This is a genomic window from Pseudomonas sp. 51_B (assembly GCF_017491595.1).
Taxonomy (GTDB): Bacteria; Pseudomonadota; Gammaproteobacteria; order Pseudomonadales; family Pseudomonadaceae; genus Aquipseudomonas; species Aquipseudomonas promysalinigenes.
The window spans coordinates 224,148-279,794 of record NZ_JAFGYW010000003.1 but is presented as its reverse complement, the minus strand read 5'-3'; the positions used below and the strand labels follow the sequence as shown (position 1 = coordinate 279,794).

Here is a 55,647-nt window from a genome sequence, read left to right as displayed (position 1 = left end):
GTTCCCGTCTGCAGGCATTCGAAGGCGTTGTCATCGCCAAGCGTAACCGTGGTCTGAACAGCGCCTTCACCGTGCGCAAGATCTCGAGCGGCGTAGGCGTTGAGCGTACCTTCCAGACCTACAGCCCGCAGATCGACAGCCTGGCCGTGAAACGTCGTGGTGACGTGCGTAAAGCCAAGCTGTACTACCTGCGCGACCTGTCCGGCAAAGCCGCTCGCATCAAGGAAAAACTGTCCTGAGTACAGTTTGCCTGGTGGCCTGAGGCCGCCTTGCGAGAAAAAAGCAGCCTTCGGGCTGCTTTTTTGCATTCTGAAACCTGTGAAGAGTGACGCCCATGACCAGTCGAGATCAGGAAATCCAGCGCCGCACCGAGCTTTCGGTGACCCGAGTAACCAAAGCGGTGTTCCCCAACACCACCAACCACCACAACACCCTGTTCGGCGGCACCGCGCTGGCGTGGATGGACGAAGTGTCCTTCATCGCCGCTACGCGCTTTTGCCGGCTGCCGCTGGTGACCGTGTCGACCGACCGCATCGACTTCAAGCACCCGATCCCGGCGGGGTCGATCGTCGAGCTGGTGGGCACAGTGATCAAAGTCGGCAATACCAGCCTGCAGGTGCAAGTCGATGTGTTCGTCGAAAACATGTACCTGGACGGCCGCGAGCGGGCGATTCACGGGGTGTTCAGCTTTGTCGCAATCGACGAAGACAAGCGCCCTGTGCCGGTGTTACCCGGCAGTTGAGCCTCACTGCTCGGGCTGGCCGTCTTGCCGCTGTGGGTCGATCAGCGAAACCAGCGTCCAGCCCGCTTGCGGGGTGAGCGGGGTGTCCGGACACGCGACATGTACCCAGCCGTTGGCGTCGCGGGCGAACAGCAAGGTCGCCCTCTCGCCATGCAGTGCTTGGTACTGTTCCCAGCTGAAAGCTTCAGTGAGCGTAGTACTGAACAGTTCGACCCCCAAATGTAGGCGGTTGGCCAGTTGCAGGTAGGTCATCGGGCTTGAACCGAGCAGTTGGCCCCTGTGTTGTTCGCTGGCGCGGTGTTTGTCGCTGCGTTGGTTTTCCAGGCCGCTGGCCAGCACGAACAGCCGTTTGTGGCCGAAATCGTGACGAAACCGTGCGCACGCCAGGGCATTGAGTTCACCTGCTGGGGAGAGCCCCAGCAAATGGCCCAGGCCCACCAGGTCCAGGTGTGCGTCGGCGTGCTGGGATGCCGGGTTGCCGAAGTAGGTCGGCAGGCCATCCATACGTGCCGCCCGGATGTTTTCCCAGCTTGAATCGGTCAGCAGCACGCGGCAACCCAGCTGTTGCAATGCCTTGGCCAGAGTGCGTGCCGGCGGGTTGGCACCCACCAGCAGAAAGCCACTGGGGGCAGGCTCGGCAACCCTGAGCAGGCGCGCCAGCGGCCGGGCGGTAGCGCTTTGCAGCACCACCGTGCCAATGATCACGGCAAAGGTCAGTGGCACCAGCAGCAAGGCCGAGTGGTGACCGGCTTCATCCAGGCGGATGGCGAACACCGCCGACACCGCCGCGGCAACTATCCCCCGCGGCGCGATCCAGGCCAGCAGCGCGCGTTCACGCCACTTCAACGAGGAACCGGCTGTGGAAACCAGCACATTCAACGGCCTGGCCAGCAACTGAATGGCCAGCAGCAGGACGATGACCGCAGGGCCCAGTGAGAACAAGGCCTGCAGGTCAAGGCGGGCAGCCAGTAGGATGAACAACCCGGAAATCAGCAGGACGCTGAGGTTTTCTTTGAAGTGCAGGATCTGCTGCACATCCACTCCACGCATATTGGCCAGCCACATGCCCATCACCGTGACCGCCAGCAGCCCGGACTCGTGGGCGATCTGATTGGCAGCAATGAAGATGCCCAGCACGGCGGCCAGGGAGGCCAGATTGTGCAGGTACTCCGGAAGCCACTGCTCGCGCATCACCTGGCCCAGCAGCCAGCCACCGGCTGCCCCCAGCGCACTGCCGCACAGGATGACCCCGGCGAAGGTAATCAGGCTCTGGCTCAAGCCCTCACCGCTGCCACTGGCGATAATGAAGCTGTACACCACCACCGCCAGCAAGGCACCGATCGGGTCGATGACGATGCCCTCCCAGCGCAGGATATTGGCGATCGTGGCGTTGGGCCGGACCACGCGCAGCATGGGCACGATCACGGTAGGGCCGGTGACCAGGGTCAGGGCGCCGAACAGGATCGCCAGCGGCCACTCGAATGCAAGCAGCCAGTGGGTGGCGACGGCGATCACCAGCCACGTGGCCAAGGCGCCAAGGGTGACCAGCCGATGCACCACACTGCCGATATCCCGCCACTGCGACAAATGCAAAGTCAGGCTGCCTTCGAACAGGATCAATGCCACGGCCAGTGAAACCAGTGGCATCAACAACGGGCCGAACAGTGCTTCGGGTGACAGCCAGCCCAGTACCGGGCCGGCAACGATACCGCACAACAGCAGGAACAAAATGGCAGGCAGTTTCAGCCGCCAGGCTAGCCACTGGCAGGCCAGCGCCGCCGCGCCGATGCCGCCCACACTCAGAAGTATCTGCTGTTCGTTCATGCGGGCTCCCTATGCCGACGATGTTATGAAAGACTAAGCGCCATTATGTTGTTTGCCACTGTGAATTCATGCCAGCTCTTGACCATCCCCTGATCGACCAGTTCCTCGACGCCCTGTGGCTTGAAAAGGGCCTGTCAGACAACACCCGGGCCTCCTACCGCAGTGATCTGGCCTTGTTCAACGGTTGGCTACAGGAGCGCACGGTGGCGTTGCCGGATGCGGGCCGTGATCTGATTCTCGATCATTTGGCCTGGCGTCTTGACCAAGGCTACAAGCCTCGCTCCACAGCGCGTTTTCTGTCCGGCCTGCGTGGTTTTTTTCGCTATTTGCTGCGGGAAAGGCTGGTTGCTGTCGACCCCACTCTACAGGTGGACATGCCGCAGCTTGGCCGCCCTTTGCCTAAATCCTTGTCAGAAGCCGACGTCGAAGCATTGCTGCATGCACCGGAGCTGGGTGAGGCGATTGGCCAGCGCGACCGGGCCATGCTCGAAGTGCTGTATGCCTGCGGCTTGCGGGTGACCGAACTGGTGGGTTTGACCCTTGACCAGGTCAATCTCCGCCAGGGGGTGCTGCGGGTAATGGGCAAGGGCAGCAAGGAACGCTTGGTGCCGATGGGCGAGGAGGCAGTGCTGTGGATCGAGCGCTACGTGCGCGATGGCCGCGCCGAGCTGCTCAACGGCCGCCCCAGCGATGTGCTGTTTCCCAGCCAGCGCGGTGAGCAGATGACCCGGCAGACCTTCTGGCATCGCATCAAGCATCACGCTCGGGTAGCCGGTATCGATAAGCCGCTGTCGCCGCATACCCTGCGCCATGCTTTCGCCACTCACCTGCTCAACCATGGCGCCGACCTGCGCGTGGTGCAGATGCTACTGGGCCACAGCGACTTGTCGACCACGCAGATCTACACCCATGTGGCAAAGGCTCGGCTGCAACAACTGCATGCCCAACACCATCCACGTGGATGAATGTTGTTCATGTTCCGCCGACTGGTCCTAGCAGGCCGCTTTATCAGTAGCGTGATGTGATAGTCTTGGGCGGTTTGCATCAAGGGCTGCACGGTCACCGGGTTTTTGCCGCAGCTGACGTTTCCGGCCCTTGTCCGCCTCCAGGAGTTTTCCATGCGCGTGACCCAGTTTTTCGCCGTCGCCATGTTGGCGCTGGCCAGCACCGTTGCCGTTGCCGCGGCCGATAGCAACACCAGCCCCGAGCAGGCCATTCGCAAGTCGTTGCAGAACCTTGAACTCGAAGTGCCCGTGGAGAGCGTCGGCAGCAGCCCGCTCAACGGTCTCTATGAAGTCAAGCTGCAAGGTGGTCGTGTGCTGTATGCCAGCGCTGATGGCCAGTATGTGATGCAGGGCTATCTGTACCAATTGCAGGACGGCAAGCCGGTGAACCTCACAGAGAAGGCCGAGCGCCAGGGTGTTGCCAAGCTCATCAATGGCATTCCTGCCGCCGAAACCGTGGTTTATCCTGCCAAAGGCGAAACCAAGTCGCACATCACCGTGTTCACCGACACTACCTGCCCGTACTGCCACAAGCTGCACGCCGAAGTACCCGAGCTCAACCGCCGCGGTATCGAAGTGCGCTACGTTGCGTTCCCGCGTCAGGGCCTGGGCTCGCCGGGCGATCAGCAGTTGCAGGCAGTCTGGTGTTCCAGCGACCGCCGCGCGGCGATGGACAAGATGGTCGAAGGCAAAGAAATCAAGGCCGCCAAGTGCGCCAACCCGGTCACCAAGCAGTTCCAGCTTGGCCAGCAGATCGGTGTCAACGGTACGCCCGCCATCGTGCTCGAGAACGGGCACGTCATTCCGGGTTACCAACCGGCACCGCAAGTGGCCAAGCTGGCCTTGGCAGGCGAGCAGGCCGCCAAGTAATTCATTCAGTACGCCGTCGTCATGGGGTGACGGCATGTTTCACGGTCGGTGAAGGCACCGGCCGTTCAATGGGGAGTTCACAGTGAAACCGGTCAAAGTAGGCATCTGTGGGTTGGGGACCGTCGGTGGCGGAACCTTCAATGTACTTCAGCGCAACGCCGAGGAGATCGCCCGCCGTGCCGGGCGCGGTATTGAAGTGGCACAGATTGCCATGCGCTCGCAGAACCCGAACTGCCAGATTACCGGTACCCCCATTACCGCTGACGTGTTCGAAGTGGCGAACAACCCGGAAATCGACATTGTCATCGAGCTGATCGGCGGCTACACCATTGCCCGCGATTTAGTGCTCAAAGCCATCGAAAACGGCAAGCACGTGGTCACCGCCAACAAGGCGTTGATCGCCGTGCACGGTAACGAAATCTTCGCCAAAGCCCGCGAGAAGGGCGTCATCGTCGCCTTCGAAGCGGCCGTTGCTGGCGGCATCCCGGTGATCAAGGCAATCCGCGAAGGGCTGTCGGCCAACCGCATCAACTGGCTGGCCGGCATCATCAACGGCACCGGTAACTTCATCCTCACCGAAATGCGCGAAAAAGGCCGTGCCTTCCCCGATGTGCTGGCCGAAGCCCAGGCCCTGGGGTATGCCGAAGCCGACCCGACCTTCGACGTGGAAGGCATCGACGCCGCGCACAAGCTGACCATCCTGGCGTCCATCGCCTTTGGCATCCCGCTGCAGTTCGACAAGGCCTATACCGAGGGCATCACCCAGCTGACCACTGCCGATGTGAACTACGCCGAAGCGCTGGGCTATCGTATCAAGCACCTGGGTGTGGCCCGCCGCACCGCCGAGGGCATCGAATTGCGCGTGCACCCGACGCTGATCCCAGCCGATCGCTTGATCGCCAACGTCAACGGCGTGATGAACGCGGTGATGGTCAACGGGGACGCGGCAGGTTCCACCTTGTACTACGGCGCTGGCGCCGGCATGGAGCCAACCGCTTCGTCGGTGGTCGGCGACTTGGTCGATGTGGTTCGTGCCATGACCTGCGATCCGGAAAATCGCGTACCGCACCTGGCCTTCCAGCCAGACTCGCTGTCGGCCCACCCGATCCTGCCGATCGAAGCCTGCGAAAGTGCCTACTACCTGCGCATTCAGGCCAAGGACCACCCAGGCGTGCTGGCCCAGGTCGCTAGCATCTTGTCCGAGCGTGGCATCAACATCGAGTCGATCATGCAGAAGGAAGCCGAGGAACAGGACGGCCTGGTACCGATGATCCTGCTGACCCACCGTGTGGTCGAGCAGGGCATCAACGACGCCATCGTCGCTCTGGAAGGCCTGCAGGACGTAGTCGGCAAGGTCGTGCGTATCCGCGTCGAACAGCTGAATTAATTTGCCACTCGGGCCGCTTGGCGGCCCTAGCATCGAAGGTTTGCACCCATGCGCTATATCAGTACCCGCGGCCAGGCACCGGCCCTGAATTTCGAAGACGTGCTGCTGGCTGGCCTGGCCAGCGACGGTGGCCTGTATGTTCCTGAAAACCTGCCACGCTTTACTCAGGAAGAAATCGCTTCTTGGGCTGGCCTGCCCTATCACGAGCTGGCCTTCCGGGTGATGCGCCCGTTCGTCGAAGGCAGCATCGCCGATGCCGACTTCAAGAAGATCCTCGAAGAAACCTACGGCAAGTTCGCCCACGCTGCGGTCGCCCCGCTGCGCCAGCTCAACAGCAACGAGTGGGTGTTGGAGCTGTTCCACGGCCCAACCCTGGCATTCAAGGACTTTGCCCTGCAACTGCTCGGCCGCCTGCTCGACCATGTACTGGCCAAGCGCAACGAGCGCGTGGTGATCATCGGCGCCACCAGCGGTGACACCGGCTCCGCCGCCATCGAAGGCTGCCGCAGCTGCGAGAATGTCGACATTTTCATCCTGCATCCGCATCAGCGTGTGTCGCAAGTGCAACGTCGCCAGATGACCACGCTGTTCGGCGACAACGTGCACAACATCGCCATCGAAGGCAACTTCGATGACTGCCAGGAAATGGTCAAGGCCAGCTTCGCCGACCAGTCGTTCCTCAAAGGCACACGCCTGGTCGCGGTCAACTCGATCAACTGGGCGCGAATCATGGCCCAGATCGTCTATTACTTCCACGCGGCGTTGCAGTTGGGCGGCCCAGCCCGTTCGGTGGCGTTCTCGGTGCCAACCGGCAACTTCGGTGACATTTTTGCCGGTTACCTGGCGCGCAATATGGGCCTGCCGGTCAGCCAATTGATCGTGGCCACCAACCGCAACGACATCCTGCACCGCTTCATGAGCGGCAACCAGTACGTCAAGGAAACCCTGCATGCGACCCTGTCGCCGTCGATGGACATCATGGTGTCGTCCAACTTCGAGCGCCTGCTGTTCGACCTGCACGGGCGCAATGGTGCAGCGCTGGCCGAGTTGATGGCGAGCTTCAAGCAAGGTGGCGGCTTCAGCGTCGAGCAAGACCGTTGGACCGAGGCGCGCAAGCTATTCGATTCGCTGGCCGTCAGTGACGAGCAGACCTGCGAAACCATTGCAGAGGTATTCGCTGCCACTGGTGAAGTGCTCGACCCGCATACCGCCATTGGCGTCAAGGCCGCCCGCGAGTGCCGCCGCAGCCTGGACACACCAATGGTGGTGCTGGGTACTGCGCACCCGGTCAAGTTCCCCGAAGCGGTGGAGAAAGCCGGTGTCGGCAAGGCCCTGGAGCTGCCGGCGCACCTGAGCGACCTGTTCAGCCGGGAAGAACGTTGCACGGTGCTGGCCAATGATCTGAAGGCCGTTCAGGCGTTCGTCAGCCAGCATGGCAACCGCGGCAAGCCATTGTAAGGGCTTGAGTCTGGCGGCCGCGATGCGGCCGCCAAGACGAGTCTTTGGTTTTTTTGAGAATCGTCCTACATAAGCGCCTGGAAGATTTGCCTAGAGTGACCGCTCCTTGCCCCAAGGAGCGGTTCATGCGCCAGCCCTACGTGCTGATTCACCCTGCACACCCTTCCCATCAAATTCTTCTTCACCAGGCCTGCAACGCCCATGGTTTGTTCAACGTGCGCGTCACACAAGACCTGGCCGATCTGGATACCTGCCTGGCCCGCAAGCCAAACGCCGATTTGCTGATCGTCGAGCATGCCGCGGGCGATGGCCTGGCCTTGCTCGAGCGGGCCAGCAGCAGCCGCGCCGTGTTGTTCGTCGGGCACCCCGACGCGGGCTGCCCCAATCTTGCCGATGAAGCCAGGCGCCTAGGCCTGTGGGTGGTTGCCGATCTCCCTTGGCCACTGCCGGCCGGGCGCTGGCAACAAGCGTTGCAACGTATTCAAACTGTCACTCGCGCAGGGCACGCTCACTGACACCGCCACGGGTAGCGAACTTTCCGCTGCGCTTGCTGGTCAGTTCATTCATGTCCACTAATAAGCGAGTGATCCGGATGGAACGAATCTGCAGACTGCTCAACGACGCCCTTACTCCATATCAGGCCATGCTGGGCGCCCCGGATGCCAATGGCAACCGCCAATTGACCCTGTTTGACGCCCTGGGTGGCACCGCTTTGAAGCGCACCGTCAGTGCCCGCCAATTACAAGAGCAAACCTTGCTGATCGACCTGGTGGATGGGTTGCATCGAGACCTGCAGATTGTCGAAGGGCGCTTGCAGCCCTGCGTGATCGCTGCCGTTCAGCAGCGTCAGCAGCCTCAGGGAACCTTTGCTTGAGTTACCTTTCCTAAATACCAAGCGCAGTCGGCCGGTGCTCAGCTCCGGTACTGGCCGGTGGGCGCGGTGAGTCCGTCAGGACTTTCGATTGGCCCCGGGCGTCCTCCCCAGCGTCCGGGGTTTCTTTTGTCTGCCGTTCAGCGTTTTTCGAAGAATTTTTTGCTGTCGATCAAGTAAGTTGCCCGCGATTGCGGGTCAAGCCAGCGCGCGTATTGGGCCGGCAGCGTATGCAGCCGTAACGCCGGTAAGAGTTGGTCGATGTGGCTGATTGCAGCATGCCCAAGCGGCGTATCCGAACAGCCCACGTACATGAACTGGTAGCGATCGGTACCTTGGATGGAGTGAAACTGGTAATCGGCCGGCGAGCCTCCCTGTTGCTCAATCAGGTAGCGTAGCTCCGGCCAATAGCCCAGCACCATTTGCAGGCGCCCTAACTGCTGCATCTGCAACAGATTTGCCGTGGCATCGTTGCCGTAGTGGCGGCTTAAGGCCGAATCGGGCAGTTGGCGCAAGATCTCATCGACCTGGCTGCTGTAACTGCGTTCGGCGACGATGCCCAGCTTCAACGTCGTGTTGCCTAGCAGGCCTTTGAGATCGAGCTGCTGGTGTTGCAGCCAGTTTTCCAGCAACGCCTGCGAGGTATTGAGCGTCACCACGCCACTGCTGAGCACGCCCAGTGTCGGTTGCGAGAACTGCACGAATTTCGCTCGTTCGGCGGTCCACAGCAGCATGGGATCGCAGGTGAATGTGCGCGGGTCCTGAAGCATCTGCAAGCCGCGCGCGCGGTTTACCCGGACAATGCTATGGTCGTACTCGGGCATCTGTTCGATCAGCAGCGGCAGCATTTGATCAATGACCCCCTGGCCTTTCTCCGTGCCCTCGAACACGGTGAACGGCGGCAGGTCGCGCACCAGCCACAGCAGGCGATCCTTGGCCTGGGCAGGCGCAACTACCTGTGCGAGCAGCAATGCGCAGTACAGGGCCAACGAGCGCATGGGCGGCAAACTCAGACAGTGCCCGCCTGGCGCAGCCTGGCAATCGCCGCCGGGTCGTAGCCCAGCGCCGCCAACACGCTATCGGTGTGTTCCCCAAGCGTCGGCCCAACCCAATCGGCAGACCCTGGTGTATCGGAAAGCTTTGGAACGATGCCCGGCATCTTGAACGGCTTGCCGTCAGGCAGCCGTGCCTGCAGGAACATTTCGCGGGCCAGGTACTGGGGGTCGTTGAACATGTCTTCGGCCGAATAGATGCGGCTGGCCGGGACTTCGGCGTCGTTGAGTACCGTCAGCATTCGCTCAAGCGGCACGCTGTTGGCCCAGCGGTCGATCACCCCGTACAGCTCGTCGCGCCGTGCGTCGCGGCCATCATTGCTGGCCAGGCTCGGGTCATCGGCCAGGTCCGCACGGCCGATGGCCTGCATGAAGCGCTTGAAGATGGCATCTCCGTTGGCACCGATCTGCACATGTTTGCCGTCGGCGCTGGTGTGGATGGAGGAGGGCGTGATGCCCGGCATGATATTGCCGGTGCGTTCGCGGATGAAACCGAACACGTCGAACTCCGGCACCATGCTTTCCATCATGGCGAAGATAGCTTCGTAGAGCGCTACGTCCACCACCTGGCCCAGGCCGCCGTTGACTTCGCGATGACGCAGCGCCATAAGGGCGCCGATCACGCCCCACAATGCCGCGATCGAGTCGCCAATGGAGATGCCCGTGCGCACCGGCGGGCGGTCGTCGAAGCCGGTGATGTAGCGCAGCCCGCCCATCGACTCACCGACTGCACCGAAGCCTGGCTGATCCTTCATTGGCCCCGTCTGGCCAAAACCCGACAAGCGCACCATGACCAGGCGCGGATTGAGTGCATGCAGCACATCCCAGCCCAGGCCAAGTTTTTCCAGCACGCCAGGGCGAAAGTTCTCGATCAGGATGTCGGCCTCACTCAGTAGCCGCTTGAGCACTTGCTGGCCTTCGGGATGCTTGAGGTTAAGGGTCAACGACTGCTTGTTACGGGCCTGCACGAACCACCACAGGGAGGTGCCCTCGTACAGCTTGCGCCATTTGCGCAGCGGGTCGCCGCCGTCGGGCGACTCGACCTTGATCACATCGGCGCCGAATTCGGCGCAGATCCGCGAGGCGAACGGCCCGGCGATCAAGGTGCCGAGTTCGATGACTTTAAGGCCGGCGAGGGGTTTGCTGGGCGTCGACATTGGGCATCCGTGGCAAGTGTTCAGAGCGGTGGTTTTAGCACAGCTCTGTGGCGCCCGATACTGCTGCGGCGCAAGCGCAGGCAGGATCGGGTAGACTAGGTGACTTTTCTCCAAGCACGAAGCCCCGTCGACCATGGCCCAGCCGTCCACCACTTACAAATTCGAACTGAACCTGACCGATCTTGATCGCGGCGTTTACGAAAACGTCCGCCAGACCATCGCTCGTCACCCTTCGGAAACCGAAGAGCGCATGGCCGTGCGCCTGCTTGCCTACGCCTTGTGGTACAACGAGAACCTGTCGTTCGGCCGTGGTCTTTCCGATGTCGATGAAGCGGCGCTGTGGGAAAAAAGCCTGGACGACCGCATTCTGCACTGGATCGAAGTGGGCCAGCCAGATGCCGATCGCCTGACCTGGTGCTCGCGCCGTACCGAGCGCACCAGCCTGCTGGCCTATGGCAGCCTGCGGGTGTGGGAAGGCAAGGTGGTGGGGGCGGTCAAGGGCCTGAAGAACCTGAGCATTGCCGCTGTGCCGCAAGAAGTGCTGGAAGTGCTGGCGACCGACATGCCGCGTACCATCAAGTGGGATGTGATGATCAGCGAAGGCACGGTGTTCGTCACCGACGACCGTGGCCAGCATGAAGTGCAGCTGCAATGGCTGCTCGGCGAGCGTGGTTGAACCGACTGACATTTGACTGCCGAAGACCCCATGCGTATCGAACCCCGCCCATTACCAACGACCCTGCCGTTCCTGGGTAATCTGCCACCGTTGCTGACCCGCCTGTATGCAGCCCGCGGCGTACAGAACGAGGCCGAGCTGGACAAGAGCCTGGCGCGGCTGCTGCCCTACCAGCAACTCAAAGGCATCGAGGCCGCTGTCGACTTGTTGGTCGCTGCCATCGACCTGGGCCAGCGCATCCTCATCGTGGGCGACTTCGACGCAGATGGCGCTACCGCCAGCACCGTAGGGGTGCTCGGCCTGCGCTTGCTGGGCGCAGCCCATGTCGATTATCTGGTGCCCAATCGCTTCGAATATGGCTATGGACTGACACCTGAAATCGTCCAGGTCGCTCTCGAACGTCGGCCAGATTTGCTGGTAACCGTGGACAATGGTATCTCCAGCGTTGAAGGCGTTGCCGCTGCCAAGGCCGCCGGCTTGAAGGTGTTGGTCACCGATCACCACCTGCCGGGCCAACAGTTGCCCGACGCCGATGCCATCGTCAACCCAAACCAGCCTGGCTGCAGCTTCCCCAGCAAGTCACTGGCCGGAGTAGGGGTGATCTTCTATGTGCTGATGGCGCTGCGCGCACGCCTGCGCAGCCTTGGCCGCTACGAGACCCAGCCGCAACCGAATATCGGTGAGCTGCTTGACCTGGTTGCCCTCGGTAGCGTTGCCGACGTAGTGCCGCTGGATGCCAACAACCGCATCCTCGTGCACCAGGGCCTGGAACGTATCCGTGCTGGCCGGGCGCGCCCGGGGCTGAAGGCCATTCTTGAGGTAGCGCGGCGCGACCACCGGCGCATTACCTCCACTGACCTTGGTTTCATCCTCGGCCCACGGCTCAATGCAGCCGGGCGTCTGGACGACATGAGCCTGGGTATCGAGTGCCTGCTGTGCGATGACCCGGCTCTGGCCCAGGCCATGGCGCAACAGTTGGATGAGCTGAACCAGGACCGCAAGTCGATCGAGCAGGGCATGCAGCGCGAGGCGCTGGCCCAGCTCAAGGACCTGCCCGTCGAGTCCATGCCGTATGGCTTGTGCCTATTCGATGCCGATTGGCACCAAGGCGTGATCGGGATTCTCGCGTCGCGGTTGAAGGAACGTTACCATCGGCCGACCATCGCCTTTGCCGACGCCGGCGACGGCATGCTCAAGGGGTCGGCACGTTCTGTGCCAGGCTTGCACATTCGCGATGCGCTGGATGCAGTCGCGGCGCGCCATCCGCAGCTGATCAGCAAGTTTGGCGGCCACGCCATGGCGGCAGGCCTGTCCCTGCCTGAAAGCCACTTCCCGGCATTTGCCGCGGCGTTCGACGAAGAAGTGCGCAGGCAATTGCGTGAGGACGACCTGACCGGGCGTCTGCTGTCCGACGGTAGCCTGGCGGTGGAGGAGTTTCACCTCGACCTGGCCAAGGCTTTGCGCAACGCCGGGCCTTGGGGGCAGCATTTTCCCGAGCCGCTGTTTCATGGCGTGTTCCAACTGGTGGAGCAGCGTGTGGTCGGTGAGCGGCACTTGAAAGTGGTGCTTAAAAGCGAGTGCGGCTCCGTTCGGCTGGACGGCATTGCCTTCGGCATCGACCGGGAGGTTTGGCCGAACCCGACGGTGCGTTGGGTGGAGTTGGCTTACAAGCTGGATGTCAACGAGTTCCGCGGTAACGAAAGTGTACAGCTGATGATCGCGCACATGGAGGCGCGCTGAGGGCTTGAGTGTAAGGGTCAAGGTCAAGGGCGGCTGAACGTGGGCGATGCTCGGGTGACCCTCAACCTGGAACGCCCCGCGCACCTTTGGGCGTATACCCTGCGATTGCACGGAACCTTTACCCCAACCAATCTGGTCTAGTCTGGTTAATGACCGGCACCGGGCCAAGGATGTGCTTCTGAGCGTCCGGGCCGATCACCATTGGAGTCCTTGGGAGGTGCCCTCATGAGCCTGCTGCTCGAGCCTTACACCCTGCGTCAGCTGAAGCTACCCAACCGCATCGCGGTCTCGCCGATGTGCCAGTATTCTTCGGTCGATGGCCTTGCCAATGACTGGCATCTCGTACACCTGGGCAGCCGCGCCGTGGGTGGCGCGGGCCTGGTCATCAGCGAAGCCGTCGCAGTGACTGCCGATGGTCGTATCACTGCCGAAGACCTTGGCCTGTGGAACGACGATCAGATCGCGCCGTTGCAGCGCATTACCCGTTTCATCACCGCCCAAGGCGCCGTGCCGGGCATCCAGTTGGCCCATGCTGGGCGCAAGGCCAGTACCTTCAAGCCTTGGCTGGGCAAGCACGGTAGCGTGAAGATCGAGGACGGTGGCTGGCAGCCGGTGGGGCCGTCAAAGATCGCGTTCGACCCACAGCACACACCGCCGCGGGAGCTGAGCAAAGACGAAATTCAAGAGGTGGTTGAAGCATTCGTTGCCTCGACCGAGCGGGCACTGAAAGCTGGTTTCAAGGTGGTCGAAATCCATGCCGCCCACGGTTATTTGCTGCACCAGTTTCTCTCACCGCTGAGCAACCAGAGGCGCGACGAATACGGCAGTTGCTTCGAAAACCGCATTCGCCTGACCCTGCAAGTGGTCGAAGCCGTGCGCAAGGTCTGGCCTGCAGAGCTGCCGCTGTTCGTGCGTGTCTCGGCAACCGATTGGGTCGAGGATGGCTGGAACCCGGACGAAACCGTAGAACTGGCGCGCCGTCTGCGGCTGCTGGGTGTCGACCTGATCGACGTGTCCTCAGGTGGCACCTCGGTCAATGCCGAAATCCCTACAGGCCCTGGTTATCAGACCCGCTTCGCCGAGCGTGTGCGCAAGGAGGCCGAGATTGCCACGGGCACCGTCGGCATGATCACCGAGCCGGCACAAGCCGAGCACATTCTGCGCACCGGGCAGGCTGATTTGATCTTCCTCGCGCGGGAACTGCTGCGTGACCCTTACTGGCCGCTGCACGCCGATGACGACCTGGGCGGCAACAAGGCCACCTGGCCTGCGCAGTACCAACGGGCGACCAGCCGGGCCAATCCGATTCATGAATCGGATCTGCGCGATTAGGTTTTTTTACTGAGGGTTCAAGGCTGTAGTGGGGCGGTGTGGCGCAAGTCGAGCGCCGCCCGCGCGGTGCTCGAAGCTCGTTGGCATCGAGCACCCCATGGCCCAGCAGTCCCGCCCCGTCAGTGCTTGATCATCACATGCCGCACGCAGGTGTAGTCTTCCAGCCCGTACATCGACATATCCTTGCCATACCCGGAATGCTTTTGCCCACCGTGGGGCATTTCGCTGACCAGCATGAAGTGGGTATTGACCCAAGTGCAGCCATACTGCAAGCGCGCCGCCAGCCGGTGGGCACGACCGGTGTCGCGGGTCCATACCGATGATGCCAGGCCATAATCGGAGTCGTTGGCCCATTCCAGCGCCTGTTCCTCGGTGTTGAAGCGCGTGACCGATACCACCGGGCCGAACACCTCGTTGCGCACGATCTCGTCATCCTGCAAGGCGTCAGCCAGCACGGTGGGCGCGAAAAAGAAGCCGTCCCCCGCAATGGCGTTGCCGCCGGTCACCAGGCGTATATGGGGCTGGGCGATGGCGCGCTGGACCAAACCTGCGACCTTGTCGCGGTGCTGGGCACTGATCAGAGGGCCCAGCTCGGTATCCTCGGCATCCTGCACGCCCACCTTGAGGCTGGAAACCGCCTTGCCCAACTGCTCGACGAAGCGGTCATAGATACCCGACTGCACGTACAAGCGGCAGGCTGCGGTGCAATCCTGGCCGGCGTTGTAGAAGCCGAAAGTACGAATACCCTCGATGGCCGCCTCGACATCGGCGTCGTCGAATACGATAACCGGTGCTTTGCCGCCCAGTTCCATGTGCATGCGTTTCACGCTGCTGGCGGTGGCGCCGATGATGTGGGCACCGGTAGGTATGGAGCCTGTCAGGGACACCATGCGCACCTTGGGATGAGTCACCAGTGGGTTGCCCACCGTTTGCCCACGGCCGAACAGAATGTTGAGCACCCCAGGTGGCAGCAGCTGCTGGGCCAGTTCGCCCAGGCGCAGGGCGGTCAGCGGAGTTAATTCGGAGGGCTTGATGACCACGGTGTTGCCTGCCGCAAGGGCCGGGGCGATCTTCCAGGCCAGCATCATCAATGGGTAGTTCCAAGGTGCGATCGAAGCGACCACACCTAGAGGGTCTCGGCGGATCATCGACGTATGGCCCGGCAGGTACTCACCTGCCGCCGAGCCGCCGAGACAGCGCGCGGCACCGGCAAAATAACGGAACACATCGGCGATGGCAGGGATTTCATCGTTCAGGGCTGCGGCGAACGGTTTGCCGCAGTTCTGCGATTCCAGCCGGGCCAGCTCTTGGCCATGGGCCTCGATGGCATCGGCGATTGCCAGCAGCGCCATCGAGCGCTCTTTGGGGCTGGTCTGCGACCAACCAGCAAAAGCCTGGTCGGCGGCTCGCACGGCGGTATCGACCTGTGCCTCGGTGGCCTCGTTGATCTGTGCCAGGGCGCTACCCTCGGCGGGGTTGAGCACAGTCCATGCCGGGCCTTCGCCGGCTACCAGATGACCGTTGATCAGCATTTTGACTTGCATCGGGGGCTCCTTATGGGTCACTTGCCACTGCCCGCAACGCTTTCGCCGCCACGGGTCAGGTAATAGGCACCGAGAATCGGCAGCATGGTCACCAGCATTACCAGCATGGCAACTACGTTGGTCACTGGCACATCGCGTGGGCGGCTGAGTTGGTTGAGCAGCCAGATCGGCAAGGTGCGTTCGTGGCCGGCTGTGAAGGTTGTCACGATGATTTCGTCGAACGACAGGGCGAAGGCCAGCATGCCACCGGCAAGCAGTGCCGAACCCAGGTTGGGCAGGATGATGTAGCGCAAGGTCTGCCAACCGTCGGCACCCAGGTCCATGGACGCCTCGATCAAACTTTGCGAGGTGCGCCGCAGGCGGGCAACCACGTTGTTGTAGACGATCACCACACAGAAGGTGGCGTGGCCGACCACGATGGTGAATACCCCAGGCTCTATGCCCAGGCTTTTGAACGCCGAAAGCAGCGCAATGCCGGTGATGATGCCAGGTAGGGCAATGGGCAGGATCAGCAGCAGCGAGATGCTCTCTTTGCCGAAGAAGTTGCGCCGGTACAGTGCCGCCGATGCCAGGGTGCCGAGCACCAAGGCTATCAGCGTGGCAAGGCCAGCCACCTGCAGCGACAGTTTGATTGCGTCGAGCACATCGGGCCGGGCGAAAGCTGCGCTGAACCACTTGAGGGTGAAACCTTTGGGCGGGAAGCTGAACGCTGCGTCCTCGGTATTGAACGCATACAGGAAAATGATCAGGATCGGGAAGTGCAGGAACAGCAAGCCGCCCCAAGCCGCCACGCGCAGGCCCATGGATGCTTTTTCAGAGTGCATCGAATGCCCCCAGACGTTTGACGATCGACAGGTAAACCGCAATCAGGACGATCGGCACCAAGGTAAAAGCAGCGGCCATCGGCATGTTGCCGATCGCACCCTGCTGGGCATAGACCATGCTGCCGATGAAGTAGCCTGGCGGGCCGATAAGTTGCGGCACGATGAAGTCACCCAGGGTCAGTGAGAAGGTGAAGATAGACCCGGCGGCAATACCTGGGATCGACAGCGGCAGGATGACCTGGAAGAACGTCTGGCCTGGCTTGGCACCCAAGTCTGCCGAGGCTTGCAGCAACGACGGCGGCAAGCGTTCGAGCGAGGCCTGGATCGGCAGGATCATGAACGGCAGCCAGATGTACACGAATACCAAGAAACGCCCCAGGTGCGAGGTCGACAAAGTACTACCGCCCACGCCCGGTACCGCCAGAATGGCTTGCAGCAGGGCATCCAGATGCAACTGCTGGACGAACCACTGGGCTACCCCACCTTTTGCCAGTAGCAGGGTCCAGGCGTAGGTCTTGACGATATAGCTCGCCCACATCGGCATCATCACGGCGATGTAGAAAAACGCTTTGGTCTTGCCGCGGGTGTAGCGCGCCATGTAGTAGGCGATGGGGAAGGCCAGCACAGCGCTGGCCAGGGATACCGCCACAGCCATGGCCAAGGTACGCAGGATGATGTCGAAATTCGACGGGTTCAGCAGCGCGACGAAATTGCTCAGGGTCAGCTGCGGGGTGACCGTCATGCTGAAGTCGTCGAAGGTGTAGAAGCCTTGCCACAAAAGACCCAGCAGCGAGCCCAGATAGATGGCGCCGAACCAGGTCAATGGCGGAATCAACAGCAATACCAGGTAGAGGTTGGGGCGCCGGTACAACAGGTCGCTGAGCTGGCGCATGTCAGTGGTCCTGGCCTATGAGGGTTTCCTCAAGCGCAGTCATTGCCTCGCGTGGCCAGCGCACCTGTACTGGCTGGCCGACCTGCAAGGGCTGGCTTTGCACCTGCCAGCGGTCGTTGGCTTGGCTGACAGCGATCAACTGGCCGCTGCTCAGCTGCACCTCATAGCGCGTGGCACTGCCCTGGTACTGAACGTCGCGCAGCACGCCCGCTAGCTGAACCTCCTGCACTTGCCCAGGTTGATCCACCAGGCGGATATGCTCGGGGCGAATGGAAAACGGCGTGCGCCTGCCGCAAAGTTGTTCGGCAAGATCACCGCGGATTACGTTCGAAGTGCCGACGAACTCGGCCACGAAGGTGGTGGCAGGCTTCATGTAGAGGTTGCGTGGCGTGTCGACCTGCTCAATGCGCCCACGGTTGAATACTGCCACCCGATCCGACATCGAAAGCGCTTCGGTCTGGTCGTGGGTGACGAAGATGAAGGTGATGCCAAGCTGGCGTTGCAGTTTCTTGAGCTCGCCCTGCATCTGTTCGCGCAGCTTCAGGTCCAGTGCGCCAAGCGGTTCATCGAGCAACAGCACCCGTGGCCGGTTGACCAGCGCGCGGGCCAGGGCCACGCGCTGGCGCTGGCCGCCGGAAAGCTGTGCCGGCCTGCGTTCGCCATAGCCTGCCAGGGCAACCATGTTCAGCGCTTGCTCGGCACGGGCCAGGCGTTCGGCTTTGGCCACGCCTTTGACTTTGAGGCCGTAGGCGATGTTGTCGCGCACGTTCATGTGCGGGAACAGCGCGTAGTCCTGGAATACCGTGTTGACGTCACGTTGATAGGGCGGCACCCCTGCAGCCTCGACGCCATGGATACGAATAGAGCCGCTGTTTGGTTGCTCGAAGCCTGCGATCAGGCGCAGGCAAGTCGTCTTGCCCGAGCCGGAAGGGCCAAGCATGGAGAAGAATTCGCCATCTTCGATGTCGATGCTGACCTGGTCGACAGCCTTGACCTCGCCGAAGGTGCGGCAAACCTGGGTGAACTGAACGGCTAGAGGCATACGCAGGTTCCGGAAAAATAGCTGTCTGCTGTTCGGGCCGCTTCACAGGTACAGCGCCAGCCGTGCATGAGGCGCCGTCCCTGTGAGAGCAAGTAGCTGGTCTGCTGGTGCCGGCCTCTTCTTAGCTGCACCCGCCCCTACAGGGTTGGGCACCTCAAAACGTGCGCAGCCCTCGTGGGAAGGGGGCTTGAGAAGAGGCCCCTCCAGTTAGCGCCCGCCCATGATCGCAATGTAGTCCTGGGTCCAGCGGCTGTAGGGCACGAACTTGCCGCCTTGGGCCTGTGGCGTCTTCCAGAAGGCGATCTTGTCGAAATTATCGAAGCCGTTGGTCTTGCACCCTTCGGCGCCCAGCAGTTCGCTGCCGGTGCAGGCGGCAGGTACCGCCGGCAACGAGCCGAACCAGGCCGCTACATCGCCCTGTACCTTCGGCTGCAGCGACCAGTCCATCCACTTGTAGGCGCAATTGGGATGCTTGGCTTCACTGTGCAGCATGGTGGTGTCGGCCCAGCCAGTGGCGCCCTCCTTGGGTATGGTCGAGGCCACCGGCTGGTTCTCGGCCTTCAGGCCATTGACCATGTAACCCCAGGAACTGGTGGCGACCACGCCCTCGTTTTTCACATCGCTCATCTGCACCGTTGCATCGTGCCAGTAACGGTGGATCAGGGGTTGCTGTTGGCGGAGCAGTTCAAGCACTGCCTTGTACTGTGTTTCGTCGAGCTCGTACGGGTCCTTGATGCCTAGCTCTGGCTTGGCGGATTTCAGGTATAGCGCGGCGTCAGCGATATAGATTGGCCCATCGTAGGCTTGCACACGGCCTTTGTTGGGTTTGCCATCGGGCAGCGCTTGCGGCTCGAACACCACCGCCCAGCTGGTCGGTGCCTGTTTGAAGGTGTTGGTGTTGTACAGCAGCACATTGGGGCCCCACTGATAGGGTGTGCCGTACACCTGTTTATCGACCACGTACCAACCTCCGTTCTGCAGGCGCGGGTCGATGGTCTTCCAGTTGGGGATCAGCGCTGTGTTGATCGGCTGCACTCGCTTGCCGGCGATCAGGCGCAGCGAAGCATCGCCGGAGGCGGTGACCAAGTCATAGCCACCTTTGGCCATCAGGCTGACCATCTCGTCTGAGGTGGCTGCGGTCTTTACGCTGACTTTGCACCCGGTTTCCTTTTCAAACCCGGTGACCCAGTCATAGGCTTTGTCGCTTTCACCGCGCTCGATGTATCCGGGCCAGGCGACGATGTCCAGCCGGCCTTCGCCGGCGCCCAGTGCCTTGGGCATCTCGGCTGCCTGCAGGCCGGCGCTGGCCGACAGCGCGCCGATGACAGCGCCGAGCAATGCGGTGTTGTGCACTGACATGGTGTTCCCTCTTGTTGGAGATTTTGGTCGCAGCAGTCGTCAACGAAGCAGTGAAGCGATGGTAAGCGCGTAGGCGCCTGGGGCAGCGGCCGACGAAGACGAGTCTAGTAGGCTTTTTGCCAGCTAATGCAACATCTGGAAGCAAATCCTTCAGTGGCGGGTCACGGCTCAGGCCTTAATCTCGGCTTTCCTTTGCGTACCGTGGAGATGTGCACATGAACACTCGAGGCCTCCTCGACCAATTGCTCAAATCCGGCCAGGAGCTGCTCAACAAGCAGTCTGGTGCGGCCAAACCAGCGGCCGGTGGCGGTAACCTCGGCGGTTTGCTCTCTGGCGTCGGCGGTGGCGCATTGGGGGCTGGTGCCCTGGGCATGCTGTTGGGTAGCAAAAAGGCGCGCAAGTATGGCGGCAAGGTACTGACCTATGGCGGCTTGGCTGCGCTCGGCGTGCTGGCCTACAAAGCTTATGGCAACTGGCAGGCTAAGCAGGGTGCGGACCAGCAGGCCGAACCACGGACCCTCGACCGACTGCCTGCGGAGCAGGCGGAACAGCACAGCCAGGCAGTGCTGCGCGCGCTGGTGGCGGCTGCCAAGTCCGATGGCCATATCGACGAGCGCGAGCGCACGCTCATCGAGGGTGAGTTCACCCGTCTGGACAGCGACCGGGAGTTGCAGCAATGGCTGCACGCCGAGTTGAACAAACCGCTCGACCCGGCCGAAGTCGCCCGCGCTGCGCAAACCCCAGAGATGGCGGCCGAGATGTATCTGGCCAGTGTAATGATGGTCGATCAGGAAAATTTCATGGAGCGCGCTTACCTCGACGAGCTGGCCCGTCAGCTGCAGCTAGACCCGGCCCTGCGTCAGGAATTGGAAAATCAGGTACGGCTCGCCGCAGGCCAATGAACCCGTCAGGCTTGTTATTAAACAAAACAGGCCTGATTACCGTGCATTTCAGCCGCAAAAGCGTAGGAAGGGTGGGCTATACTTCGGCGATTTTTCCCGCTCGTTGTGAATTCCTGAGGGCTGAATGTGAAGAACTGGACCTTGCGCCAACGGATCCTGGCAAGTTTCGCCGTGATCATCGCCATCATGCTGCTGATGATCGTTGCCGCCTACTCGCGGTTGGTGACCATCGAAAGCGCCGAGGAAGCGGTAGGCAAAGACAGCATTCCAGGGGTCTACTACAGCTCGATGATCCGCAGCGCATGGGTCGACAGCTACGTTACCAGCCAGCAATTGGTGGGCCTGTCCAACCACCGCGAGCTCACCCAGGCGGACCTCGAACTGTTCAAAAGCTTCGACGATCGCCTCAAGCAGTACATGGCCAGCTACCAAGGCACCATCAAGGACGCACAAGATCAGCAAAGCTTCGATACCTTCATCAAACTCGAAGAAAACTACCTGAAGGCGGTTGGGCAAGTACTCGATGCCTATCGTCAGCACGACTACAGCCAAGCGCAGCGGTTGATCAGCGAGACGCTCACGCCAGCTTGGGTGGATGGTCGCAAGCACCTCAATACCGTTATCGAGCGCAACCGCCAGTCTGCAGACGCCGCCACCCATGAAATAGTCAACGCCGTGAACACCGCCAAGGGCAGCATGGTGGTCTCGCTGCTGCTGGCAATCGTTGCTGCTGGTATCTGTGGTTTGTTGCTGATGCGGGCCATTACCGCGCCGGTGCAACGTGTGGTACATGCGCTCGATAAACTGCGTTCCGGCGATCTGAGCATGCGCCTGAGCCTGGATCGCAAGGACGAGTTCGGCGCCATCGAAAGCGGCTTCAACGAAATGGCCGAGGCTTTGGCCAATCTGGTGGCCCAGGCCCAGCGCTCGTCGGTGCAGGTCACCACGTCGGTCACTGAGATCGCCGCCACGTCCAAGCAGCAGCAAGCCACTGCCACTGAAACGGCTGCCACCACTACCGAGATCGGCGCCACCTCGCGTGAAATCGCCGCTACCTCACGGGACCTGGTGCGCACCATGACCGAAGTTACCAGCGCTGCCGACCAGGCATCGAGCCTGGCAGGCTCCGGCCAGCAGGGCCTGGCGCGGATGGAAGAAACCATGCACCAGGTGATGGGGGCCGCCGATCTGGTCAACGCCAAACTGGGGATACTTAACGAAAAAGCCAGCAACATCACGCAGATGGTGGTGACCATCGTCAAGGTGGCCGACCAGACCAACCTGCTCTCGCTCAATGCGGCCATCGAGGCGGAAAAGGCGGGTGAATATGGCCGCGGCTTCTCGGTGGTCGCCACCGAGGTTCGGCGCCTGGCCGATCAGACAGCGGTCGCCACTTACGACATCGAGCAGATGGTGCGGGAAATACAGTCGGCGGTGTCGGCCGGGGTGATGGGCATGGACAAGTTCTCCGAAGAGGTGCGCCGCGGCATGTTCGAGGTGCAGCAGGTGGGTGAACAATTGAGCCAGATCATTCACCAGGTCCAGGCTCTGGCGCCCCGAGTATTGATGGTCAACGAAGGCATGCAGGCCCAGGCCACCGGTGCCGAACAGATCAACCAGGCGCTGGCCCAGCTCAGCGATGCCAGCACGCAAACGGTGGAGTCACTGCGCCAGGCCAGTTTTGCCATCGATGAACTGAGCCAAGTGGCTGCCGGCCTGCGCGGTGGTGTATCGCGCTTCAAAGTCTGAGTGCCATGAACCACCTGCATGCCCAGCCGCCAGTCACACCCAGCGCCAAGGGCACACTGTATCTGCAGTTTCGCCTCAAGCAGCAGCGTTTTGCCCTGGACGTTCGCCAAGTGATAGAGGTGCTGCCCCGGCGCACCTTGAAACCGATTGCCCAGGCGCCGGCTTGGGTCGCCGGCATACTGGCGCATCGCGGCAACCTGGTGCCTGTGGTCGACCTCAGCGCATTGAGCTTCGCCCAGCCCGCCGCCGAGCGTGCCAGTACCCGCCTGGTACTGGTGCGTTACCGCGGTGAGCATGTGCTGGGGCTGATTCTCGAGCAGGCCACAGAGACCCTGCGTTGCCAGGCGGACGAGTTCCAACCGTATGGCCTGGATGGCGGCAACGCGCCGTACCTGGGCCCGGTGCGTCAAGATGCCCAGGGCTTGTTGCAACGCATCGAGGTGGATGACCTGCTGACCGACGCTGTGCGCGCATCGTTGTTCCCCGGTGCGCCAGGGCAGGTATTGCCATGAACGCGCAACGATTCTTCCGCTTCCTGCAGGAGCGCATCGGCCTGGATGTCGAGTCGGTGGGCGTGGCAATGGTCGAACGAGCCCTGAGCCAGCGTTGTGTGGCGATTCAGGCCGCCGACCTCGATGATTATTGGGTACGCCTGCAGCAATCGCCCGATGAGCAGCAGGCGCTGATCGAGGCCGTGATCGTTCCGGAAACCTGGTTTTTCCGCTACCCCGAATCGTTCAGCGCTTTGGTAGGGCTGGCCCACAAACGCTTGGCCGAATTGGCTGGCGAGCGGCCATTGCGTCTGCTCAGCTTGCCGTGCTCCACCGGCGAAGAGCCGTACTCGCTTGCCATGGCGCTGCTCGACGCGGGCCTGAGCCCCCTCGACTTTCACATCGACGGGATCGACATCAGCCCAACTTCGGTTGCCAAAGGCGTGAAGGGGTCATATGGGCGCAACTCGTTTCGTGGCAGTGAGCTGTCGTTCCGCGAGCGCCACTTCCACGTGTGCGATGATGGCCATCAGCTGGATCAGAAGGTACGCCGGCAAGTCAGCCTCAGTGTGGGCAACGTGCTCGATCCGGCGCTCGCCAGCCGCAATGGCCAGTACGACTTCGTGTTCTGCCGCAACCTGCTGATCTACTTCGACCTGGCCACCCAGCAGCGGGTGTTCGAGGTGCTCAAGCGCCTTGCGCAACCCCAGGGGGTGCTTTTCATTGGCCCTGCCGAGGGCAGCCTGCTGGCGCGATTGGGGATGCGGCCTTTGGGTATCGCGCAGTCGTTTGCCTACGTGCGGCAAGCGGCCGATGCACCACCAGCGCCGGCCCTGCCGATCAAGCCTGTTGCCCAGCCTATTACCCCAAGCCGTCCGACGCGGGTTCCCGCTTGGCCGGTGCGTGCCACTGGGCCTGCGCCAGCACCCGTGCAGCCACGTGAGAGCGAGAGCGAGTTGCTGGCCGCCATTGCCAGGCAGGCCAATGCCGGCGACAGCTCCCAGGCCCGTGCCAGTTGCCAGCGCTACCTGCGGCAGTTCGCGCCGACAGCCCAGGTTTACTATTGGCTGGGGCTGCTCAGCGACACCGAAGGTGATGCACAGCAAGCGCTTACACATTACCGCAAAGCCCTTTATCTGGAGCCTCAGCATCCTGAGGCACTGCTGCACCTGGCCACGCTGTTGGCTGCCCAGGGTGACGATGTTGGGGCCCGTCGCCTGCAGGAGCGGGCGGCGCGAGTTGGCCGGGAGTCTGAACGATGAAAGATGAACACGCGGTCGAGCTGATGGCCGTGGACGACGAACGTATTGACGATTGTTGGAACCGCATTGGTGTACACGGCAACAAAGCGTGTCCGCTGCTGGCACGACACATTCATTGCCGCAACTGCGAAGTCTATTCGGCGGCGGCCACGCGCCTGCTCGACCGTTATGCGTTGATCGACGCTGACCTGGCCCATGTAGATGCGCCTGCCGAACCCTGTGCTGGCCGTTCGCTGCTGCTGTTCCGCCTGGGCGAGGAGTGGCTGGCTATGGCCACCGCCTGCCTGGCCGAGATCGCCCCTGTGCAACCTGTGCATTCGCTGCCGCACCAACGTTCGCGGGTACTGAAAGGGGTAGCCAACGTGCGCGGTGCGTTGGTGCCATGTCTGTCTTTGGGTGAGCTGCTTGGAGTTGACCGTGCTTCGGACCCTGCGCAGAGCGGCCGGTCCATGCCGCGCATGTTGATCCTGGCGGCGTCAGGCGGGCCTGTGGTGCTGGCGGTCGACGAGATCGACGGTATTCACCGCCTCGATAGCGCGCTGCTGGGTGCCGATGAGGATGCCGCACCCTTCACAGCCGCAGTGCTGCAGTGGCGCGGGCGCAGTGTGCGGGTGCTGGACGACCAGCAATTACTGTCTGCCGTGCAGCGGAGCCTGTCATGACCCCAGAGCAAATGCGCGACGCATCGCTGCTCGAACTGTTCAGCCTGGAGGCTGAAGCTCAGACTCAGGTACTCAGTGCTGGGCTGATGGCGCTGGAGCGCGACCCGGCCCAGGCCGACCAGTTGGAAGCCTGCATGCGTGCGGCGCATTCGCTCAAAGGTGCTGCGCGCATTGTCGGCATCGATGCCGGTGTGAGTGTTGCCCATGTCATGGAAGATTGCCTGGTCGCGGCTCAGGAAGGTCGATTGCTATTGCGTGCCGAACACATCGATGCCTTGCTGCGTGGCACCGATTTGCTGATGCACATCGCCACGCCCGGCGACCCAAACGGCGAGGCGCTGGTGCCGGCGTTCCTCCAGCAGATGGCCAGCTTGCTGGACCCCGGCGCTGCGCCGGCTGCGCCGCCCTTGGCGCCTACTGTGCCCGATGTCCCACTGTCCCCCCCAGCCTCGGCGCTGCCGGCCATTGAAGCCGAGGCTGAGGCTGCGGTGCCGCGCAAGTCCGGCAAACGCGCCGGGGAGGGCGGTGAGCGAGTGTTGCGCGTGACCGCCGACCGCCTGAACAGCCTGCTCGACCTGTCGAGCAAGTCGCTGGTCGAAACCCAGCGACTCAAGCCTTACCTGGCTACCTTGCAGCGCCTTAAACGCATGCACGGGCAAGGCATGCGTGCGCTGGACGGCTTGAAAACACAGCTTGAAGCCAGCGGCCAGAGCCCCGAAGTACTCGACGCGCTGGCCCAGACCCAGCGCCTGCTGCTGGAAACGCAGCAGATCCTGCAGCAGCAGGCCGCCGACCTGGATGAATTCGGCTGGCAGGCCAGCCAGCGCGCCCAATTGCTTTATGACACGGCTTTGGCTTGCCGTATGCGCCCCTTTGCCGATGTTCTCACCGGGCAAAGCCGCATGGTCCGCGACTTGGGGCGGTCGCTGGGTAAGCAGGTGCAATTGCAGATCGAAGGTGAGAAAACCCAGGTCGATCGCGATGTGCTGGAGAAGCTCGAAGCACCACTGACCCATTTGCTGCGTAATGCGGTAGACCATGGCGTCGAGCTGCCTGAGCGGCGCTTGCTGGCGCGCAAGCCGGAAACAGGCACCATCCGCCTGCGTGCTTCGCACCAGGCCGGGCTGCTGATGCTGGAACTGAGCGACGACGGTGCCGGTATCGACCTTGAGCGCCTGAAACGCAATATCGTCGAGCGCGGCCTGTCGCCAGCCGACACCGTGGCGCAGATGAGCGAAGAGGAGCTGCTCAGTTTCCTGTTCCTGCCCGGCTTCAGCCTGCGTGACAAGGTCACCGAGGTGTCGGGGCGTGGCGTCGGCCTGGACGCGGTGCAGCACATGGTGCGCGAACTGCGCGGCTCGATCGGGCTGAGCCAGGTGCCGGGCCAGGGTTGCCGTTTCCAGCTTGAAGTGCCGCTGACCCTGTCGGTGGTACGCAGCCTGGTGGTGGAGGTGGGTGACGAGGCTTACGCGTTCCCGCTGGCGCACATCGAGCGCACGCTGGAAGTGGCGGCCGATGACATCGTACAAATCGAAGGCCGCCAGCACTTCTGGCACGAGGGTCGCCATATCGGCCTGGTCGCGGCAAGCCAGTTGCTCAATCGACCGACAGTACAAGGTGAGGCGAGCAGCCTGAGGGTGGTGGTGATCCGTGAACGCGAGCAGCTCTATGGCGTTGCCGTGGAGCGCCTGGTGGGCGAGCGGGTGCTAGTGGTCATGCCGCTGGACCCGCGCCTGGGCAAGGTTCAGGACATCTCTGCCGGGGCGCTGCTGGACGACGGCTCGGTGGTATTGATCGTGGATGTCGAAGACCTGCTGCGCTCGGTCGAAAAACTGCTGAGCACCGGCCGCCTTGAACGCATCGAGCATGGCGTACAGGGCGCGCGAGGTGCCAGCCGCAAGCGCGTTCTGGTCGTGGACGATTCGCTCACCGTGCGCGAGCTGCAACGTAAGCTGCTGAGCAACCGAGGCTACGACGTGGCAGTGGCGGTGGATGGCATGGATGGCTGGAATGCCCTGCGCAACGAAACCTTCGACCTGCTGATCACCGACATCGATATGCCGCGCATGGATGGTATCGAGCTGGTCACCCTGGTGCGTCGCGACCAACGGTTGCAGTCGTTGCCGGTGATGGTGGTGTCGTACAAGGATCGTGAGGAAGATCGTCGACGCGGCCTCGATGCTGGCGCCGACTACTATTTGGCGAAGGCTAGCTTCCACGACGATGCGTTGCTCGATGCCGTGGTGGAACTGATCGGGAGTGCTCAGGGATGAAAGTTGCCATCGTCAACGATATGCCCATGGCCGTAGAGGCGTTGCGTCGAGCACTGGCGTTCGAGCCTGCCCATCAGGTGGCCTGGGTGGCCGGCAATGGTGCCGAAGCCGTGCGCAAGTGCGCCGAGGACACCCCCGATTTGATTCTCATGGATCTGATCATGCCGGTGATGGATGGTGTGGAGGCTACCCGGCGCATCATGTCCGAATCCCCCTGCGCCATCGTCATCGTCACCGTCGATCGCAAGCAGAATGTGCACCGGGTGTTCGAAGCCATGGGCCACGGCGCGCTGGATGTGGTCGACACTCCGGCACTCGGGGCTGGCGATGCGCGCGAGGCTGCAGCACCTTTGCTGCGCAAGATCCTCAACATTGGTTGGCTGATCGGCCAGCAGCGCTGCGGGCCGAGCAAGCCGGTGTCGGCGCCGATGCGCGAGGCCTCACGGCGCTGTGCTCTGGTGGCAATCGGTTCGTCCGCGGGAGGGCCGGCTGCGCTGGAGGTATTGCTCAAGGGGCTGCCACGCGATTTCCCGGCCTCGATCGTGCTGGTCCAGCATGTTGACCAGGTATTCGCCGCGGGCATGGCCGAGTGGCTGGCCAGTGCCAGCGGGTTGCCCGTGCGCCTGGCGCGCGAAGGCGAGCCGCCACAGCCTGGGCAAGTGCTGCTGGCAGGCACCAATCACCACATCCGGCTGCTACAGGGCGGCCAGTTGGCCTACACTGCCGAACCGGTCAACGAAATCTACCGGCCTTCTATCGATGTGTTTTTCGAGAGTGTGGCGCGTTACTGGAACGGCGAAGCGGTGGGTGTGCTACTCACCGGTATGGGCCGTGATGGCGCCCAAGGCCTGAAGCTGATGCGCCAGCAAGGCTTCATGACGATTGCTCAGGACCAAGCCAGCAGCGCCGTCTATGGCATGCCCAAGGCCGCTGCGGCGATTGACGCAGCGGTAGAAATCCGCCCGCTCGAGCGAATTGCCGGGCGCTTGATGGAAATCTTTGCAAAATGACGATACGTATAGAATCGCGTCAGCCAGGCCATAGTGATCGGGTGACGTCCGATGATTGATCTACCGATCGAGGGTTTCACGACACCGGACGAGAATTCGGCCATGGTGCTTCTGGTAGACGACCAGGCGATGATCGGTGAAGCGGTGCGACGTGGCCTGGCCCAGGAAGACAACATCGACTTCCACTTCTGTTCCGACCCGCACCAAGCGGTGGCACAGGCCATGCGCATCAAGCCTACGGTCATCCTGCAGGACTTGATCATGCCTGGCCTGGACGGCCTGACCCTGGTGCGCGAGTACCGCAACAACCCGGCCACCCAGGACATTCCGATCATCGTCCTGTCGACCAAGGAAGACCCGCTGGTCAAGAGCGCGGCGTTCGCCGCCGGGGCCAACGATTACCTGGTCAAACTGCCCGACAACATCGAACTGGTGGCGCGCATCCGCTACCACTCGCGCTCCTACTTGACCCTGCTGCAGCGCGACGAGGCCTACCGCGCCCTGCGCGTGAGCCAGCAGCAGTTGCTCGACAGCAACCTGATGTTGCAGCGCCTGATGAATTCCGACGGCCTGACCGGGTTGTCCAACCGTCGCCATTTCGATGAGTACCTGGAGCTTGAATGGCGCAGGGCAATGCGTGAACAGCAGCAATTGTCGCTGCTGATGATCGATGTCGACTACTTCAAAGTCTTCAACGACAGCTTCGGCCACCTGGCTGGTGACGAGGCGTTGCGCCAGGTGGCCGAAGCCATTCGCGGCTCCTGCTCGCGTCCGACCGACTTGCCGGCGCGCTACGGCGGCGAAGAGTTCGCCCTGGTGCTACCCAATACTTCGCCCGGCGGGGCGCGGCTGGTGGCCGAAAAACTGCGCCAGAGCGTGCTCGCGCTGAACATTGCGCACAACGCGCCGGCAGCCGACTCGCGCCTGAGCGTGAGCATCGGGCTGGCCACCCAGGTCCCGGCCATCGGCAGCCATTGCCGGCAACTCATTTCAGCGGCAGACAAGGGTTTGTATCTGGCCAAGAACAGCGGGCGCAACCAGGTCGGTATCGCCTGAGGCGGATGCGGCTGCCCAACGGGCTGCCGCCGCTCCCTGGATCGGTTATACTCGCGGGCTTTTCACCGAATTCGCACGAGTAGCCAGCCCATGGAAATCCAACCGATTCTGAACACCATCAAGGACCTCACCGAGCGTTCCCTGTCCATTCGGGGGTATCTTTGACTACGATCACAAGCATGACCGCCTGATCGAAGTCAACCGCGAGCTCGAAGACGCCGCTGTCTGGAACAAGCCAGAATACGCACAGGCCCTGGGCCGCGAGCGTGCCATGCTGGCCCAGGTGGTTGAGACCCTGGACAACATGGCCAACGGCCTGGCCGACTGCAAGGACCTGCTCGACATGGCCGTCGAGGAAGGTGACGAAGGCGCCGTCAGCGATGTCGTGACCGAACTGCAAGCCCTGGAAGAATCCCTGGCCCAGCTCGAGTTCCGTCGCATGTTCAGCGGCGAGATGGACATGAACAACGCCTACCTGGACATCCAGGCCGGCTCCGGTGGCACCGAGGCGCAGGACTGGGCCAACATCCTGCTGCGCATGTACCTGCGCTGGGCCGACAAGCGCGGTTTCGACGCCACCATCATCGAGTTGTCCGAAGGCGAAGTTGCCGGCATCAAGGGTGCCACCGTGCACATCAAGGGTGAGTATGCCTTCGGCTGGCTGCGCACCGAGATCGGAGTGCACCGCCTGGTGCGCAAGAGCCCGTTCGACTCCGGCGCCCGTCGCCATACCTCGTTCTCGGCCGTGTTCGTGTCCCCCGAAATCGACGACAAGGTCGAGATCGAGATCAACCCGTCCGACCTGCGCATCGACACCTACCGTTCCTCCGGTGCCGGTGGTCAGCACGTGAACACCACCGACTCGGCGGTGCGTATCACCCACGTACCGACCAATACCGTAGTGGCTTGCCAGAACGAACGCTCCCAGCACGCGAACAAAGACACCGCCATGAAAATGCTGCGGGCCAAGTTGTACGAGCTGGAAATGCAAAAACGCAACGCCGCCTCCCAAGCCCTTGAAGACAGCAAGTCGGACATCGGCTGGGGCCACCAGATCCGCTCCTACGTGCTGGATGACTCGCGTATCAAGGACCTGCGCACTGGCGTGGAGCGCAGTGATTGCCAGAAGGTCCTGGATGGCGACCTTGACCAGTACCTGGAAGCGAGCCTCAAGCAGGGGCTGTAAGCCGCACACCACTGCCGCGCTACCTGGTTAGTTGCCGGTAGCGCGTGCCCTGCCCGAAAAGGGCAACGAATACCTGATGGAAACTATGACGACATGAGCGACCTCAAGACCGAATCGCAAGACCTGCAACAGGAAGAAAACGCCCTGATCGCACTGCGCAAGGAAAAACTTGCCGCAGAGCGCGCCAAGGGCAATGCCTTCCCCAACGACTTCCGTCGCGACAGCTACTGCAACGACCTGCAGAAGCAGTACGCGGACAAGACCAAGGAAGAGCTGGAAGCAGCCGCGATCCCGGTCAAGGTTGCCGGCCGCATCATGCTCAACCGTGGCTCGTTCATGGTCATCCAGGACATGACCGGCCGCATCCAGGTCTACGTCAACCGCAAGACCCTGCCGGAAGAGACCCTGGCTGCCGTCAAGACCTGGGACCTGGGCGACATCATCAGCGCCGAAGGCACCCTGGCCCGCTCCGGTAAGGGCGACCTGTACGTCGAGATGACCAACGTGCGCCTGCTGACCAAGTCGCTGCGCCCACTGCCGGACAAGCACCACGGCCTCACCGACACCGAGCAACGCTACCGCCAGCGTTACGTCGACCTGATGGTCAACGAAGAAACCCGCCACACCTTCCGTGTGCGTTCGCAGGTGATCTCGCACATTCGCAAGTTCCTCATCGAGCGTGACTTCCTCGAAGTCGAAACGCCGATGTTGCAGACCATTCCAGGTGGGGCTGCGGCCAAGCCATTCGAAACCCATCACAACGCCCTGGACATGGCGATGTTCCTGCGGATCGCGCCGGAGCTGTACCTCAAGCGCTTGGTCGTCGGTGGTTTCGAGAAGGTCTTCGAGATCAACCGCAACTTCCGCAACGAAGGCGTTTCGACCCGGCACAACCCTGAGTTCACCATGCTCGAGTTCTACCAGGCCTACGCCGACTACCGCGACAACATGGACCTCACCGAGGAACTGTTCCGCGAGCTGGCGCAGTTGGTACTAGGCAGCACCGACGTGCCGTACGGCGACAAGGTCTTCCACTTCGGTGAGCCATTCGCCCGTCTGTCGGTGTTCGACTCGATCCTCAAGTACAACCCGGAGCTGACCGCTGCCGACCTGCAGGACGTCGACCGTGCCCGCGAGATCGCCAAGAAGGCCGGTGCCAAGGTGCTCGGTCACGAAGGCCTGGGCAAGCTGCAGGTGATGATTTTCGAAGAGCTGGTCGAGCACAAGCTGGAGCAGCCGCACTTCATCACCGAGTACCCGTTCGAAGTTTCGCCGCTGGCCCGCCGCAATGACGAAAACCCCGCCGTGACCGATCGCTTCGAGCTGTTCATCGGTGGCCGTGAAATCGCCAACGCCTACTCCGAGCTCAACGACGCCGAAGATCAGGCCGAGCGCTTCCTGGCCCAGGTGGCCGAAAAGGACGCCGGTGACGATGAAGCCATGCACTACGACGCCGATTTCGTTCGCGCGCTGGAGTACGGCATGCCGCCGACGGCTGGTGAAGGCATCGGCATCGACCGTCTGGTGATGCTGTTGACCAACTCGCCATCGATCCGCGACGTCATCCTGTTCCCGCACATGCGCCCACAGGCCTGAGTCGTTCCAATCAGCCGCCTCTCGAGGCGGCTTTTTCTTGCCTGAAGCTTTATGTTGTCCGTACCGGCTTGCCCGCGGCTGAAGCCACCCCTACACCGGCTGCGCACGCCCCGAAGGCTTTGCGGTCCTTGTAGGAGCGGCTTTGGCCGCGAATAGTCCAGCACTGTCGAACACTGTTCACGAGGTACCCCCTGTGACACCCGCAATGCCTCATCAGGGCGCCGCCGGCATCGCCACCGCCGTCGCCGAAAGCGTGCAGTACCAAGGGCGCAAGACCGCCCGTCAAGGCAGCGAACAACGCCGCCAGCTCATTCTCGACGCGGCCATGCGTATTGTGGTGCGCGATGGCGTGCGGGGCGTGCGCCATCGCGCCGTGGCCGCCGAGGCGGGCGTGCCGCTGTCGGCCACCACCTACTACTTCAAGGACATCGAGGACCTGCTGACCGATACCTTCGCCCAATATGTCAAACGCAGCGCCGACTATATGGCCAAGCTGTGGGCCAATACCGAAGTCGTGCTGCGCCAGCTGCTGGCCCAGGGTGATGGCAGCGTGCAGTCGCGGGCGCGACTGGTTGACGAAATCGCGCGCATGACGGTCGATTACGTTCAGCGCCAGTTGCTCAACCGTCGCGACTTCATGATGGCCGAGCAGGCCTTCCGGCAAGAGGCATTGCTGTGCCCGCGCTTGGCAGAGCTGGTGTGTGCCCATGAGCAGATTCTGCTGCATGGCGCTCGCCAATTGCTTCAAGTGGTGGGTTCGCAGCAGCCGGAGCAGGACGCCCAGATGTTGACGGCGATTATCGAGCAGATGGAATATCAGGGCCTGCTCAAGGATGCCGATGCGCAAGCCGATGGGCAGATGCTCGCTATGCTTACCCGTTACCTGCACCTGGTGTTGGCATCGGCCTGAGCACAGACCGAATTTTCAAGGAGAACCTGATGAAAGCCTGGCGTGTGGTGTTGTTGACGTTGTCATTCCTCCTGCTGGGCGGTTGTCTGGTGACCTTCCACGAGCCGCTGCCGAGCAACCAGGTAGCGCCCAAGGCCCTGCTCGGCAAATGGAGCAGCAAGGACGCCTGGGGCGAACCTTTGAAGCTGACCATCAGCCGCATGGGTGACGGAGCCTACAAAGCGGTGGCCAAGGCCCAGGGCAAGGCGGCCGAGCAATACACCTTCACCGTCTCGCGCCATGGCAACCGCTGGTACCTGTCGGCTGGCGTACCCAAGGGGCAGGGTGGCAACTTTGTGATAGGCGGGTTCGATATCGTCGATGGCAAAGAACTGGTGCTGTATAACCTTGACGTCGAGCAGGTGCGCCAAGCGGTCGAGAACAAGGAGCTTTCCGGGCATAACACCCAAGTCGCGGATGAAAATGAGCAGGGCGTGCTGATCGACAGCCCGTCACCCCGTGTGCTGGCATACCTGGATGACCCGGCGAACTCTGACCTGTTCGTGGAAGTGGCGCGCTTCCAGCGCGCCGGCAAATGACCGCGTGACCGGTACCGGTATCTTGTTCGAGAAAGGAGCCTAAGTGGACGAATACCAGCAAACCATCCGAGCCCTGTCTGACCGCATCGTCACGGCGCAGACGCCGATCCGGGTTCTGGATGCGGTGAAGTGGGATGAAAACATTCGCCAGGGCTTTCTCAAGGCCAAGGGCAAGGAGCCACCCGCTGTCGATCGCGCTTACTACCAGGCTCGCCCGCTGGCGTTCGACTCCAGTGCGGTGAAGGCCGAGTTCCAGGCCATCGAGCGTGACATCATTCGTCAGCTCGGCCAGTTCAACCCGGTCGGGCAAATCATGAAGCGCATGTGCCGCGAGTACCGCATGGTGGTGCGCATGCTCGAAGCCCGTGGCACCGAAGACTTCGGGCTGATCTCCCAGGAACTGTACGGCGCTGCTTCCGACGCTTTCCATGCCGGTGACCCAACCCTGGCTGACCTGGGGCTGATGCTTTCGGACTACCTGAACAATATCGACGGGCGTGGCGATCTCAAGGACGAGCCGAAGAACCTCACTGCCAAACAGGCCGTAGACATTCTTCAGGGCCGCCTGAACAAAGTGTTCGGCGAAGCCGAGGAAACCATCCGCGTGTTCGAGTCTGACGGCATCGTCGCCGATGCCGCCGCAGGTGCCGACTACATCAAGGTGCGCGCCGATGCCATGTTCAACAACCGCGACGTGCGTGCGCTGGAGGTTCACGAAGGCCTGGTGCATGTCGGAACCACCCTCAACGGCCTGAACCAGCCTATCTGCACTTTCCTGGCCAAGGGGCCGCCCTCCTCGACAGTGACCCAGGAAGGCCTGGCCATCCTGATGGAAGTGATCGCGTTCGCTTCCTACCCCAGCCGTCTGCGCAAACTGACCAATCGCACCCGCGCCATTCACATGGTCGAGGAGGGTGCCGACTTCCTTCAGGTGTTCGACTTTTTCCGCAGCCAGGGTTTCGAGATCGAGCAGAGCTACAGTAACGCCAGCCGTGTGTTCCGCGGTTCGGTGCCTGATGGCCTGCCGTTCACCAAGGACTTGTCCTACCTCAAGGGCTTCATCATGGTTTACAACTACATTCAATTGGCCGTGAGGAAAGGCAAGCTCGAGCAGATCCCGCTGTTGTTCTGTGGCAAAACCACCCTGGAAGACATGCGTACCCTGCGCCAATTGGTCGAAGAGGGGCTGGTAGAGCCTCCCAAGTATCTGCCGGAACAGTTCCGTGACCTCAACGCACTATCGGCCTGGATGTGCTTCTCCAACTTCCTCAACCACCTGAGCCTCGATCGCATTGAAGCTGATTACGCAAACATTCTGTAACCGCTGGCGCCTGCTCGCCCTGACATTGCTCATGCTTGGCCTTGGCGGCTGCAGCAGCTTGTTGTTCTACCCAGAACCCGGCCAGGCATTCACCCCAGCGCGGGCCAAGCTTGAGTACCGCGATATCAGCCTGACCACCGCCGATGGTGTGCGCCTGCACGGTTGGTGGCTACCGGCCAAGGCCGGCGTGCCAGTCAAAGGGACGGTGCTGCACCTGCACGGCAATGGCGGCAACCTGCCAGGCCACCTGGGTGGCAGCTACTGGCTCCCGGAGCAGGGTTATCAGGTGTTGATGATCGATTATCGGGGCTATGGCCTTTCCGAAGGCTCACCGAAACTGCCTGAGGTTTACCAGGACATAGAAGCGGCGATGGTTTGGCTGGACCAGGCCCCCGAGGTCAAGGGCAATCCTCTGGTGCTGCTCGGCCAGAGCCTGGGCGGGGCCATGGCCATCCACTATCTGGCGCAGCACCCCGATCAGCGTCAGCGTTTCAGCGCCTTGGTGTTCGATGGCGTGCCTGCCAGTTACCGTGAAGTTGGGCGCTATGCGTTGAGCACCGCGTGGTTCACATGGCCACTGCAGGTGCCGTTGTCCTGGTTGGTGCCCGATGGCGACAGTGCAATCCGTTCGATCGGGCAACTGAGCAGCCCGCCGAAGCTGTTCTTTCACAGTATCGACGATGCCCTGGTGCCGATGGACAGTGGCATCCGCTTATATCAACGAGCACCCCCACCGCGGGTATTGCAGCTGACCCGGGGCGACCATGTGCAAACGTTCGCGGACCCGGTGTGGCGCCAGGTGATGCTGCGCTTTCTCGATGACCCCAGCCATTTCAACGGCCTGCGGCGGCTTGCCGAAGTACCCAACTACCCTGACGAGAGCAATACCCAATGAGCGAAGAACGCAACGCCATCCCGCTGATTCTGACCGGTGTCGGCAGCATCATCGTGACGGTAGGGGCCCTCTGGTACTACGGCTACCTGCATTTCGCCAAGCCTGAGGATGCGCTGCTGTTGCAGGATTTCACCATGCTCAAGACCATCCCAGGCGAGGATTACAAGGTTTCGCTGGATCCAGCGCCTCAGTTGGCTCAGTGCGTGGACGGGGTACTGGTGCTGTTCGATACCGAACAGAAGGGTTTGACGGGCGTGTTGGTCGACAGCCGTAAGCGCGCAGTGCGCTGCATGGGCGAACAGACGCCACAGCAGGTGCAGTAAGCGCCTAGGGGCGGTGGTTGGCTGGGGCCTGTGAAGCGCCCTTTGGCCTGATACAGCGCAGGTGCACTGCTCGACCTGTCGGCGTCCACCTCGCTCAGGACTGAGCAAAAAAAATCCGATACCTGTTTGCTGGTATCGGATTTTTTTTCAGATTCCCGGCTTGGGCTCAAGGGTTCAAATTAATCACATCGAGCCGCGAAGCGGGGGGCTGGGATTTGCCACACCTTATTGCTTGGCTTGGCTCATCGAGCGAGGTGCGACCGGCTGGTTGTCGTTGGAGATGGTCACTTCAACGCGGCGGTTCTGCGCACGGCCCGAGTTGCTGGAGTTATCGGCAACCGGATACTCCTTGCCATAGCCCTGGGCGACGATGCGGGCTGGGTCGACACCTGCGCGTACCAGGGCCATGCGCACGCTGTTGGCACGGCGCTCGGACAGGCTCTGGTTGTAGCTGGCCGAGCCGACGCTGTCGGTGTACCCCTCGACGATCACCTTGCGCTCAGGGTTTTCCTGGAGGAACTGAGCCAGCTTGGTGATGTTCGGGTAGGCGTTGCTCTTGAGTTCGGCTTTGTTGAAGTCGAACAGCACATCGCCGAAGGTCACCAGGGTGCCACGGTCGGTCTGCTTGGCATTGAGGCTGTCTTGCAGCTTGGCGATCTGTGCATCGCGAGCGTCGAGCTTGGCCTGGGCGCGTTGGGCCGCGGCATTTTTCAGCTCGCCTTCAGCAGTGCGCAGAGCGATGGTCTGCTTGGCGACTTCGACGCGCTGATTGGTCAAGTAGGCCAGCTGGTCGACCTTCTTCTCGTCCTCACGGTCCATGTAGGCCTTGTCGGCCTTGTTCAGCCAGTCCTGGGCATCCTTGGTTTCCAGCGCGGCAACTTTGCTGGCCTGCGGGTCGCTTTGCAGGGCCGAGAAGTTGGTGCGGGCCGATTCCAGGTTAGGGTTCGGGTCGTGGGAGCAGGCAGCGAGACCGACGCTCAGGGCCAGCAGGGCGGGGATCATGACGTAATTGCGCATAGTGTTCATCCTTTGATCGATTGCGAAGGCTTAAGGGGCGTGGCAGCGTTCACTGAGCGCTACGCATGCCTTCCTGGCGTACATCTTGAACACCCTGGCGGGCGTCCTGCACGGCCTTCTGGGCCTTGGCTGCCTGGGCCTTGCGCTCGGCTACGCGGGCATCCCATTCAGCCTGCTCGGCCAGCATCTTGGCTTTTTCGTAGTTCTTGTCGTGCATGGCGATTTCCGCCTGCTTGAACTTGTCCTGAGCCGATTTCATTTCCACAGCAGCGTACTCGGTGCCGCCGGCACTGACGGCCGAGTTAACGGCCGATTGGGTGACAGCGTACTGTTCGGTCGGCGGATTACCTGCACAGCCCGCCAGTACCAGGCTGCTGCCCAGTGCCAGGGCGGCCAGTTTGAGCCCGCGCAGGTTGGAGAATGAAGGTTTAGCAGTGCGGCTGTTCATGGTGGTCAGCTCCATTGGATCACTCCTGATAACGATATCCGTAGCAGTCCATCGCTAATCCCCGACCATGCTCCATTGCAGGTGTGCAGGGTTTTAGCGTGATGGCTATTGGCTGGGACTTGATCTTTTTTTGAATAGTTCAGAAAAAAATTCCCACGACTGGGTATGTTTTTCTGACTGACCGGTCAGTGTGCTTTGCCTGGAACTTTCAATGTTTGCAGGGGTATCCCAGGCTCATTGCGCGCCTGGGATCCGACCCTGGCCGCTCAGCGGCCGTTGTCTTCGCCAGTGTTGCTGAGCGTGTGCAGGTGCTGTCGTGACAGCGCCAAAAAGCGCGGGGTAGGGCCGACATCTTCGTACATCGGGTCGCCTTCTTCATCGGTAGCGATGACCTTGCGACCCTGCACGTACGGGAAGCTGGCTTCCAGCTCCTCCAGTGCGGCTGCCACCAGTTCACCGAGTAGTTCCTCGGCGGTGCGCTTGGGGTACATGTCGATTAAAGCCGCCAGGCGTGCCTCGGACTCAAGGTCCAAGTGCAAAGCATGGCCGGTGGGGCTCAGGGTGCCGGCGGCATTCTGTTCCCAGTGTTGGGCGAGTTCGCGGATTTTCATGATGACCTCTATCAACGCCGTAGAAGGCTGCTTCACATCGGACTGCTACGCCTTGACTTTAGTTTGCTTCACGCGATCACGGCTTGCCTTTGAGACTCGGCAGTGGGCACTCTTGGCCTAGTGCTGTTTTCTGAATGGAGCGTGGGCGAACCGCGTTCAAGAGAGGGCCAATGACTGATATCGATGTGCGCTTGCGTGAAGATGTCCATGTGTTGGGGGAGTTGCTGGGCGAAACCATTCGCCAGCAGCACGGTGAGGCGTTCCTGCAAAAGATCGAGGATATCCGCCACAGTGCCAAGGCCGACCGCCGAGGGCCGGGCGAGCAGTTGAGCTCGACCTTGGCTGACCTTGCCGAAGAGGACCTGCTGCCGGTTGCGCGGGCCTTCAACCAGTTTCTCAACCTGGCCAACATGGCCGAACAGTATCAACTGATCCGTCGCCGCGATGCCGGCCAGCCTGAGCCCTTCGAAGCGCGGGTACTGCCCGAACTGCTGACGCGTCTCAAGCAGGCCGGGCACAAGGATGATGCGCTGGCCCGGCAGTTGGCCAAACTCGATATCCAACTGGTACTCACCGCACACCCCACCGAAGTTGCCCGACGCACGCTGATCCAGAAATACGATGCCATTGCCGCCCAACTGGCGGCGCAGGACCATCGCGACCTGACGCCGGCCGAGCGCCAGCAGGTGCGTGAGCGCCTGCGCCGGCTGATTGCCGAGGCCTGGCACACCGAAGAGATCCGCCGTACGCGGCCAACTCCAGTGGACGAGGCCAAATGGGGCTTCGCAGTCATTGAGCATTCGCTCTGGCAGGCCATTCCCAATCACTTGCGCAAGGTCGACAAAGCGCTGTTCGAGGCCACCGGCCTGCACCTGCCGCTGGAGGCGGCACCCATTCGTTTCGCCTCCTGGATGGGCGGTGACCGCGATGGCAACCCCAATGTCACCGCCGCCGTCACCCGGGAAGTGTTGTTGCTGGCGCGCTGGATGGCCGCAGACCTGTTCCTGCGCGACGTCGACGCGCTGGCGGCGGAGCTGTCCATGCAGCAAGCAAGCCCCGCCTTGCAAGCTCGGGTGGGTGAAAGCGCCGAACCATACCGGGCGGTGCTCAAGCAATTACGCGATCGCCTGCGCGCGACCCGAGCCTGGGCCCACACTGCGCTCAGCAGCAGCCAGCCGCCCAGCGCCGACGTGCTGGTGGACAATCGCGACCTGATTGCACCCCTTGAGCTGTGCTATCAGTCACTGCATGCATGCGGCATGGGCGTGATCGCCGATGGCCCGCTGCTCGACAGCCTGCGCCGGGCGGTGACCTTCGGCCTGTTCCTTGGTCGCCTGGATGTGCGCCAAGATGCAGCCCGGCACCGGGACGCGATGGCCGAAATCACCGATTACCTGGGTTTAGGCAGTTACGCCGAGTGGGACGAAGAGCGTCGTATCGAATTCCTGCAAGCCGAACTGAAAAACCGCAGGCCACTGCTGCCAGCGCATTTCAAGCCCCAGGCCGAAACCGCCGAAGTCCTTGCCACTTGCCGTGAAATCGCGGCTGCGCCAGGTGCTTCTTTGGGCTCCTACGTCATTTCCATGGCCGGCGCGGCCTCCGATGTGCTGGTTGTGCAATTACTGCTCAAAGAAGCTGGCCTGACGCGGCCGATGCGTGTGGTGCCTCTGTTCGAGACCTTGGCCGACCTGGATAACGCCGGCCCTGTGATGCAGCGCCTGCTCGGTCTGCCGGGCTATCGCACTAGCCTTCGCGGGCCGCAGGAAGTGATGATCGGCTACTCCGACTCTGCCAAGGATGCAGGCACCACGGCGGCCGCCTGGGCCCAGTACCGCGCCCAGGAAAACCTGGTGCGTATCTGCCGCGAGCATCAGGTCGAGTTGCTGCTGTTCCACGGCCGCGGGGGCACTGTCGGCCGTGGCGGCGGCCCAGCCCATGCCGCGATTCTGTCGCAGCCACCTGGCTCGGTCGCAGGGCGCTTCCGGACCACCGAGCAGGGTGAGATGATCCGTTTCAAGTTCGGTCTGCCGGGTATTGCCGAGCAGAACCTGAACCTGTACCTGGCTGCCGTGCTCGAAGCTACCCTGTTGCCGCCCCCGCCGCCTGAGCCGGCCTGGCGGGCGCTGATGGACCAACTGGCAGCCGATGGCGTGAAGGCCTATCGCGGCGTGGTGCGTGAGCACCCTGACTTTGTCGAATACTTCCGCCAGTCTACCCCCGAACAGGAACTGGGCCGCCTGCCATTGGGCAGTCGCCCGGCCAAACGCCGCGCCGGTGGCATCGAAAGCCTGCGGGCGATACCGTGGATCTTCGGTTGGACCCAAACGCGGCTGATGCTGCCGGCCTGGCTTGGGTGGGAGACTGCGCTTGGCAATGCCTTGGCCCGCGGCCAAGGCGAGCTGCTGGGGCAAATGCGTGAGCGCTGGCCATTTTTCCGCACCCGTATCGACATGCTGGAGATGGTGCTGGCCAAGGCCGACGCGGAAATTGCCAAGGCCTACGACGAACGTCTAGTGCAACCGCAACTGCTGTCTTTAGGTGCGCATCTGCGCGACCTATTGTCGCAGTCCTGCCAGGTGGTATTGGGGCTTACCGGGCAGTCGGTGCTACTGGCCCACAGCCCAGAGACCCTGGAATTCATCCGTCTGCGCAATACCTATCTGGACCCACTGCACCGCCTTCAGGCCGAGTTGCTGGCCCGCTCGCGTAGCCGTGAAGCCGCTCTGGATAGCCCATTGGAGCAGGCCTTGCTGGTGACTGTCGCCGGCATTGCCGCCGGGCTGCGCAATACCGGTTGAGGCCCGTTGGCCACAACGGTGCGCCCGAGCACTTTATGGGCCAACACAGTGCAGAAAAGGTGGTTGCGCCTGGCGCAACCACCCGTCCACAGGCCCCCGAATGACGCGTCGTTGCAACTTTCGGGCGCTTGTCTGGCTGCCGGGCGCTGTGTATCTTGAGCAGCCTTCTGACCGATTTATAGGTCATACCCGATTTTCCGGACTTGGCCCTGGTCGCCGAATCCACTGAAATTCATACAAAAATTTGAGGAGCACGAGATGCGTGTAATTCTGCTGGGAGCTCCCGGGGCCGGTAAAGGTACTCAGGCAAAGTTCATCACCGAAAAGTTCGGTATTCCACAGATCTCCACTGGTGACATGCTGCGTGCCGCCGTCAAGGCTGGTACCCCACTGGGCCTGGAGCTGAAGAAAGTCATGGATGCCGGCCAACTGGTGTCCGATGAGCTGATCATCAGCCTGGTCAAGGAGCGCATCGCCCAGCCGGATTGCGCCAACGGCTGCCTGTTCGACGGCTTCCCACGTACCATTCCGCAGGCCGAAGCCATGGTCGCTGCAGGTGTCGACATCGACGCAGTGGTCGAAATCGCAGTGGACGACGAAGAAATCGTTGGCCGTATGGCTGGCCGCCGTGTGCATCTGGCCTCGGGCCGCACCTACCACATTCAGTACAACCCGCCGAAAGTGGAAGGCAAGGACGACGTCACCGGCGAAGACCTGATCCAGCGCGACGACGACAAAGAAGAAACCGTACGCCATCGCCTGTCTGTCTACCATAGCCAGACCAAGCCGCTGGTGGACTTCTACCAGAAGCTTTCGGCCGCCAACGATGGCAAACCTAAGTACAGCCACATCGAAGGCGTCGGTTCGGTCGAAGCGATCACTGCCAAGGTGCTGGCAGCGCTGAGCTGATCCGCTACCTTGCATCACAACGGCCCGCTTGCGGGCCGTTGTCGTTTATACTGCCGGCCTTTCCCTTAGCACCTGGATACCCGTTCGATGACCACCCTGTTGGCCCTGGATACCGCTACCGAAGCCTGTTCCGTCGCATTGCTGCATGACGGCGAGGTAACCAGCCATTATGAGGTGATCCCACGTATGCACGCGCAGAAGCTGCTGCCGATGATCAAGCAACTGCTGGCCGATTCCGGCGTGGCCCTCAGTGCCCTGGATGCCATTGCCTTCGGCCGAGGTCCGGGCGCATTCACTGGGGTGCGCATCGCGATCGGCGTGGTCCAGGGCCTGGCGTTCGCACTGGAGCGCCCGGTGGTGCCGGTGTCGAACCTGGCCGCTTTGGCCCAGGGCGCTTTGCGCGAGCACGGTGTGCAGCAGGTAGCCGCTGCCATTGATGCGCGGATGGATGAAGTCTATTGGGGCTGTTACCAGGCCCATGCCGGCGAAATGTGTCTGCAAGGCAGCGAGGCCGTCTTGCCACCCGAACGCGTGGCCTTGCCTGCCGGCAGTGGCGGCGACTGGTTCGGCGCAGGTACTGGCTGGTGCTATGCCGAGCGCCTGGCGGTCAGCGCCAGTTCCAGTGACCCAGCTGCGCTGCCCAATGCGCTGGACATCCTGAGCCTGGCCCGCTTTGCCTGGGCACGGGGCGAGGCAGTGGCTGCCGCGCAGGCGCACCCTGTCTACCTGCGCGACAATGTGGCCACCCCAAAGGCGCGCTGACGGCTATTCGTCGGTTATCGCTGCTGACGATAAACCTTCAGCGCAAACTGTGGTCCAGTTATCAATCGAGCATTAGCGACGGGGCTCGGTTGATGCTAAATTGCCACCACTGGTCCTGAGTGCTCATCTCATGCGTATCGACGGTTTCTCCTCACAGTCCTACCCGGTCAAGCGCACGCCGCGTAAGGCCGTGGTGCGCGATGAGAGCGTCGAAGATGCCGATCTGGTCGAAGACAACGAAGTGCCCATGGAAGCTACTACTCGCCGCCGCTCGGCTGGCGTGCCGGCTCGCCAGCAGGACATGGTGTTCCCACGAGCTCGGGATCGCCGCACGGCCACCGCATTGGCCAGCTACTTGAGCACTGCCGGTTTTACCGACTGGGACATGGAAGTGATAGGGCTCGACCTGTACATTTGACGGATGAATCCGCCCCCTCTGCCTTATTTCCTGGGTTGTCCGTCCTGGAGCGAAAGCGCCTGGCGCGACTACCTGTACCCAGCCGACGCCAGCACCAACGAAATGTTGGGCTACTACAGCCAGGTATTCAACGCAGTCGAAGGCAATACCACCTTCTACGCCCGTCCAGCGCAGCGCACCATTGCGCGCTGGGCGCAGGTCATGCCTGCGCACTTTCGTATCACCGCCAAGTTCCCCCGAGACATCAGCCATGAGGGTGACCTGCGTGATCAGCTTGAATCGGCCTTTGATTTCACCCGTTTGCTGGCGCCGCTGGGGCAGCGAGTAGCGCCGTACTGGTTGCAGCTGTCGGCCAGGTTCGGCCCCGCACGGCTAGGCGAGCTCGGCCAGTTTCTGGACCAGATCGGCGTACCTGTGGCGGTGGAGGTGCGCAACCACGCCTTCTTTGCCAAGGGCGAGGAAGAGCGGTCGCTCAACCGTCTGCTGCACGAACGGGGTGTCGAGCGCATTTGCCTGGATTCTCGCGCGCTGTTCAGTTGTGTATCGCGCGACCCTGCCGTCCTGCACGCGCAGTCGAAAAAGCCCAAGGTCCCTGCGCGCCCCGCCGCCTTCACCCAGCACCCGCAGGTGCGCTTTATCGGGCATCCGCAATTGGCCGCCAATGAGGGGTTTCTCACCCCGTGGATCGACAAGGTTGCCGGCTGGATCGAGCAAGGGCGTAGCCCCTATGTGTTTCTTCATACCTCCGATAATCGCCTGGCTGCCGCGCTTGCTCAGCGCTTTCACCAGCGCTTGATGGCTCGCTTGCCGGGGCTTGCGCCTTTGCCTGAATTGCCGCGCGCACCTGAGGTCGAACAACTGGGGCTACTCTGACCCTTACCTGCCGCCCCGGAGATTGCGACCATGGATGTACAGACTTTGCGAGCCGAAGCGTTCAAGGCATTGCACGAGCGCGACGGCGCATTCGTCATTGCCAACCCCTGGGATGCCGGTTCCGCCAAGTTGCTGGCCAGTCTTGGCTTCGAAGCTTTGGCCACCACGAGTGCAGGCCTGGCGTTCAGCCTCGGGCGAGCGGATGCCGAAGGTGCGTTGTGCCTGGATGAAACCTTGGACAACGCTGGCCTGATCGTCGATGCAACACCGTTGCCGGTGGCTGCCGACCTGGAAAATGGCTTCGGCGACCAACCCGATGACTGCGCCCACGCCATTGTGCGTGCTGCCCAGACAGGGTTGGTCGGCGGCTCGATCGAAGATGCCAGCGGCCGCGGCGAAGCGCCTATCTACGATTTTGAACTGGCCGTAGCGCGGGTTCGGGCCGCCGCGCAGGCCGCGCGCAGTCTGCCATTTCCGTTCACCTTGTGTGCCCGTGCTGAAAACCTGCTGCACGGGCGCATGGACTTGGACGACACCATCAAGCGCTTGCAAGCCTTCGCCGAGGCGGGTGCTGACGTGCTTTATGCACCCGGGTTACGCAGTGTCGATGAAGTGCGTGCTGTGGTTCAGGCGGTAGCGCCCAAGCCTGTCAATGTACTGATGGGGTTGGCCGGTGTGCCGCTTTGCGTCAACCAGTTGCAGGACCTAGGCGTGCGCCGCATCAGCGTGGGCTCTTCGCTGGCCCGTGCAGCGCTGGGCGCCTTCCACCGTGCGGCATTGGAAATACGCGACCAGGGCACCTTCAATTACGCTGAGCAGACGCTGCCGTTCGCACAGCTCAACGCTCTGTTCCACCGCTGAGCCATGCGCGTATTCATGCTGCTGTGTAGCCTGCTGGTGTTAACGGCGGGCCTTGCCTGGCAGCTTGGCTGGCGCCTTCCCGATGCCTGGAACCCGTGGGCACCACTGGATGTGCGCCAACCACCCAACTGGTTGACCCACTACAAGCTGTCGCGCTTGCGCGGCGACCCAGCCCTGTGCCGCCAGACCCTGGAGAGCTCCGGCCTTCGCTACCGAGCGCAGGCCGACAGCCCGGCATCGGCCAACTGCCCGCTTGAGAACGTGTGGCGCATCGAGCAAGGGCAAGCCCGGCTGAGCAGTAGTTTTCTCGCCAGTTGCCCGCTGGCTGTGGCCTATGCCTTGTTCGAGCGCCATGGCCTGCAGGTGGTGGCGCAGCAGGTTTTCGGCCAGCCTGTGGTTCAGGTGGATCATTTGGGCAGCTTTGCCTGCCGCAATATCTATAACCGCAAGCAAGGGCGCCTGAGCGAGCACGCTACGGCCAACGCCCTGGATATCAGCGGCTTTCGTCTACAAGGCGGCCAGCGCATCGTGTTGGCTCAGGATTGGCAGGCGGGAGGGCAGAAAGGCGACTTTCTGAGGCGAGTGCATCGGGCGGCGTGCGACAGTTTCAGTACGGTCTTGGGGCCGGACTACAACGCTGCTCACCACAACCACTTTCATCTGGACATGGGGCGCTGGCAGGTCTGCCGCTGACCTCAGGCGTGTATGCGAACGTTGTTCAACACCACCGGGCGCGCCCAGTGCATATCGAACTCCAGTTCATTCTGCTGCTTGGCCAGGGTAGCCTCGTCAAACGGCTCTGGCGCGGGGTCGAGCAGGTCCTTTTCCAATTCAGCGATCGGCAGGTGTAGCGGGCGCGGTGAGGGGGCCGGGCCTGGTTCTGCCGGCGGGTGGCCTTGGCTCATGACGATAGGGCGCAGCCAGTTGTTGCTGATGTCGAGTTGGCGTTGTTGCTGAATCATCTCGGCCACAGTGAATGGCTCTGGCGCCGGTTCCAGCAAGTTGGCCTCAAGCTCGGCCTTGGGCAGAAACAGCGGCTCGGGCGGTGCAACGACGGTTTCCTGTACGGGGCAGGCACGTTGGGTTTGGATCAGGGCCAACGCCTTGGCTGCGCCGATCGGTTCCCCAGTCTGCTTGTCGCACTGCTCCATGGCCTGGATGACGCTGTCCGGCTCCAGCGCTTGCTGGTCGGCCATGGCGCGGGCAAAGAAATCCTGCCACAGGTGGCTAACGCCGCCCAGTGCCTGGGTATTCTGCCGACCGTAGTTGCCGACAGGCGACAAGTAGGTCAAACCGATGGGAAGTGTATCTGTCATGGCAGTCGCGCGCGTTGTGCTCTGGCAGAATAGCGGGATATTGCCTGTATCGGCCGGGACCGGTGATACATGAAGGGCTTGTTTGGGTTTTTTGAGTGCAGGTTGAAATGCAAGAGCAGGAGCAGGGCACAGGACTTAGGGTTGAGGCGTTGGCGCCGCAGTACGCTGCCCAGGCGGCCAGTTGGGCCGCGCGCCTGGGTTTGCCGCTGGAGGACGAGCGTGCCGAATTCGCCGTACAGGTGGGCGCTGAGGGCTTGCAGATCCAGCAATTGGGGCCGCAGGCGCCAGGGCCGGTGCGGGTCGATTTCGTCGAGGGGCAAGCGGCGCACCGGCGGCTGTTCGGCGGTGGCAACGGGCAGATGATCGCCAAGGCCGTTGGTATTGCCCAAGGTGTGCGGCCGCAGGTGCTGGACGCTACCGCAGGCCTTGGCAAGGACGCATTCGTGCTGGCCAGCCTGGGCTGCCAGATGACCCTGATCGAGCGCCAGCCATTGATCGCAGCGCTGCTTGAAGACGGCCTGGCGCGGGCCCGGGGCGATGAACAGGTCGGCGCCATCGTGGCCCGCATGCGTCTGTTGACCGGCAATGCCATCGAGCAGATGCGCGCCTGGGAAGGGGAGGCGCCGCAGGTGATCTACCTTGACCCGATGTTCCCGCACCGTGACAAGAGCGCCTTGGTGAAAAAGGAGATGCGAGTCTTCCGACCGCTGGTGGGTGATGACCTGGATGCCCCGGCCCTGCTCGAGGCAGCCTTGGCGCTGGCCAGCCACCGAGTAGTGGTCAAGCGCCCGCGCAAAGCACCGATCATCGAAGGGCCCAAGCCGAGCCATAGCCTGGAAGGCAAGTCGAGTCGGTATGACATCTATCCGAAAAAAGCGTTGAAGGCGTGACCGCCTGAACCGGCCTATGCGCGGCTGAAGTCGCAGCTACACGAGCCCTGTAGCAACGTCAGCCGCCAAAGGCCGGTTCAGCATGACTCAGGCTTCGAAAGCCCGGATGAACAACCCGACCACCTCACGTACATGGGCCTCGGCCTCGTCGCCCTCCAGCGGCCCCGCACATCCCAGCAGCAAACGATAATCCGGCGCGCCTTTGATAAGGCAGAAAAAGTGCTCGGCGGCCTGTAACGGGTTAGCGATGCGCAGCAAGCCGCGTTCGTCGATCTCGCGCAGCAGCGCCTCCATACCTGCTAGCACCCGTTTGGGCCCCGCCTCGTAGAAAAACTGACCGAAGGCTGGGTCCTGGCTGCCCAGCGCGATGATCAGGCGGCTGAGCTTGACTGCTTCGTCGCTGCAGATCAGCGCTTGGAAATTGCGCCCGATATTGAGCAGCACCTCCTGCACAGGGGCGCCGGCGGGGTATTCGAATATCAGGTCGGGCAACTGGTTCTGGCAGGTCGCCATGACCGCCGAGCCAAACAGCGTCTGCTTGTCGGTGAAGTGGCTGTAGACCGTGAGTTTTGAAACACCTGCCGCCGCAGCGACCGCATCCATGCTGGTGTTGGCATAGCCAAGGCTGAGGAACAGGGCCTTGGCAGCTTCGAGGATGGCCTCGCGCTTGGCCAGGTCCTTGGGCCTGCCCGGGCCGTTGGGTGCGTCGTTGGACATTGGGATCCGCATCTGGTTGAAGGGGCGACCATCTTACCGGCTCAGACGTCTTGCGGCTGTAGCTCGTGACCGTCGTTAATGTCGATTTTCTTTCCGACGTCGGCTTCCCGGCCTCGGTTCCCTGATTTAATATACTCGCCAGTATAAATATTCCAATACGTACCCGCGAAAGGATTTCCCATGTTGCGCCAAGTCCTGTCACTTGCTCTGCCCGCAGCTGCTGCGCTGATGCTCGCGGCGTGCGGCCAGGAAGCCGCCGCGCCTGCTGCACCACGCCCGGCGCTGGTGGTCCAGCCGCACGCTGCCGCCGCCGTTGCCGACAGTTATCCTGGCGAAGTGCGCGCGCGGCTGGAGCCGGCGTTGGCTTTTCGCATTGGCGGCAAAGTCAGCAAGCGCTTGGTGGAGGAGGGGCAGCGGGTCAAGGCCGATCAGCCTTTGGCTGAGCTCGACCCACAGGATGTGCGCCTGCAACTTGAGGCCAGCCGTGCTCAACTGGCAGCCGCTCAGGCCAACCTGTCGCTGGTACGAACCGAGCGTGACCGCTACCTGAAGCTGCGGGATCGGCAGATGGTCAGCCATTCCCAGTATGACAACGCGGAAAACCTTTATCGCGCCGGCCTTGCCCGCCTCAAGCAGGCCAAGGCCGAATACGACGTGGCCGGCAACCAGGCTCAATACGCGGTGTTGCGTGCACCGCAGGCGGGCGTGATCGCCCAGCGTCAGGTTGAAGTGGGGCAGGTGGTCGCTGCCGGGCAAACGGTATTCACCCTTGCCGCTGACGGTGAGCGCGAAGTGGCCATTGCGCTGCCGGAACAACAGTTTGCAGGTTTTGCCGTAGGCCAGCCCGTCAGCGTGGAACTGTGGTCGCGCCCTGGTGAGCGGTTCCCAGGGCGTATTCGCGAGCTTTCGCCCTCAGCCGACCCGCGTTCGCGGACCTTCGCTGCACGCATCGCTTTCTCGTCCGCCAAGGTGCCTGCCGAGCTCGGGCAGAGCGCGAGGGTGTTCGTTGCCCATGAAGGCGTGACAGCGCTCGCAGTGCCGCTCTCGGCCGTCACCGCGCAAAACGGCCAGGCCTACGTATGGCGGGTCAACCAGGACAGCCGCCTGGAGCGCGCGGTGGTGCGCCTGGGTACTTATGGCAGCGAAAGCGTGCCGGTGCTCGAAGGCCTCGGCCCCAATGACTGGGTGGTCGCCGCAGGGGGCCATGTACTGCGCGAGGGCCAGGAAATACGCCCCGTGGACCGAACCAATCGCCTAGTGAACCTGACGGCCAAGGAGTAAGTCCCGATGGGTTTCAATCTATCTGCCTGGGCGCTGCGTAATCGCCAGATCGTCCTTTTCTTGATGATTCTGCTGGCTGCCGTCGGCGCCGTCTCCTACACAAAACTTGGGCAAAGCGAAGATCCGCCATTCACTTTCAAAGCCATGGTCATTCGTACCCTCTGGCCGGGTGCTACGGCAGAGGAAGTATCGCGCCAGGTTACCGAGCGTATCGAAAAGAAGTTGATGGAGACGGGCGAGTACGAAAGGATCGTCTCGTTCTCGCGGCCCGGTGAGTCCCAAGTCACCTTCATGGCCCGCGACTCGCTGCACTCCAAGGATATCCCCGAGTTGTGGTACCAGATTCGCAAGAAGGTTTCGGATATCCGCCATACCTTGCCACCGGAGGTCCAGGGGCCATTCTTCAATGACGAGTTCGGTACCACCTTCGGCAATATCTACGCCCTGACGGGCGCGGGTTTCGACTACGCGGTGCTCAAGGACTACGCCGAGCGGGTGCAGATCCAGCTGCAGCGGGTCAAGGATGTAGGCAAGGTCGAGCTGGTCGGCTTGCAGGACGAGAAGGTCTGGATCGAGCTGTCCAACCTCAAGCTGGCGACCCTGGGTGTGCCCTTGGAGGCGGTCCAGCAGGCGTTGCGCGAGCAGAACGCGGTGAGCACTGCAGGGTTTTTTGAAACCCCCAGTGAACGCCTGCAGCTGCGTGTAAGCGGGCGCTTCGACAGTGTTGACCAGATACGTCAGTTCCCTGTGCGGGTGGGTGATCGCACCTTTCGTATAGGCGATGTGGCTGACGTGCACCGCGGCTTCAACGACCCGCCAGCCCCACGCATGCGCTTCATGGGCGAGGACGCCATTGGTCTGGCGGTGTCGATGAAAGATGGCGGCGATATTCTGGTGCTGGGCCAAGCGCTGGAGGGCGAGTTCGAGCGCCTGGCGCGCAACCTGCCAGCAGGCATGGAACTGCGCAAAGTGTCGGACCAGCCCGCCGCGGTCAAGGCCGGGGTCGGCGAATTCGTACAGGTGCTGGTCGAGGCGCTGGTGATCGTGCTGTTGGTGAGCTTCTTCTCTCTCGGCCTGCGTACCGGCCTGGTGGTGGCCCTGGCGATTCCCCTGGTGTTAGCCATGACCTTCGCCGCCATGCACTATTTTGGCATCGGCTTGCACAAGATCTCGCTCGGTGCGCTGGTGTTGGCGCTGGGCCTGCTGGTGGACGATGCGATCATTGCTGTGGAAATGATGGCGATCAAGATGGAGCAGGGCTTCGATCGCCTCAAGGCAGCCAGCTATGCCTGGACAAGCACTGCTTTCCCTATGCTCACCGGTACCTTGATCACCGCAGCGGGCTTTTTGCCGATCGCCACGGCGGCTTCCAGCACCGGCGAATACACCCGGTCGATCTTCCAGGTAGTGACCATCGCACTGCTAACCTCATGGGTAGCTGCGGTGCTCTTCGTACCTTACCTGGGCGAACGGCTACTGCCAGACTTGGCCAAGCTGCACGCTGCGCGCCATGACAAGCACGGGCATGCTCCCGACCCCTATGCCACGCCGTTCTATCAACGGGTTCGGCGGGTGGTGGAGTGGTGCGTGCGGCGGCGCAAGACGGTGATCGTGCTGACCATTGCCGCCTTCGTCGGCAGCATCTTGCTGTTCCGCTTCGTGCCTCAGCAGTTCTTCCCGGCCTCAGGGCGACCTGAACTGTTAGTGGATTTGAAGCTTGCCGAAGGTGCCTCGCTGGCCAATACCGCCGAGCGGGTCAAGCAACTCGAAGCGTTGCTCAAGCAACAGGACGGCATCGAAAACTACGTGGCTTATGTAGGTTCAGGCTCGCCACGCTTCTATCTGCCGCTGGACCAGCAACTGCCGGCCGCCAGCTTCGCCCAGTTCGTCGTGCTGGCCAGCTCGCTCGAAGAACGTGAGCGCTTGCGCAGTTGGTTGATCGGCACTGTCGAGCAGCAGTTCCCTGACTTGCGCGCCCGTGTCACACGTCTTGAAAACGGCCCACCGGTGGGCTACCCGGTGCAGTTCCGGGTGACCGGGGAGCATATCGAGCAGGCCCGTGCCTTGGCCCGCGAAGTGGCGGAAAAGGTCCGCGAGAACCCGCATCTGGTCAACGTACACCTGGACTGGGAAGAACCGAGCAAGGCAGTGTTCCTGAAGATCGACCAGGACCGCGCTCGCGCCCTGGGCGTGAGCACGGCCCAGGTGTCCAGCTTCTTGCAGAGCTCGCTGACCGGCACCACCGTCAGTCAGTACCGTGAGGACAATGAGCTGGTCGAAATCCTCTTGCGCGGTACTGCCCGCGAGCGCGGCGACCTGGGTAACCTCGCCAGCCTGGCCTTGCCAACCAACAATGGCCAGAGCGTGGCGCTGTCTCAGGTCGCGACGTTGGAGTACGGCTTCGAGGAAGGCATCATATGGCACCGCAACCGCTTGCCGGCGGTAACCGTGCGCGCCGATATCTATGACAACCAGCAGCCTGCCACCCTGGTCAAGCAGATACTGCCGACCCTGCAGTCAATCAGGGCCAAGCTGCCCGATGGCTACCTGCTGGAAGTCGGAGGTACGGTCGAGGACGCCGAACGCGGGCAGAAATCGGTGAACGCCGGCATGCCCCTGTTCATCGTGGTGGTGCTGAGCCTGCTTATGGTCCAGTTGCGCAGCTTTTCGCGCACGGTGATGGTGTTCCTTACCGCACCGCTGGGGCTGATTGGCGTCACTGTGTTCCTGCTGGTGTTCCGCCAACCGTTCGGCTTCGTCGCCATGCTCGGCACCATTGCCCTGGCGGGGATGATCATGCGCAACTCGGTGATTCTGGTCGACCAGATCGAGCAGGATATCGCCTCGGGGCTGGACCGTTGGCAGGCGATCATCGAGGCCACGGTGCGGCGCTTCCGGCCGATCGTGCTGACGGCGCTGGCGGCAGTGCTGGCGATGATCCCGTTGTCACGCAGTGTGTTCTACGGGCCGATGGCGGTGGCGATAATGGGTGGGTTGATCGTCGCCACGGCGTTGACCCTGTTATTCCTGCCGGCATTGTATGCGGCGTGGTTCAGGGTCAAGAAGGGCTGAAGTGCACGGGGGGGCACACAGCCCCCCTGGGTTGTCACAGGGCGCCAAACACTTTCTTGGCAAGGCTTGTAGCGGCCTGGGCTGGGTTCTGGCGGATACTCTGTTCCTGTTTGGCAATCATCTCGAACAGTCCGTCCAGGGCCTTTTCGGTCACGTAGTTCTCGATGTTGGCGTCATTTTTGATCAGCCCCAGGCCTTTGGCCTGGCCGGCGAAGGCATTGTACTGCTGAGCCACGCCGACCTTGTCGGTGGCCTGCTTGACGATCGGCAGGAACTTGGCACGAATCTGTTCGCGGCTGCTCTTGTTCAGGTACTGGGTGGCTGAGTCCTCGCCGCCGCTGAGGATGCCCTTGGCGTCGGTCACGCTCATTTTCTTCACCGCATCCACCAAAATGGCCTGGGCCTGCGGCACGGCGGCCTCGGCAGCCTTGTTCATGCCGGCTTCAAGGGCTTCGACCTGGTCGCCTTTACCGAACATCTTCATGGCTTTGGCGGCCTTGCCAAGGTTGCCCGGCAGTTCGATGCGTACATCGGGGTTGTTGCTGAAGCCGCCTGGCGTGCTCAGTTGCTTGACGGCAATCTGCGCACCTTGGGTGAGCGCGTCTTTCAAGCCGCCGGTGGCATCGGACTGGCTGAGGTCGCCGAGCGACAGCGCCAGGGCGCTGGCCGACAACAACAAGCCGGCGCATAGGGTAGTCAAGCGCAAGGAGGCGCGAATCATGGGTATTTCCTTATCGATTAAAGGAGAATGCTCAACGCACCGGGTCGACTTTGACACGAACCGGCTGCTGGTCACTGCCGTCGAGCGCGACGCTGTGTTGTTGGGTGTTGATGAACAGCAGTTGACCGTCCAGCTCGATCCGCGCGCTGAGCGCATAGCGGTGGCCAGGTTTGACTTGGGCGGCATCGTAAGTGAGGTGGAAGGGCAGCGGTACGTTGCCTTTGACCGGGCCGGCCTGGCGGGCCAGGGTCACGGCAGGGGCATCCATCAGCGAGACATCCTGCAGTGTAACGCTCAAGGTGGCAGCCGGTGGCAGGGCGATGCGCTGTAGGTAGAAGACTTCACCGTCCAGGCTGGCCTGGTTGGAAGGTGTTGGGCTGGAACAGGCTGCGAGCAGGGATGCACAGCACAGCATAAAGAGCTTTTTCATGGAATCTCCGGTGTCCTTGGCGCTGGCTTGTGGCCAACGCCAAGGACTTTAACGGATTTTCCGCGCAGGCGGGGGCTTCAGATGGCAGCCCTGGTCAATGCATCATCGCCGTGCAGTGCAACCTGTCGAATCGACAGGCGCAGTTCTGCCGACAACACGCGCTTGGCCACCCCTTCGGCCAGCTCGCCCAGTTTGTCGTGGTACCCCAGCTTGCCACTGCTGTCAGGGCGCAGCACGCGCTGGTCGATCAAGGTCTGGATGAAGTGCCGGAACAGGGTCTTGTCGAAGAACTCCGGGGCGTTGAGGCCATGCAGAATCGACAGGCGCTGGGCCATCATCACGCACAGGTCTTCCAGTGCCTCGGCGCTCAGGGTGTTCTGGCCACTGTTGAGCAACAGCGAGGTTGCCATGTAGAAACGCTGCAAGGTCTGGGTGATGCTGCGCGCTAGCAACGTCAGCAGTACGAATTGGCGAGAACTCGGGGCCGGGCGCATGAACAGGTCATTGTCCTGGCGCAGCAGGCCCTGATCCACCAGTGCTGCCAGCCACTGGTCGATCACCTCGTCCAGTTGCTCAGGCGGCCAGCGCAGGAACAGCTCGGCTTGCAGGTACGGGTACAGCGCACGCACATATTGCCCAAGCAGCGCGCGGCTCATGCGCGAGCTACTGAGGAAGAAGCTCGCCAGCAGTGCGGGCAGGGCGAAGATGTGCAGGACGTTGTTGCGGTAGTAGGTCATCAGTACCGCGTTGGCTTCATCCAGATAGAGGATGCGCCCCATGGCGTCCTTCTGTTCGGCCAGCAGGTCCATGCCACGCACGTGCTCGATCAATGCCTGGCCGTCACCTTCAGGTAGTGTGGTGTGCTCGGAATAGGGCACCTGGCGCAGCAGCGCCAGGTACAGGTCCAGTACCCGCACCAGGGCACGTTCGTCCAGCGCCAGGCGGCTGGTGGACAGCAAAGCCAGAGCGACCAGGTTGACCGGGTTGACTGCCGCCGCCCCGTTGAGGTGGCGAGCCACGGTTTCGCCCAGGCGGGTAGTGGTTTCGTTCAACCAGGCCGGGCGGAACTGCGGGCCCAGGTCTTGTTCCCGCCAGCCGGGTTGCTGCTGGTCGAGGAAGGCAGCCAGGCGGATCGGCTCGCCGAAGTTGACCGACACCTGGCCAAAACGCTGCTTCAGCGCACCGATGACCTTGAAGATGTCGAAGATCGACTCTTTCTTCTTGCTCGCCCCACGCAGTTCGCCCAAGTAGGTGCGGCCTTCCAGTACTCGCTCGTAGCCGATGTAGACCGGCACGAACACGATAGGCGTGCGCGATGAGCGCAGAAAGCTGCGCAGGGTGATCGCCAGCATCCCGGTGCGTGGCTGCAGCATGCGCCCTGTGCGCGAGCGCCCGCCTTCGACGAAGTACTCGACCGGGAAGCCCTTGGTGAACAGGGTGTGCAGGTACTCGTTGAACACCGCGGTGTACAGCGGGTTGCCCTTGAACGTACGACGCATGAAGAAAGCACCGCCACGGCGCAGCAGGCCGCCGATCACTGGCATGTTGAGGTTGATGCCGGCGGCGATGTGCGGGGGTGTCAGGCCATTGCGGAACAACAGGTAAGACAGCAGCAGGTAGTCGATGTGGCTGCGGTGGCAGGGCACGTAGATCACTTCATGGCCGGGGGCGATGCCCTGCACCTGGTCAATGTGATTGACCTTGATGCCGTCGTAGATCTTGTGCCAGAACCAGCTGAGCACAACTTCAAGAAAGCGGATGGCGGTGTAGGTGTAGTCCGAGGCGATTTCGTTGCCGTAGCGCAGCGCCAGAGCCTCGGCCTTGGCCAGTGGCAGGTTCTCGCGCTGAGCCTCTTCGGCAATTGCCTGGCGCACCAGGGGCGCATGCACCAGGCCCTTGACCAGGTTGCGCCGGTGCGAGATATCGGGGCCGATGACGGCACTCTTGAGGTTGCGAAAATGCACCCGCATCAGGCGCTGGGCCATGCGCACGGTGCGCTCGTGGCCCTTGTTGTGCTGCACCAGTTCGCGCAGGTGGATCGGTGCCGAGAACTGGACGCGGGTCTTGCGGCCAAGAATCAGTACCGTCAGCAGCCGGCGCAGGCGCCCGGTCACTGCCCAGCTGTCGGCGAACAGCAATTTCCACGGGCTGTTTTCACTGGCAGGGGTCTGGCCCCAGAACACGCTCACCGGGATGATCTGCGCATCTTCCTCGGCATGCTGGCTGATGGCTGCCACCAGGCGCTCCAGGGTCGGCGGGGCACCACGCTTGTCTTGGCGGCCAAGCCAGTCTGGGTCTGGCGTTAGGTAGAAGAAGGCGGCAGGCTCATGCAGCGGGCCGACGGCGACAGGCAGCACCGGGCGCGGCAGCCCTGCTTTGGTGCATTCCCGGTCGACCACCACCAGATCAGTGAGCGACGGTGACGGCAGCGCGTAGAACACCGGGCGGCTGCGGTCCAGTTGCAGGGTGAGGGAGGACTGGTTGATGGTCTCGGAGCGCACCCACAGGTACATCAGGCGACGCAGAGCGCCGAAA

General features: G+C 62.2%; 52 protein-coding genes (2 of these 52 running past the window's edge). 36 read left to right on the top strand and 16 right to left on the bottom strand.

Annotation, left to right across the window (positions count from 1 at the left end; all coding sequences use genetic code 11):
- Positions 1-239: the 3' portion of a 50S ribosomal protein L19 gene (gene rplS / locus J5M56_RS06525; RefSeq protein WP_023629812.1), read on the top strand. Its footprint begins 112 nt before the window's first position; only the last 239 of its 351 coding nucleotides appear in the window; its start codon lies off the left edge, out of view; it ends in the stop codon at positions 237-239.
- A 95-nt stretch (positions 240-334) separates the two neighbouring features.
- Positions 335-742, top strand: a complete 408-nt coding sequence (locus J5M56_RS06520) for an acyl-CoA thioesterase (protein WP_060479325.1) — start codon at positions 335-337, stop codon at positions 740-742.
- 3 nt (positions 743-745) lie between these two features.
- Here the strand turns inward: J5M56_RS06520 and J5M56_RS06515 are convergent, their stop codons facing one another.
- Positions 746-2,566: a sodium:proton antiporter gene (locus J5M56_RS06515; RefSeq protein WP_207870369.1), complete on the bottom strand. Its 1,821-nt coding sequence runs from the start codon at positions 2,564-2,566 to the stop codon at positions 746-748.
- Positions 2,567-2,634: 68 nt separating this feature from the next.
- Between J5M56_RS06515 and xerD the strand changes: the two genes are divergently transcribed.
- The 6 genes from xerD (at position 2,635) to J5M56_RS06485 (ending at position 8,159) form a co-directional block, all read left to right on the top strand.
- Positions 2,635-3,531, top strand: a complete 897-nt coding sequence (xerD, locus tag J5M56_RS06510) for a site-specific tyrosine recombinase XerD (RefSeq protein ID WP_186477753.1) — start codon at positions 2,635-2,637, stop codon at positions 3,529-3,531.
- Positions 3,532-3,684: 153 nt separating this feature from the next.
- Positions 3,685-4,440 carry a thioredoxin fold domain-containing protein gene (locus tag J5M56_RS06505; RefSeq protein ID WP_207870367.1) on the top strand — a complete coding sequence of 252 codons (756 nt, stop codon included), beginning with the start codon at positions 3,685-3,687 and terminating at the stop codon, positions 4,438-4,440.
- 82 nt (positions 4,441-4,522) lie between these two features.
- Positions 4,523-5,827 (top strand): homoserine dehydrogenase, encoded by a 1,305-nt coding sequence (locus J5M56_RS06500; RefSeq protein WP_186477754.1) that lies wholly within the window; start codon positions 4,523-4,525, stop codon positions 5,825-5,827.
- Between the two features lie 48 nt (positions 5,828-5,875).
- Positions 5,876-7,285, top strand: a complete 1,410-nt coding sequence (thrC, locus tag J5M56_RS06495; protein ID WP_186477755.1) for a threonine synthase — start codon at positions 5,876-5,878, stop codon at positions 7,283-7,285.
- 125 nt (positions 7,286-7,410) lie between these two features.
- Complete coding sequence (locus J5M56_RS06490) at positions 7,411-7,800, top strand: hypothetical protein (RefSeq protein WP_060478406.1); 390 nt, start codon at positions 7,411-7,413, stop codon at positions 7,798-7,800.
- Between the two features lie 77 nt (positions 7,801-7,877).
- Positions 7,878-8,159, top strand: a complete 282-nt coding sequence (locus tag J5M56_RS06485) for a DUF3509 domain-containing protein (RefSeq protein ID WP_060478405.1) — start codon at positions 7,878-7,880, stop codon at positions 8,157-8,159.
- A gap of 137 nt (positions 8,160-8,296) precedes the next feature.
- On the opposite strand, the gene J5M56_RS06480 is transcribed toward J5M56_RS06485, so the two are convergent.
- A complete protein-coding gene (locus J5M56_RS06480) occupies positions 8,297-9,154 on the bottom strand; it encodes a TIGR02285 family protein (protein WP_207870365.1) in 858 nt (285 codons plus the stop codon).
- Positions 9,155-9,165: 11 nt separating this feature from the next.
- Positions 9,166-10,365: a CaiB/BaiF CoA-transferase family protein gene (locus J5M56_RS06475; RefSeq protein ID WP_207870364.1), complete on the bottom strand. Its 1,200-nt coding sequence runs from the start codon at positions 10,363-10,365 to the stop codon at positions 9,166-9,168.
- Positions 10,366-10,498: 133 nt separating this feature from the next.
- On the opposite strand from J5M56_RS06475, the gene J5M56_RS06470 reads away from it, so the two are divergent.
- The 3 genes from J5M56_RS06470 (at position 10,499) to J5M56_RS06460 (ending at position 14,113) form a co-directional block, all read left to right on the top strand.
- Positions 10,499-11,041: a YaeQ family protein gene (locus J5M56_RS06470; RefSeq protein WP_054887014.1), complete on the top strand. Its 543-nt coding sequence runs from the start codon at positions 10,499-10,501 to the stop codon at positions 11,039-11,041.
- Between the two features lie 30 nt (positions 11,042-11,071).
- On the top strand, positions 11,072-12,781 hold the full coding sequence (recJ, locus tag J5M56_RS06465; protein WP_186477758.1) for a single-stranded-DNA-specific exonuclease RecJ: 1,710 nt from the start codon (positions 11,072-11,074) through the stop codon (positions 12,779-12,781).
- A gap of 225 nt (positions 12,782-13,006) precedes the next feature.
- Complete coding sequence (locus J5M56_RS06460; protein WP_060478400.1) at positions 13,007-14,113, top strand: NADH:flavin oxidoreductase/NADH oxidase; 1,107 nt, start codon at positions 13,007-13,009, stop codon at positions 14,111-14,113.
- Between the two features lie 119 nt (positions 14,114-14,232).
- Here the strand turns inward: J5M56_RS06460 and J5M56_RS06455 are convergent, their stop codons facing one another.
- The 5 genes from J5M56_RS06455 to ydcS form a co-directional block, all read right to left on the bottom strand.
- A complete protein-coding gene (locus tag J5M56_RS06455) occupies positions 14,233-15,657 on the bottom strand; it encodes a gamma-aminobutyraldehyde dehydrogenase (RefSeq protein WP_060478399.1) in 1,425 nt (474 codons plus the stop codon).
- Positions 15,658-15,674: 17 nt separating this feature from the next.
- The gene (locus tag J5M56_RS06450) at positions 15,675-16,481 is read right to left on the bottom strand and encodes an ABC transporter permease (protein ID WP_186477759.1); all 807 of its coding nucleotides are present in this window, start codon (positions 16,479-16,481) and stop codon (positions 15,675-15,677) included.
- On the bottom strand, positions 16,471-17,373 hold the full coding sequence (locus tag J5M56_RS06445; protein ID WP_207870363.1) for an ABC transporter permease: 903 nt from the start codon (positions 17,371-17,373) through the stop codon (positions 16,471-16,473). Before J5M56_RS06445 ends, J5M56_RS06450 begins: the two co-directional genes overlap by 11 nt.
- A gap of 1 nt (position 17,374) precedes the next feature.
- Positions 17,375-18,415, bottom strand: coding sequence for an ABC transporter ATP-binding protein (locus J5M56_RS06440; RefSeq protein WP_207870362.1), 1,041 nt, complete (start codon positions 18,413-18,415; stop codon positions 17,375-17,377).
- Between the two features lie 207 nt (positions 18,416-18,622).
- Complete coding sequence (gene ydcS, locus J5M56_RS06435) at positions 18,623-19,774, bottom strand: putative ABC transporter substrate-binding protein YdcS (RefSeq protein WP_060478395.1); 1,152 nt, start codon at positions 19,772-19,774, stop codon at positions 18,623-18,625.
- A gap of 215 nt (positions 19,775-19,989) precedes the next feature.
- Here ydcS and J5M56_RS06430 point away from each other — a divergent pair, with 215 nt between their 5' ends.
- The 15 genes from J5M56_RS06430 to J5M56_RS06360 all read left to right on the top strand — a co-directional run bounded on the left by J5M56_RS06430 (position 19,990) and on the right by J5M56_RS06360 (position 35,988).
- Positions 19,990-20,676, top strand: a complete 687-nt coding sequence (locus J5M56_RS06430) for a tellurite resistance TerB family protein (RefSeq protein ID WP_207870360.1) — start codon at positions 19,990-19,992, stop codon at positions 20,674-20,676.
- A gap of 126 nt (positions 20,677-20,802) precedes the next feature.
- A complete protein-coding gene (locus tag J5M56_RS06425) occupies positions 20,803-22,425 on the top strand; it encodes a methyl-accepting chemotaxis protein (RefSeq protein ID WP_186477761.1) in 1,623 nt (540 codons plus the stop codon).
- 5 nt (positions 22,426-22,430) lie between these two features.
- A complete protein-coding gene (locus J5M56_RS06420; protein ID WP_207870358.1) occupies positions 22,431-22,937 on the top strand; it encodes a chemotaxis protein CheW in 507 nt (168 codons plus the stop codon).
- Positions 22,934-24,178 carry a protein-glutamate O-methyltransferase CheR gene (locus tag J5M56_RS06415; RefSeq protein WP_186477763.1) on the top strand — a complete coding sequence of 415 codons (1,245 nt, stop codon included), beginning with the start codon at positions 22,934-22,936 and terminating at the stop codon, positions 24,176-24,178. Before J5M56_RS06420 ends, J5M56_RS06415 begins: the two co-directional genes overlap by 4 nt.
- Entirely contained in the window at positions 24,175-24,840 is a 666-nt protein-coding gene (locus J5M56_RS06410; RefSeq protein WP_207870356.1) for a chemotaxis protein CheW, read from the top strand. Before J5M56_RS06415 ends, J5M56_RS06410 begins: the two co-directional genes overlap by 4 nt.
- Positions 24,837-27,113, top strand: coding sequence for a hybrid sensor histidine kinase/response regulator (locus tag J5M56_RS06405; RefSeq protein ID WP_207870354.1), 2,277 nt, complete (start codon positions 24,837-24,839; stop codon positions 27,111-27,113). Before J5M56_RS06410 ends, J5M56_RS06405 begins: the two co-directional genes overlap by 4 nt.
- Positions 27,110-28,123 (top strand): chemotaxis response regulator protein-glutamate methylesterase, encoded by a 1,014-nt coding sequence (locus tag J5M56_RS06400; protein ID WP_207870352.1) that lies wholly within the window; start codon positions 27,110-27,112, stop codon positions 28,121-28,123. Before J5M56_RS06405 ends, J5M56_RS06400 begins: the two co-directional genes overlap by 4 nt.
- A gap of 51 nt (positions 28,124-28,174) precedes the next feature.
- Positions 28,175-29,179, top strand: a complete 1,005-nt coding sequence (locus tag J5M56_RS06395; RefSeq protein WP_186477766.1) for a PleD family two-component system response regulator — start codon at positions 28,175-28,177, stop codon at positions 29,177-29,179.
- A 90-nt stretch (positions 29,180-29,269) separates the two neighbouring features.
- Positions 29,270-30,365, top strand: a protein-coding gene (gene prfB / locus J5M56_RS06390) for a peptide chain release factor 2 (RefSeq protein ID WP_155500272.1) whose coding sequence is annotated in 2 segments (ribosomal slippage) — positions 29,270-29,341 and positions 29,343-30,365 — 1,095 coding nt in all. Because the reading frame shifts where the segments join, the coding sequence is not laid out codon by codon here.
- A 93-nt stretch (positions 30,366-30,458) separates the two neighbouring features.
- Entirely contained in the window at positions 30,459-31,961 is a 1,503-nt protein-coding gene (gene lysS, locus J5M56_RS06385) for a lysine--tRNA ligase (RefSeq protein ID WP_060478386.1), read from the top strand.
- Positions 31,962-32,166: 205 nt separating this feature from the next.
- A complete protein-coding gene (locus J5M56_RS06380) occupies positions 32,167-32,871 on the top strand; it encodes a TetR family transcriptional regulator (RefSeq protein WP_060478385.1) in 705 nt (234 codons plus the stop codon).
- Between the two features lie 29 nt (positions 32,872-32,900).
- Positions 32,901-33,449: a hypothetical protein gene (locus J5M56_RS06375; RefSeq protein WP_186477768.1), complete on the top strand. Its 549-nt coding sequence runs from the start codon at positions 32,901-32,903 to the stop codon at positions 33,447-33,449.
- Between the two features lie 43 nt (positions 33,450-33,492).
- The gene (locus J5M56_RS06370; RefSeq protein ID WP_060478383.1) at positions 33,493-34,770 is read left to right on the top strand and encodes a flavohemoglobin expression-modulating QEGLA motif protein; all 1,278 of its coding nucleotides are present in this window, start codon (positions 33,493-33,495) and stop codon (positions 34,768-34,770) included.
- Positions 34,742-35,665, top strand: coding sequence for an alpha/beta hydrolase (locus J5M56_RS06365; protein ID WP_207870350.1), 924 nt, complete (start codon positions 34,742-34,744; stop codon positions 35,663-35,665). The genes J5M56_RS06370 and J5M56_RS06365 overlap by 29 nt, the downstream gene beginning before the upstream one ends.
- Positions 35,662-35,988, top strand: a complete 327-nt coding sequence (locus J5M56_RS06360) for a hypothetical protein (RefSeq protein ID WP_060478381.1) — start codon at positions 35,662-35,664, stop codon at positions 35,986-35,988. The genes J5M56_RS06365 and J5M56_RS06360 overlap by 4 nt, the downstream gene beginning before the upstream one ends.
- 225 nt (positions 35,989-36,213) lie before the next feature.
- On the opposite strand, the gene J5M56_RS06355 is transcribed toward J5M56_RS06360, so the two are convergent.
- From J5M56_RS06355 to J5M56_RS06345, 3 genes are all read right to left on the bottom strand, one after another.
- Positions 36,214-37,005 carry an OmpA family protein gene (locus J5M56_RS06355; protein ID WP_207870348.1) on the bottom strand — a complete coding sequence of 264 codons (792 nt, stop codon included), beginning with the start codon at positions 37,003-37,005 and terminating at the stop codon, positions 36,214-36,216.
- Positions 37,006-37,054: 49 nt separating this feature from the next.
- Positions 37,055-37,468 carry a DUF4398 domain-containing protein gene (locus tag J5M56_RS06350; RefSeq protein ID WP_060478379.1) on the bottom strand — a complete coding sequence of 138 codons (414 nt, stop codon included), beginning with the start codon at positions 37,466-37,468 and terminating at the stop codon, positions 37,055-37,057.
- Positions 37,469-37,719: 251 nt separating this feature from the next.
- A complete protein-coding gene (locus tag J5M56_RS06345; protein WP_060478378.1) occupies positions 37,720-38,064 on the bottom strand; it encodes a hypothetical protein in 345 nt (114 codons plus the stop codon).
- Positions 38,065-38,234: 170 nt separating this feature from the next.
- On the opposite strand from J5M56_RS06345, the gene ppc reads away from it, so the two are divergent.
- The 7 genes from ppc (at position 38,235) to J5M56_RS06310 (ending at position 45,378) form a co-directional block, all read left to right on the top strand.
- Entirely contained in the window at positions 38,235-40,862 is a 2,628-nt protein-coding gene (gene ppc / locus J5M56_RS06340) for a phosphoenolpyruvate carboxylase (RefSeq protein WP_207870346.1), read from the top strand.
- Between the two features lie 258 nt (positions 40,863-41,120).
- Positions 41,121-41,771 (top strand): adenylate kinase, encoded by a 651-nt coding sequence (gene adk / locus J5M56_RS06335; RefSeq protein ID WP_060478376.1) that lies wholly within the window; start codon positions 41,121-41,123, stop codon positions 41,769-41,771.
- 87 nt (positions 41,772-41,858) lie between these two features.
- Positions 41,859-42,533, top strand: coding sequence for a tRNA (adenosine(37)-N6)-threonylcarbamoyltransferase complex dimerization subunit type 1 TsaB (gene tsaB, locus J5M56_RS06330; RefSeq protein WP_207870344.1), 675 nt, complete (start codon positions 41,859-41,861; stop codon positions 42,531-42,533).
- Between the two features lie 130 nt (positions 42,534-42,663).
- Entirely contained in the window at positions 42,664-42,951 is a 288-nt protein-coding gene (locus J5M56_RS06325; RefSeq protein ID WP_207870342.1) for a hypothetical protein, read from the top strand.
- 3 nt (positions 42,952-42,954) lie between these two features.
- Positions 42,955-43,824, top strand: a complete 870-nt coding sequence (locus J5M56_RS06320) for a DUF72 domain-containing protein (protein WP_207870340.1) — start codon at positions 42,955-42,957, stop codon at positions 43,822-43,824.
- Positions 43,825-43,854: 30 nt separating this feature from the next.
- Complete coding sequence (locus J5M56_RS06315) at positions 43,855-44,685, top strand: isocitrate lyase/phosphoenolpyruvate mutase family protein (RefSeq protein WP_207870338.1); 831 nt, start codon at positions 43,855-43,857, stop codon at positions 44,683-44,685.
- A gap of 3 nt (positions 44,686-44,688) precedes the next feature.
- Complete coding sequence (locus J5M56_RS06310; RefSeq protein WP_207870337.1) at positions 44,689-45,378, top strand: extensin family protein; 690 nt, start codon at positions 44,689-44,691, stop codon at positions 45,376-45,378.
- Positions 45,379-45,380: 2 nt separating this feature from the next.
- On the opposite strand, the gene J5M56_RS06305 is transcribed toward J5M56_RS06310, so the two are convergent.
- On the bottom strand, positions 45,381-46,001 hold the full coding sequence (locus tag J5M56_RS06305) for an energy transducer TonB (RefSeq protein WP_207870336.1): 621 nt from the start codon (positions 45,999-46,001) through the stop codon (positions 45,381-45,383).
- A gap of 107 nt (positions 46,002-46,108) precedes the next feature.
- On the opposite strand from J5M56_RS06305, the gene J5M56_RS06300 reads away from it, so the two are divergent.
- Complete coding sequence (locus tag J5M56_RS06300) at positions 46,109-46,891, top strand: class I SAM-dependent methyltransferase (protein ID WP_186477777.1); 783 nt, start codon at positions 46,109-46,111, stop codon at positions 46,889-46,891.
- Between the two features lie 87 nt (positions 46,892-46,978).
- Here the strand turns inward: J5M56_RS06300 and J5M56_RS06295 are convergent, their stop codons facing one another.
- Positions 46,979-47,620 carry a TetR/AcrR family transcriptional regulator gene (locus J5M56_RS06295; protein WP_186477778.1) on the bottom strand — a complete coding sequence of 214 codons (642 nt, stop codon included), beginning with the start codon at positions 47,618-47,620 and terminating at the stop codon, positions 46,979-46,981.
- 168 nt (positions 47,621-47,788) lie between these two features.
- On the opposite strand from J5M56_RS06295, the gene J5M56_RS06290 reads away from it, so the two are divergent.
- Positions 47,789-48,889, top strand: coding sequence for an efflux RND transporter periplasmic adaptor subunit (locus tag J5M56_RS06290; RefSeq protein ID WP_207870334.1), 1,101 nt, complete (start codon positions 47,789-47,791; stop codon positions 48,887-48,889).
- A 6-nt stretch (positions 48,890-48,895) separates the two neighbouring features.
- A complete protein-coding gene (locus J5M56_RS06285) occupies positions 48,896-51,961 on the top strand; it encodes an efflux RND transporter permease subunit (protein WP_207870332.1) in 3,066 nt (1,021 codons plus the stop codon).
- A 34-nt stretch (positions 51,962-51,995) separates the two neighbouring features.
- On the opposite strand, the gene J5M56_RS06280 is transcribed toward J5M56_RS06285, so the two are convergent.
- The 3 genes from J5M56_RS06280 to plsB form a co-directional block, all read right to left on the bottom strand.
- Positions 51,996-52,682, bottom strand: coding sequence for a DUF4197 domain-containing protein (locus J5M56_RS06280; RefSeq protein ID WP_060478365.1), 687 nt, complete (start codon positions 52,680-52,682; stop codon positions 51,996-51,998).
- Positions 52,683-52,713: 31 nt separating this feature from the next.
- Entirely contained in the window at positions 52,714-53,112 is a 399-nt protein-coding gene (locus J5M56_RS06275; protein WP_186477781.1) for a YbaY family lipoprotein, read from the bottom strand.
- A 77-nt stretch (positions 53,113-53,189) separates the two neighbouring features.
- Positions 53,190-55,647, bottom strand: partial view of a glycerol-3-phosphate 1-O-acyltransferase PlsB gene (plsB, locus tag J5M56_RS06270; protein WP_207870330.1) — the 3' portion only. 29 nt of this gene lie beyond the right edge of the window; only the last 2,458 of its 2,487 coding nucleotides appear in the window; the start codon falls outside the window, past its right edge — the gene reads right to left on this strand; it ends in the stop codon at positions 53,190-53,192.

What these genes read in the sequence shown, in the direction of transcription:
- J5M56_RS06520 (WP_060479325.1), top strand. Translation starts at nt 335, where the DNA reads ATGACCAGTCGAGATCAGGAAATCCAGCGCCGCACCGAGCTTTCGGTG.
- J5M56_RS06515 (WP_207870369.1), bottom strand. Translation starts at nt 2,566, where the DNA reads ATGAACGAACAGCAGATACTTCTGAGTGTGGGCGGCATCGGCGCGGCG.
- xerD (WP_186477753.1), top strand. Translation starts at nt 2,635, where the DNA reads ATGCCAGCTCTTGACCATCCCCTGATCGACCAGTTCCTCGACGCCCTG.
- J5M56_RS06505 (WP_207870367.1), top strand. Translation starts at nt 3,685, where the DNA reads ATGCGCGTGACCCAGTTTTTCGCCGTCGCCATGTTGGCGCTGGCCAGC.
- thrC (WP_186477755.1), top strand. Translation starts at nt 5,876, where the DNA reads ATGCGCTATATCAGTACCCGCGGCCAGGCACCGGCCCTGAATTTCGAA.
- J5M56_RS06490 (WP_060478406.1), top strand. Translation starts at nt 7,411, where the DNA reads ATGCGCCAGCCCTACGTGCTGATTCACCCTGCACACCCTTCCCATCAA.
- J5M56_RS06485 (WP_060478405.1), top strand. Translation starts at nt 7,878, where the DNA reads ATGGAACGAATCTGCAGACTGCTCAACGACGCCCTTACTCCATATCAG.
- J5M56_RS06480 (WP_207870365.1), bottom strand. Translation starts at nt 9,154, where the DNA reads ATGCGCTCGTTGGCCCTGTACTGCGCATTGCTGCTCGCACAGGTAGTT.
- J5M56_RS06475 (WP_207870364.1), bottom strand. Translation starts at nt 10,365, where the DNA reads ATGTCGACGCCCAGCAAACCCCTCGCCGGCCTTAAAGTCATCGAACTC.
- J5M56_RS06470 (WP_054887014.1), top strand. Translation starts at nt 10,499, where the DNA reads ATGGCCCAGCCGTCCACCACTTACAAATTCGAACTGAACCTGACCGAT.
- recJ (WP_186477758.1), top strand. Translation starts at nt 11,072, where the DNA reads ATGCGTATCGAACCCCGCCCATTACCAACGACCCTGCCGTTCCTGGGT.
- J5M56_RS06460 (WP_060478400.1), top strand. Translation starts at nt 13,007, where the DNA reads ATGAGCCTGCTGCTCGAGCCTTACACCCTGCGTCAGCTGAAGCTACCC.
- J5M56_RS06455 (WP_060478399.1), bottom strand. Translation starts at nt 15,657, where the DNA reads ATGCAAGTCAAAATGCTGATCAACGGTCATCTGGTAGCCGGCGAAGGC.
- J5M56_RS06450 (WP_186477759.1), bottom strand. Translation starts at nt 16,481, where the DNA reads ATGCACTCTGAAAAAGCATCCATGGGCCTGCGCGTGGCGGCTTGGGGC.
- J5M56_RS06445 (WP_207870363.1), bottom strand. Translation starts at nt 17,373, where the DNA reads ATGCGCCAGCTCAGCGACCTGTTGTACCGGCGCCCCAACCTCTACCTG.
- J5M56_RS06440 (WP_207870362.1), bottom strand. Translation starts at nt 18,415, where the DNA reads ATGCCTCTAGCCGTTCAGTTCACCCAGGTTTGCCGCACCTTCGGCGAG.
- ydcS (WP_060478395.1), bottom strand. Translation starts at nt 19,774, where the DNA reads ATGTCAGTGCACAACACCGCATTGCTCGGCGCTGTCATCGGCGCGCTG.
- J5M56_RS06430 (WP_207870360.1), top strand. Translation starts at nt 19,990, where the DNA reads ATGAACACTCGAGGCCTCCTCGACCAATTGCTCAAATCCGGCCAGGAG.
- J5M56_RS06420 (WP_207870358.1), top strand. Translation starts at nt 22,431, where the DNA reads ATGAACCACCTGCATGCCCAGCCGCCAGTCACACCCAGCGCCAAGGGC.
- J5M56_RS06415 (WP_186477763.1), top strand. Translation starts at nt 22,934, where the DNA reads ATGAACGCGCAACGATTCTTCCGCTTCCTGCAGGAGCGCATCGGCCTG.
- J5M56_RS06410 (WP_207870356.1), top strand. Translation starts at nt 24,175, where the DNA reads ATGAAAGATGAACACGCGGTCGAGCTGATGGCCGTGGACGACGAACGT.
- J5M56_RS06405 (WP_207870354.1), top strand. Translation starts at nt 24,837, where the DNA reads ATGACCCCAGAGCAAATGCGCGACGCATCGCTGCTCGAACTGTTCAGC.
- J5M56_RS06400 (WP_207870352.1), top strand. Translation starts at nt 27,110, where the DNA reads ATGAAAGTTGCCATCGTCAACGATATGCCCATGGCCGTAGAGGCGTTG.
- J5M56_RS06395 (WP_186477766.1), top strand. Translation starts at nt 28,175, where the DNA reads ATGATTGATCTACCGATCGAGGGTTTCACGACACCGGACGAGAATTCG.
- lysS (WP_060478386.1), top strand. Translation starts at nt 30,459, where the DNA reads ATGAGCGACCTCAAGACCGAATCGCAAGACCTGCAACAGGAAGAAAAC.
- J5M56_RS06380 (WP_060478385.1), top strand. Translation starts at nt 32,167, where the DNA reads ATGCCTCATCAGGGCGCCGCCGGCATCGCCACCGCCGTCGCCGAAAGC.
- J5M56_RS06375 (WP_186477768.1), top strand. Translation starts at nt 32,901, where the DNA reads ATGAAAGCCTGGCGTGTGGTGTTGTTGACGTTGTCATTCCTCCTGCTG.
- J5M56_RS06360 (WP_060478381.1), top strand. Translation starts at nt 35,662, where the DNA reads ATGAGCGAAGAACGCAACGCCATCCCGCTGATTCTGACCGGTGTCGGC.
- J5M56_RS06355 (WP_207870348.1), bottom strand. Translation starts at nt 37,005, where the DNA reads ATGCGCAATTACGTCATGATCCCCGCCCTGCTGGCCCTGAGCGTCGGT.
- J5M56_RS06350 (WP_060478379.1), bottom strand. Translation starts at nt 37,468, where the DNA reads ATGGAGCTGACCACCATGAACAGCCGCACTGCTAAACCTTCATTCTCC.
- J5M56_RS06345 (WP_060478378.1), bottom strand. Translation starts at nt 38,064, where the DNA reads ATGAAAATCCGCGAACTCGCCCAACACTGGGAACAGAATGCCGCCGGC.
- ppc (WP_207870346.1), top strand. Translation starts at nt 38,235, where the DNA reads ATGACTGATATCGATGTGCGCTTGCGTGAAGATGTCCATGTGTTGGGG.
- adk (WP_060478376.1), top strand. Translation starts at nt 41,121, where the DNA reads ATGCGTGTAATTCTGCTGGGAGCTCCCGGGGCCGGTAAAGGTACTCAG.
- tsaB (WP_207870344.1), top strand. Translation starts at nt 41,859, where the DNA reads ATGACCACCCTGTTGGCCCTGGATACCGCTACCGAAGCCTGTTCCGTC.
- J5M56_RS06325 (WP_207870342.1), top strand. Translation starts at nt 42,664, where the DNA reads ATGCGTATCGACGGTTTCTCCTCACAGTCCTACCCGGTCAAGCGCACG.
- J5M56_RS06320 (WP_207870340.1), top strand. Translation starts at nt 42,955, where the DNA reads ATGAATCCGCCCCCTCTGCCTTATTTCCTGGGTTGTCCGTCCTGGAGC.
- J5M56_RS06315 (WP_207870338.1), top strand. Translation starts at nt 43,855, where the DNA reads ATGGATGTACAGACTTTGCGAGCCGAAGCGTTCAAGGCATTGCACGAG.
- J5M56_RS06310 (WP_207870337.1), top strand. Translation starts at nt 44,689, where the DNA reads ATGCGCGTATTCATGCTGCTGTGTAGCCTGCTGGTGTTAACGGCGGGC.
- J5M56_RS06305 (WP_207870336.1), bottom strand. Translation starts at nt 46,001, where the DNA reads ATGACAGATACACTTCCCATCGGTTTGACCTACTTGTCGCCTGTCGGC.
- J5M56_RS06300 (WP_186477777.1), top strand. Translation starts at nt 46,109, where the DNA reads ATGCAAGAGCAGGAGCAGGGCACAGGACTTAGGGTTGAGGCGTTGGCG.
- J5M56_RS06295 (WP_186477778.1), bottom strand. Translation starts at nt 47,620, where the DNA reads ATGCGGATCCCAATGTCCAACGACGCACCCAACGGCCCGGGCAGGCCC.
- J5M56_RS06290 (WP_207870334.1), top strand. Translation starts at nt 47,789, where the DNA reads ATGTTGCGCCAAGTCCTGTCACTTGCTCTGCCCGCAGCTGCTGCGCTG.
- J5M56_RS06285 (WP_207870332.1), top strand. Translation starts at nt 48,896, where the DNA reads ATGGGTTTCAATCTATCTGCCTGGGCGCTGCGTAATCGCCAGATCGTC.
- J5M56_RS06280 (WP_060478365.1), bottom strand. Translation starts at nt 52,682, where the DNA reads ATGATTCGCGCCTCCTTGCGCTTGACTACCCTATGCGCCGGCTTGTTG.
- J5M56_RS06275 (WP_186477781.1), bottom strand. Translation starts at nt 53,112, where the DNA reads ATGAAAAAGCTCTTTATGCTGTGCTGTGCATCCCTGCTCGCAGCCTGT.